Source organism: Grimontia sedimenti (genome assembly GCF_011045095.1).
Lineage (GTDB): Bacteria > Pseudomonadota > Gammaproteobacteria > Enterobacterales > Vibrionaceae > Enterovibrio > Enterovibrio sedimenti.
This window is the reverse complement of sequence record NZ_JAALDL010000016.1, coordinates 57,672-115,173: the sequence shown is the minus strand read 5'-3', so window position 1 is coordinate 115,173 and position 57,502 is coordinate 57,672. Positions and strand designations below refer to the sequence as shown.

At 49.6% G+C, this 57,502-nt stretch carries 50 protein-coding genes and 2 pseudogenes (1 of these 52 running past the window's edge); 31 read left to right on the top strand and 21 right to left on the bottom strand.

Annotation, left to right across the window (positions count from 1 at the left end; genetic code table 11):
- Positions 1-110 precede the first annotated feature (110 nt).
- Positions 111-1,439 (bottom strand): exodeoxyribonuclease VII large subunit, encoded by a 1,329-nt coding sequence (gene xseA, locus G5S52_RS18910; RefSeq protein ID WP_165017376.1) that lies wholly within the window; start codon positions 1,437-1,439, stop codon positions 111-113.
- A 165-nt stretch (positions 1,440-1,604) separates the two neighbouring features.
- On the opposite strand from xseA, the gene guaB reads away from it, so the two are divergent.
- The 4 genes and pseudogenes from guaB to G5S52_RS18890 all read left to right on the top strand — a co-directional run bounded on the left by guaB (position 1,605) and on the right by G5S52_RS18890 (position 8,599).
- Positions 1,605-3,071: an IMP dehydrogenase gene (gene guaB / locus G5S52_RS18905; RefSeq protein ID WP_165017373.1), complete on the top strand. Its 1,467-nt coding sequence runs from the start codon at positions 1,605-1,607 to the stop codon at positions 3,069-3,071.
- An 82-nt stretch (positions 3,072-3,153) separates the two neighbouring features.
- Positions 3,154-4,731, top strand: a complete 1,578-nt coding sequence (gene guaA, locus G5S52_RS18900; RefSeq protein ID WP_165017370.1) for a glutamine-hydrolyzing GMP synthase — start codon at positions 3,154-3,156, stop codon at positions 4,729-4,731.
- A 355-nt stretch (positions 4,732-5,086) separates the two neighbouring features.
- Positions 5,087-6,645 (top strand): annotated as a pseudogene (locus G5S52_RS18895) (AbgT family transporter).
- Between the two features lie 397 nt (positions 6,646-7,042).
- Complete coding sequence (locus G5S52_RS18890) at positions 7,043-8,599, top strand: AbgT family transporter (protein WP_165017367.1); 1,557 nt, start codon at positions 7,043-7,045, stop codon at positions 8,597-8,599.
- A gap of 59 nt (positions 8,600-8,658) precedes the next feature.
- Here the strand turns inward: G5S52_RS18890 and fghA are convergent, their stop codons facing one another.
- Both fghA and G5S52_RS18880 read right to left on the bottom strand, forming a co-directional pair.
- The gene (gene fghA / locus G5S52_RS18885) at positions 8,659-9,501 is read right to left on the bottom strand and encodes an S-formylglutathione hydrolase (protein WP_165017364.1); all 843 of its coding nucleotides are present in this window, start codon (positions 9,499-9,501) and stop codon (positions 8,659-8,661) included.
- Between the two features lie 59 nt (positions 9,502-9,560).
- The gene (locus G5S52_RS18880; protein WP_165017361.1) at positions 9,561-10,691 is read right to left on the bottom strand and encodes an S-(hydroxymethyl)glutathione dehydrogenase/class III alcohol dehydrogenase; all 1,131 of its coding nucleotides are present in this window, start codon (positions 10,689-10,691) and stop codon (positions 9,561-9,563) included.
- Positions 10,692-10,862: 171 nt separating this feature from the next.
- On the opposite strand from G5S52_RS18880, the gene G5S52_RS18875 reads away from it, so the two are divergent.
- Positions 10,863-11,747 (top strand): LysR family transcriptional regulator, encoded by an 885-nt coding sequence (locus tag G5S52_RS18875; RefSeq protein WP_165017358.1) that lies wholly within the window; start codon positions 10,863-10,865, stop codon positions 11,745-11,747.
- Positions 11,748-11,801: 54 nt separating this feature from the next.
- The gene (gene tadA, locus G5S52_RS18870) at positions 11,802-12,320 is read left to right on the top strand and encodes a tRNA adenosine(34) deaminase TadA (protein ID WP_165017355.1); all 519 of its coding nucleotides are present in this window, start codon (positions 11,802-11,804) and stop codon (positions 12,318-12,320) included.
- Here the strand turns inward: tadA and G5S52_RS18865 are convergent.
- Both G5S52_RS18865 and mltF read right to left on the bottom strand, forming a co-directional pair.
- Positions 12,317-12,478, bottom strand: coding sequence for a hypothetical protein (locus G5S52_RS18865; RefSeq protein ID WP_002536980.1), 162 nt, complete (start codon positions 12,476-12,478; stop codon positions 12,317-12,319). The two genes, tadA and G5S52_RS18865, sit on opposite strands and share 4 nt — an antisense overlap.
- A gap of 102 nt (positions 12,479-12,580) precedes the next feature.
- A complete protein-coding gene (mltF, locus tag G5S52_RS18860; protein WP_165017382.1) occupies positions 12,581-14,086 on the bottom strand; it encodes a membrane-bound lytic murein transglycosylase MltF in 1,506 nt (501 codons plus the stop codon).
- Between the two features lie 353 nt (positions 14,087-14,439).
- On the opposite strand from mltF, the pseudogene purL reads away from it, so the two are divergent.
- The 3 genes and pseudogenes from purL (at position 14,440) to glnB (ending at position 19,344) form a co-directional block, all read left to right on the top strand.
- Positions 14,440-18,347, top strand: a pseudogene (gene purL, locus G5S52_RS18855) (phosphoribosylformylglycinamidine synthase).
- A 128-nt stretch (positions 18,348-18,475) separates the two neighbouring features.
- The gene (locus G5S52_RS18850) at positions 18,476-18,913 is read left to right on the top strand and encodes a GNAT family N-acetyltransferase (protein ID WP_002536985.1); all 438 of its coding nucleotides are present in this window, start codon (positions 18,476-18,478) and stop codon (positions 18,911-18,913) included.
- 92 nt (positions 18,914-19,005) lie between these two features.
- Positions 19,006-19,344: a nitrogen regulatory protein P-II gene (gene glnB / locus G5S52_RS18845; RefSeq protein ID WP_002536987.1), complete on the top strand. Its 339-nt coding sequence runs from the start codon at positions 19,006-19,008 to the stop codon at positions 19,342-19,344.
- Between the two features lie 71 nt (positions 19,345-19,415).
- Here the strand turns inward: glnB and G5S52_RS18840 are convergent, their stop codons facing one another.
- Positions 19,416-19,985 (bottom strand): DUF6198 family protein, encoded by a 570-nt coding sequence (locus tag G5S52_RS18840; RefSeq protein WP_438590729.1) that lies wholly within the window; start codon positions 19,983-19,985, stop codon positions 19,416-19,418.
- 555 nt (positions 19,986-20,540) lie between these two features.
- Here G5S52_RS18840 and glyA point away from each other — a divergent pair.
- The 9 genes from glyA to pgpA all read left to right on the top strand — a co-directional run bounded on the left by glyA (position 20,541) and on the right by pgpA (position 27,943).
- A complete protein-coding gene (gene glyA, locus G5S52_RS18835; RefSeq protein WP_002536991.1) occupies positions 20,541-21,791 on the top strand; it encodes a serine hydroxymethyltransferase in 1,251 nt (416 codons plus the stop codon).
- Positions 21,792-21,912: 121 nt separating this feature from the next.
- Complete coding sequence (nrdR, locus tag G5S52_RS18830; protein ID WP_002536993.1) at positions 21,913-22,362, top strand: transcriptional regulator NrdR; 450 nt, start codon at positions 21,913-21,915, stop codon at positions 22,360-22,362.
- 8 nt (positions 22,363-22,370) lie between these two features.
- Positions 22,371-23,489, top strand: a complete 1,119-nt coding sequence (gene ribD / locus G5S52_RS18825) for a bifunctional diaminohydroxyphosphoribosylaminopyrimidine deaminase/5-amino-6-(5-phosphoribosylamino)uracil reductase RibD (protein WP_165017349.1) — start codon at positions 22,371-22,373, stop codon at positions 23,487-23,489.
- 18 nt (positions 23,490-23,507) lie between these two features.
- Positions 23,508-24,170, top strand: coding sequence for a riboflavin synthase (locus G5S52_RS18820; protein WP_165017346.1), 663 nt, complete (start codon positions 23,508-23,510; stop codon positions 24,168-24,170).
- Positions 24,171-24,206: 36 nt separating this feature from the next.
- A complete protein-coding gene (gene ribBA / locus G5S52_RS18815; protein ID WP_165017343.1) occupies positions 24,207-25,316 on the top strand; it encodes a bifunctional 3,4-dihydroxy-2-butanone-4-phosphate synthase/GTP cyclohydrolase II in 1,110 nt (369 codons plus the stop codon).
- Between the two features lie 170 nt (positions 25,317-25,486).
- Complete coding sequence (gene ribH, locus G5S52_RS18810) at positions 25,487-25,957, top strand: 6,7-dimethyl-8-ribityllumazine synthase (RefSeq protein WP_002536998.1); 471 nt, start codon at positions 25,487-25,489, stop codon at positions 25,955-25,957.
- Positions 25,958-25,969: 12 nt separating this feature from the next.
- Positions 25,970-26,425: a transcription antitermination factor NusB gene (gene nusB, locus G5S52_RS18805; protein WP_002537000.1), complete on the top strand. Its 456-nt coding sequence runs from the start codon at positions 25,970-25,972 to the stop codon at positions 26,423-26,425.
- 57 nt (positions 26,426-26,482) lie between these two features.
- On the top strand, positions 26,483-27,454 hold the full coding sequence (thiL, locus tag G5S52_RS18800; RefSeq protein WP_165017339.1) for a thiamine-phosphate kinase: 972 nt from the start codon (positions 26,483-26,485) through the stop codon (positions 27,452-27,454).
- Between the two features lie 3 nt (positions 27,455-27,457).
- A complete protein-coding gene (pgpA, locus tag G5S52_RS18795; RefSeq protein ID WP_165017336.1) occupies positions 27,458-27,943 on the top strand; it encodes a phosphatidylglycerophosphatase A in 486 nt (161 codons plus the stop codon).
- Here pgpA and G5S52_RS18790 read toward each other — a convergent pair.
- From G5S52_RS18790 to xseB, 5 genes are all read right to left on the bottom strand, one after another.
- On the bottom strand, positions 27,940-30,864 hold the full coding sequence (locus tag G5S52_RS18790; RefSeq protein WP_165017333.1) for a bifunctional diguanylate cyclase/phosphodiesterase: 2,925 nt from the start codon (positions 30,862-30,864) through the stop codon (positions 27,940-27,942). The two genes, pgpA and G5S52_RS18790, sit on opposite strands and share 4 nt — an antisense overlap.
- A complete protein-coding gene (locus G5S52_RS18785; RefSeq protein ID WP_165017330.1) occupies positions 30,861-31,829 on the bottom strand; it encodes a substrate-binding domain-containing protein in 969 nt (322 codons plus the stop codon). The genes G5S52_RS18790 and G5S52_RS18785 overlap by 4 nt, the downstream gene beginning before the upstream one ends.
- 178 nt (positions 31,830-32,007) lie before the next feature.
- Positions 32,008-33,873 (bottom strand): 1-deoxy-D-xylulose-5-phosphate synthase, encoded by a 1,866-nt coding sequence (gene dxs / locus G5S52_RS18780; protein WP_165017327.1) that lies wholly within the window; start codon positions 33,871-33,873, stop codon positions 32,008-32,010.
- Between the two features lie 26 nt (positions 33,874-33,899).
- A complete protein-coding gene (gene ispA, locus G5S52_RS18775; protein ID WP_165017324.1) occupies positions 33,900-34,799 on the bottom strand; it encodes a (2E,6E)-farnesyl diphosphate synthase in 900 nt (299 codons plus the stop codon).
- Positions 34,792-35,037 (bottom strand): exodeoxyribonuclease VII small subunit, encoded by a 246-nt coding sequence (gene xseB / locus G5S52_RS18770; RefSeq protein WP_002537010.1) that lies wholly within the window; start codon positions 35,035-35,037, stop codon positions 34,792-34,794. The genes ispA and xseB overlap by 8 nt, the downstream gene beginning before the upstream one ends.
- A 413-nt stretch (positions 35,038-35,450) precedes the next feature.
- Between xseB and pomA the strand changes: the two genes are divergently transcribed.
- The 3 genes from pomA (at position 35,451) to thiI (ending at position 38,738) form a co-directional block, all read left to right on the top strand.
- Entirely contained in the window at positions 35,451-36,212 is a 762-nt protein-coding gene (gene pomA / locus G5S52_RS18765; RefSeq protein ID WP_165017321.1) for a flagellar motor protein PomA, read from the top strand.
- Between the two features lie 10 nt (positions 36,213-36,222).
- The gene (locus tag G5S52_RS18760) at positions 36,223-37,152 is read left to right on the top strand and encodes a flagellar motor protein MotB (RefSeq protein ID WP_062660612.1); all 930 of its coding nucleotides are present in this window, start codon (positions 36,223-36,225) and stop codon (positions 37,150-37,152) included.
- A 137-nt stretch (positions 37,153-37,289) separates the two neighbouring features.
- Positions 37,290-38,738, top strand: coding sequence for a tRNA uracil 4-sulfurtransferase ThiI (thiI, locus tag G5S52_RS18755; RefSeq protein ID WP_165017318.1), 1,449 nt, complete (start codon positions 37,290-37,292; stop codon positions 38,736-38,738).
- A gap of 100 nt (positions 38,739-38,838) precedes the next feature.
- Here the strand turns inward: thiI and G5S52_RS18750 are convergent, their stop codons facing one another.
- From G5S52_RS18750 to G5S52_RS18715, 8 genes are all read right to left on the bottom strand, one after another.
- The gene (locus G5S52_RS18750; RefSeq protein WP_165017315.1) at positions 38,839-39,438 is read right to left on the bottom strand and encodes a DJ-1 family glyoxalase III; all 600 of its coding nucleotides are present in this window, start codon (positions 39,436-39,438) and stop codon (positions 38,839-38,841) included.
- The gene (locus tag G5S52_RS18745; RefSeq protein ID WP_165017312.1) at positions 39,425-40,315 is read right to left on the bottom strand and encodes a 2-dehydropantoate 2-reductase; all 891 of its coding nucleotides are present in this window, start codon (positions 40,313-40,315) and stop codon (positions 39,425-39,427) included. The genes G5S52_RS18750 and G5S52_RS18745 overlap by 14 nt, the downstream gene beginning before the upstream one ends.
- A 119-nt stretch (positions 40,316-40,434) precedes the next feature.
- Positions 40,435-41,184 carry an outer membrane protein OmpK gene (locus G5S52_RS18740; RefSeq protein ID WP_165017309.1) on the bottom strand — a complete coding sequence of 250 codons (750 nt, stop codon included), beginning with the start codon at positions 41,182-41,184 and terminating at the stop codon, positions 40,435-40,437.
- Positions 41,185-41,440: 256 nt separating this feature from the next.
- Complete coding sequence (locus G5S52_RS18735; protein ID WP_165017307.1) at positions 41,441-42,835, bottom strand: AmpG family muropeptide MFS transporter; 1,395 nt, start codon at positions 42,833-42,835, stop codon at positions 41,441-41,443.
- Between the two features lie 48 nt (positions 42,836-42,883).
- The gene (locus G5S52_RS18730; RefSeq protein WP_002537029.1) at positions 42,884-43,249 is read right to left on the bottom strand and encodes a hypothetical protein; all 366 of its coding nucleotides are present in this window, start codon (positions 43,247-43,249) and stop codon (positions 42,884-42,886) included.
- An 18-nt stretch (positions 43,250-43,267) separates the two neighbouring features.
- Positions 43,268-43,834, bottom strand: a complete 567-nt coding sequence (locus tag G5S52_RS18725) for a peptidylprolyl isomerase (RefSeq protein WP_165017304.1) — start codon at positions 43,832-43,834, stop codon at positions 43,268-43,270.
- On the bottom strand, positions 43,834-44,406 hold the full coding sequence (locus tag G5S52_RS18720; RefSeq protein ID WP_002537032.1) for a YajG family lipoprotein: 573 nt from the start codon (positions 44,404-44,406) through the stop codon (positions 43,834-43,836). Before G5S52_RS18720 ends, G5S52_RS18725 begins: the two co-directional genes overlap by 1 nt.
- Before the next feature lie 3 nt (positions 44,407-44,409).
- The gene (locus G5S52_RS18715; protein ID WP_165017301.1) at positions 44,410-45,561 is read right to left on the bottom strand and encodes a methyltransferase; all 1,152 of its coding nucleotides are present in this window, start codon (positions 45,559-45,561) and stop codon (positions 44,410-44,412) included.
- Between the two features lie 192 nt (positions 45,562-45,753).
- Between G5S52_RS18715 and bolA the strand changes: the two genes are divergently transcribed.
- From bolA to dinB, 10 genes are all read left to right on the top strand, one after another.
- Positions 45,754-46,077, top strand: a complete 324-nt coding sequence (gene bolA / locus G5S52_RS18710; protein WP_062660625.1) for a transcriptional regulator BolA — start codon at positions 45,754-45,756, stop codon at positions 46,075-46,077.
- 489 nt (positions 46,078-46,566) lie between these two features.
- The gene (locus G5S52_RS18705; protein WP_165017298.1) at positions 46,567-47,907 is read left to right on the top strand and encodes a Na(+)-translocating NADH-quinone reductase subunit A; all 1,341 of its coding nucleotides are present in this window, start codon (positions 46,567-46,569) and stop codon (positions 47,905-47,907) included.
- 3 nt (positions 47,908-47,910) lie between these two features.
- Positions 47,911-49,155, top strand: coding sequence for an NADH:ubiquinone reductase (Na(+)-transporting) subunit B (locus G5S52_RS18700; RefSeq protein ID WP_002537040.1), 1,245 nt, complete (start codon positions 47,911-47,913; stop codon positions 49,153-49,155).
- The gene (locus tag G5S52_RS18695) at positions 49,142-49,924 is read left to right on the top strand and encodes a Na(+)-translocating NADH-quinone reductase subunit C (RefSeq protein ID WP_002537041.1); all 783 of its coding nucleotides are present in this window, start codon (positions 49,142-49,144) and stop codon (positions 49,922-49,924) included. Before G5S52_RS18700 ends, G5S52_RS18695 begins: the two co-directional genes overlap by 14 nt.
- The gene (locus G5S52_RS18690; RefSeq protein WP_002537043.1) at positions 49,917-50,549 is read left to right on the top strand and encodes an NADH:ubiquinone reductase (Na(+)-transporting) subunit D; all 633 of its coding nucleotides are present in this window, start codon (positions 49,917-49,919) and stop codon (positions 50,547-50,549) included. The genes G5S52_RS18695 and G5S52_RS18690 overlap by 8 nt, the downstream gene beginning before the upstream one ends.
- A 7-nt stretch (positions 50,550-50,556) precedes the next feature.
- Positions 50,557-51,153, top strand: coding sequence for an NADH:ubiquinone reductase (Na(+)-transporting) subunit E (gene nqrE / locus G5S52_RS18685; protein ID WP_002537045.1), 597 nt, complete (start codon positions 50,557-50,559; stop codon positions 51,151-51,153).
- Positions 51,154-51,184: 31 nt separating this feature from the next.
- On the top strand, positions 51,185-52,408 hold the full coding sequence (gene nqrF / locus G5S52_RS18680; protein ID WP_165017295.1) for an NADH:ubiquinone reductase (Na(+)-transporting) subunit F: 1,224 nt from the start codon (positions 51,185-51,187) through the stop codon (positions 52,406-52,408).
- Positions 52,409-52,562: 154 nt separating this feature from the next.
- On the top strand, positions 52,563-53,579 hold the full coding sequence (locus G5S52_RS18675) for an FAD:protein FMN transferase (protein ID WP_165017292.1): 1,017 nt from the start codon (positions 52,563-52,565) through the stop codon (positions 53,577-53,579).
- A gap of 10 nt (positions 53,580-53,589) precedes the next feature.
- Complete coding sequence (gene nqrM / locus G5S52_RS18670; protein ID WP_002537052.1) at positions 53,590-53,811, top strand: (Na+)-NQR maturation NqrM; 222 nt, start codon at positions 53,590-53,592, stop codon at positions 53,809-53,811.
- Positions 53,812-53,957: 146 nt separating this feature from the next.
- Positions 53,958-55,016 carry a DNA polymerase IV gene (gene dinB, locus G5S52_RS18665; RefSeq protein ID WP_165017289.1) on the top strand — a complete coding sequence of 353 codons (1,059 nt, stop codon included), beginning with the start codon at positions 53,958-53,960 and terminating at the stop codon, positions 55,014-55,016.
- Positions 55,017-55,067: 51 nt separating this feature from the next.
- Here the strand turns inward: dinB and G5S52_RS18660 are convergent, their stop codons facing one another.
- Together G5S52_RS18660 and G5S52_RS18655 are read right to left on the bottom strand one after the other, a co-directional pair.
- The gene (locus G5S52_RS18660; RefSeq protein ID WP_165017286.1) at positions 55,068-56,528 is read right to left on the bottom strand and encodes an aminoacyl-histidine dipeptidase; all 1,461 of its coding nucleotides are present in this window, start codon (positions 56,526-56,528) and stop codon (positions 55,068-55,070) included.
- 187 nt (positions 56,529-56,715) lie between these two features.
- On the bottom strand, positions 56,716-57,502 hold the final stretch of the coding sequence (locus G5S52_RS18655) for a methyl-accepting chemotaxis protein (RefSeq protein WP_002542333.1). Its footprint extends 854 nt past the window's final position; 787 of the gene's 1,641 nt are visible here — the last part of the coding sequence; its start codon lies off the right edge, out of view — the gene reads right to left on this strand; it ends in the stop codon at positions 56,716-56,718.

Sequence of the window (57,502 nt, the reverse complement as noted above, 5' to 3'; positions counted from 1 at the left end):
TTATGCTTTGTTGAGGTGTATTTGCTTAGAATGACTAGGCGGCACACACCTCGCCGCGCCTAAAACGCTTATAGCTAGAACAAAATTTAACCACCAAAGATCAACAGCCCCTAGATCACCGTAGATTGGATCTCACCATCTCCAAACGTTGACCTGATCTGATCGCCAGACTTAAGCGACGATGCTGAACGAATGACTTCGCCTTTATCGTTCCGGGTGATTGAATAACCGCGTGCGAGTGTTGCCAGCGGGCTTACTGCATCCAGTGTTTCCATCTGCAGTGCCAGTGCATGCTGTTGTTGTCGGAGTTGACGGCGCATGGCCTCAATAAGACGCTGCTCCACATAGTCTAGTTGCGCTTTCTGGCCTGGAATTTGGTTCGCGGGTGAGTAGCGCTCAAGTTTTTGCGCTGCTCTATCCAGGCGCTGTGCTTCCGTTTGAAGTGTATAGCGCATGGATTGGTGAAGACGCCTTTCAAGCTCATCAAACTGCTGAGACTGTTGCTGAAGCTGCGCTTTGGGGTGCTGCATCGCCAATCGGTGTTGCAAGCGAGTTAGCCATTCCTGAGAGCGGCTTAAATGACGGCTGAAAGCGTGTGCGAGGCGATCAGTACGCTGCAAGAGTTGTTGCTCACGTACGGAGGTATCACGGCTGACAAGCTCTGCTGCAGCTGACGGGGTAGGGGCGCGGACATCAGCGACGAAATCGGCAATGGTGACATCAACTTCATGGCCTACCGCACTGACGATCGGGATGGTGCTGGCAGCAATGGTACGGGCAACAATTTCTTCGTTGAAGCACCATAGGTCTTCCAGCGAACCACCGCCACGACCGACGATCAGGACATCACATTCATTACGGCTGTTGGCACGCCCAATAGCCTGCGCGATTTGAATCGCAGCATCTTTGCCCTGCACTTGGGTGGGATAAATCACCACGGGTAAGCCAGGGTCACGGCGTTTCAATACATGCAAAATATCATGCAGCGCCGCGCCGGTACTGGAAGTGATCACACCAACCCGCTTGGGTTGTTCTGGAAGTGGTTTTTTCAGGCTGGCTGCAAACAGACCTTCTGCAGAAAGCTGCATTTTCAATTTTTCAAATTGCTGTTGAAGCAGGCCGTCACCTTCAGGCTGCATGCTTTCGACAATGATTTGGTAGTCACCACGGGGCTCATACAAAGAGAGCCTTGCACGCACCAACACCTGATTTCCGTTGGCAGGTTTAAAAGTTACCCGTCGGTTATTGCCTTTGAACATGGCGCATTTTACCTGAGCTTGACGATCTTTCAGGGTGAAATACCAGTGACCAGATGTTGCCATGGTGAGGTTTGAAATCTCGCCAACCAGCCAAACAATGCCCATTTCGTTTTCGAGCAACAAACGTACTTCAGCGTTTAATCTGGAGACGGTATAGATATTGTTGTTGGTGAGATTCATAGCGGAATGCGTCTTTGTTTTCAGCAAGATGAAGCCATGTTAAAGAGGCGAAATCTGAAAGCCAAACGTTTTCGTAAAAATCTGTAGCCAAACGTTTGCGCCGTCAGTATAATGCGGCGGCAATATTTTGAACTCCCTCATATTATTTTGGCGTGAGATATTGCAATGTTACGAATAGCTAAAGAAGCCCTTACTTTTGACGATGTACTGCTGGTTCCAGCACACTCCACAGTTCTTCCGAACACTGCCGACTTGCGCACTCAACTGACGAAAAAAATCTCTCTGAACATCCCACTGATCTCAGCGGCGATGGACACAGTGACCGAAGCGCGCCTCGCAATTGCGCTTGCTCAGGAAGGTGGCATCGGTTTTATCCACAAAAACATGTCTATTGAGCAACAAGCGGAACAAGTTCGCTTGGTGAAGATCTTTGAAGCCGGTGTGGTTTCAAACCCTGTCACTGTGACGCCTGATCAAACCATTGCTGATGTAAAAGCACTGACCGACACTCATGGCTTTGCCGGTTTCCCTGTAGTAACTGAAGCCAATGAGCTGGTGGGTATCATCACTGGCCGCGACGTTCGTTTCGTGACTGACCTGAGCCTGAAAGTGTCAGAAGTCATGACACCGAAAGAACGTCTGGCAACTGTGAAAGAGGGTGCAAGCCCTGAAGAAGTTCAAAAGCTGATGCAAAAGCACCGCGTAGAAAAAATTCTGGTAGTGAATGACGACCACCATATCGCGGGCATGATCACTGCAAAAGATTTCCAAAAAGCTGAGCGCAAACCAAATGCATGTAAAGACGAGCAAGGTCGTCTGCGTGTTGGTGCTGCGGTTGGCGCAGGTGCAGGTAACGAAGAACGTGTTGCTGCACTGGTTGAAGCAGGGGTTGACGTACTGCTTATCGACTCTTCTCACGGTCACTCTGAAGGCGTGCTTCAACGCATTCGTGAAACCCGTGAAAAATTCCCTGAATTGCAAATCATTGGCGGTAACGTCGCAACTGGCGCAGGTGCAAAAGCCCTGATTGAAGCGGGTGTAGATGCAGTGAAAGTGGGTATCGGCCCAGGCTCAATCTGTACAACCCGTATTGTTACCGGTGTGGGTGTTCCGCAAATCACTGCGATTTCAGATGCAGTAGAAGTGGCAGAGCAATACGGCGTGCCATGTATCGCTGATGGTGGTATCCGCTTCTCTGGTGATCTTTGTAAAGCACTGGTTGCAGGCGCATCTTGTGTCATGGTGGGCTCCATGCTGGCAGGTACGGAAGAATCTCCAGGTGAAGTTGAACTGTACCAAGGCCGCGCTTACAAATCTTACCGTGGTATGGGCTCACTGGGTGCGATGTCTAAAGGTTCTTCTGACCGTTACTTCCAGAGCGATAACGCAGCGGACAAGTTGGTACCTGAAGGTATTGAAGGTCGCGTGGCATACAAAGGTCGCCTGAAAGAAATCATTCACCAGCAAATGGGTGGCCTGCGCTCGTGCATGGGCCTGACCGGTTCCGCGACGGTTGAAGCTCTGCGTACAAAAGCAGAATTCGTTCGCATCACTGGCGCTGGTATGACGGAATCGCACGCACACGATGTGACCATCACTAAAGAAGCACCAAACTACCGTACTGGCCAGTAATTCACGCCCGTAAGTTAAAGCTGAAATTTATAGCATGGGGGCGAAAGTCCCCTGTATCGATGACTTTTTGAGACAAGCTGAAATGACCCAAAATATTCATGACCAACGTATTCTGATCCTCGACTTTGGTTCTCAGTACACCCAGTTGATCGCGCGTCGTATCCGTGAAATCGGTGTTTACTGCGAGCTGTGGGGCTGGGATGTTGAAGAGCAGGATATCCGTGACTTCAACCCGAACGGCATCATTCTTTCCGGTGGCCCGGAGAGCGTGACCGAAGACGGTTCACCACGTGCGCCTGAATATGTGTTTAACGCGGGTGTACCAGTACTGGGCGTTTGCTATGGCATGCAAACCATGTCTGAGCAGCTTGGCGGTAAAGTTGCTGGCTCAAACGAGCGTGAATTTGGCTACGCGAAAGTGACGCTGGATAACCCAGGTAGCCTGTTTGAAGGTATCGAAGACGCCATCAACGAAGCGGGCAAAGGCGTTCTGGATGTATGGATGAGCCACGGCGACAAAGTAGTAGAAATTCCATCTGACTTTGTGAAAGTTGCATCGACTGACACTTGTCCGTTTGCTGCAATGGCCAACGAAGAGAAGCGTTTCTACGGCGTTCAGTTCCACCCTGAAGTGACGCACACCCGTCAGGGTCACCGCATGCTTGAGCGCTTCGTGATGGATATCTGTGGCTGTGAGAAGCTATGGACGCCAGCATCTATCATCGAAGATGCGATTGCACGCATCAAAGAACAAGTGGGTGATGAGGAAGTGATCCTTGGCCTGTCAGGCGGCGTGGACTCTTCTGTTGTTGCTATGCTTATCCACCGCGCGATCGGTGACAAGCTGACCTGTGTATTCGTAGACAACGGTCTGCTGCGCTTGAACGAAGCTGAGCAGGTTATGGAAATGTTCGGTGATCACTTCGGCTTGAACATTGTTCATGTTGATGCGGAAAACCGCTTCCTGTCTGCGCTGGAAGGCATTGCTGATCCAGAAGCAAAACGTAAGAAGATTGGTCACGTGTTCGTAGACGTATTCGATGAAGAATCGAAGAAACTGAAGAATGCGAAATGGCTGGCGCAAGGCACTATCTACCCAGATGTGATCGAGTCTGCTGCTTCTAAGACCGGTAAAGCGCACGTTATCAAATCTCACCACAACGTAGGTGGTCTGCCGGATGACATGGAAATGGGTCTGGTTGAGCCGCTGAAAGAGCTGTTCAAAGACGAAGTGCGTAAGATTGGTCTCGAGCTGGGTCTGCCGTATAACATGCTTTACCGCCACCCGTTCCCAGGTCCAGGTCTGGGTGTACGTGTACTTGGCGAAGTGAAAAAAGAGTACTGTGATTTACTACGCCGTGCGGATGCTATCTTCATCGAAGAGCTGCACAAAGCAGACCTTTACAACAAGGTTTCTCAGGCATTTACCGTGTTCCTGCCAGTGCGCTCTGTCGGCGTAATGGGTGACGGCCGTAAATACGATTGGGTTGTTTCTCTGCGTGCAGTAGAAACCATCGACTTCATGACCGCACACTGGGCACACCTGCCATATGACTTCCTGGGTCGCGTTTCAAACCGTATCATTAACGAAGTAGATGGTATCAGCCGCGTGGTTTACGACGTATCTGGTAAGCCACCTGCAACCATTGAGTGGGAATAATCTTCCTTCAAATCCAGTCATTCAAAAGGCACGCATTGCGTGCCTTTTTCTTTCTCTCTCACCAGCGATACGTCATTCATCTTCTGGGTGGCTGATACTCACCATTTCACGCCAAACGTAGCCATTTTATTGTGGTTGTTGTTCATTTGGATTGTCTTTGTTTGCTTTGTGTTTACCACTTGTGTGTGAATTGAATTTATGTGCTTAAACCGTAATTTTAATTGAGATTAGTCACTACCAATTTGGTTTGTTACGTGTATTTTGTGCTGTTGAATAATTATGACGTCGTTGCGAATTCATCAAAGAATCCGCTCCTTACGATGCAAACACACACTGCAAAAACTCGGAGCTTTAAATGAGTAATCATGCCATGAGCAATACTCCAGACGCGCCAAGCGGCGGTATGGAAAAGTTCCTGAACTGGATTGAAAGGGCAGGTAACAAAATTCCTGATCCTGCGCTTCTGTTCTTTTATGGACTTTTGATTGTATGGGGTCTGTCCGCCGTTCTTTCTCAGGTTGATTTCGGCCTGATCCACCCTGTTACCGGCCAGGCTGTAGAAATTAATAACCTTCTGACTGGCGAAGCGCTTGCAAGCTTCCTGGCGAACATGGTGACGACTTTCACCAGCTTTGCACCAATGGGTATTGTGCTTGTAGCCATGCTGGGTGTGGGCGTCGCGGATGCATCTGGCTTTATCACCACTGGCCTGAAAAAATGCTGAACGTGACACCTAAGAAGCTGCTGACGCCAGCACTGATTCTGGTGGCGATTGTATCGCACACGGCCGCAGATGCGGGTTACGTTCTGGTTATTCCTTTGGGCGGCATCATCTTCCACGCTGCGGGTCGTCACCCGCTGGTGGGTATTGCTGCGGCGTTTGCCGGTGTGTCGGGCGGTTTCTCAGCTAACTTCATTCCAGCGGGTATTGACCCTCTGTTGGCGGGCTTTACCCAATCTGCAGCGCAGGTTCTGGATAAAGACTACGTGGTGAACCCACTGGCGAACCTGTATTTCACTGGCCTTTCTTCATTCCTGATTGTGGCTATCGGCTGGTATGTGACTGAGAAAATCATCGAGCCACGCCTGAACAAATTGCCAATTGATGAAGATGCTGAAAAAGCACCGGATCTGGGCAGTTTCTCTGCTATTGAGAGCAAAGCGTTCAACCGTGCAGGTTTTGCAATGCTGGCGGGTATCGTTCTTCTGGTGGTTGCTCTTATCCCTGAAACGTCAGCACTGCGTTCACCTGAAGGCGAACTGACTGCGTTCTCTGCGCCGCTGATGAAATCTATCGTACCGCTGATCTTTATCCTGTTTGTGATTCCAGGTGTGGTTTATGGTCGCGTTGCAGGTACCTTCAAAACGCAAGGTGATATCATTAAAGCAATGAGCGATACCATGGCGACCATGGGCGCATATTTGGTGATGTCATTCTTCTGTGCGCAGTTCCTGGCAGCATTCAGCCAGTCGAACATCGGTACCTTGCTGGCATTGGAAGGCGCGGCCTTCTTGAAAGCGCTGAACATGCCGGGTCAGCTGACCATCATCGGTATGATTCTGCTGACCGCGTGTGTGAACCTGCTGATCGGTTCTGCATCAGCAAAATGGGCGCTGATTGGTCCAATCCTTGTACCAATGCTGATGGCGCTGGGTATTTCTCCTGAGCTGTCTCAGGCGGCTTACCGCGTAGGTGACTCGGTATCTAACATCATTTCTCCACTGATGGTGTTCTTCCCACTGGTGGTGGTTTACTGCCAACGTTATGTGAAGAGCACAGGTATCGGCACGTTGGCTTCAATGATGATGCCTTACTCCATTGCGATGCTGATCGGTTGGTCTATCTTCCTTCTGGCTTACTGGGCTCTGGGCATTCCACTGGGTATCCAAGCGCCTTACACCTACCAGATGTAACAGCAATCTGTTTTATCCAAGCCCTGCCATCGTGCAGGGCTTTTTCTTGTGTTTGAATTCTTCTCCAATAATACGTGCTACATCAATGCAACATTATCAAAACATGCATCTATACATTAATGGATTTTTGAGATTTTGTATAAAAGATGTATCTTCTGAGATGTTTGCGTTATCTCACACTATTATCTGCAGTGCTGTCTTCAATCTGTCATAAGTCCTGACTCTTAATGTTGATTTGGCATTATCCCCTTTTTAATCTCATTTATTGGAGTTTTACTCCAAAAGTGGCATCTGCTAAGTTCTTGCGGCAAAAGTAACGGATATACCTGATTTCATCGCATGCTCGTTTCGGCGAATGGTCAATCAAGGTTAGAACTCATCGAAAAGGTGGTATGACATGAGTCAAGCTTCACAAGGAGCGCCGCAACAGAACGGCGCGATTGCGTTTATTGAACGCGTAGGTAAAAAAATCCCCGATCCTGTGATCATTTTTATGTTCCTTTTTGTGGCTGCATTAGCCATTACAGGTTTGATCGGCGGAATGGAATTCCAAACCACAGGGGCAGATGGTAATCCTATCAGTCACACTGTGAAGAGCATGCTGGCAACAGAAAACGTTCGCTGGATGTTTGACAATGCGATCCTTGAAAACTGGCTGTCGTTCGGCCATGGCGTACTCGGTGTCATCCTTGTGGTGATGCTGGGTGTCGGTATTGCTGAGAACTCTGGCCTTCTGGGTGCAGTGATTAAGCGTGTTGGCCTTCGCCTGAATGAGAAGTGGCTGCCGATGCTGCTGGTATTCCTGGGTATCATGAGCTCCATCGCGACGGATGCGGGTTACCTGGTGCTTATCCCATTGGCAGGTATGTTGTACGCAGGTGTGGGTAAAAATCCATTGATCGGTATGGCAGCTGCGTTCGCTGGTGTCTCGGCGGGCTTCAGTGCAAACCTGATTCCTGCAACCCCGGTTGATGTTATTATTGGTCTGAATGCACGTGTGTTTGCAGAATCTCAAGGCGTGCCTTTTGAGACCGCAGCAGGTGAAGTGCTAAACCCTGCGACCATGCACTATTTCTTCATCTTTGTTTCCACCTTCATGCTGGCGATTCTGGGTGCTTGGGTCACCAAACGCTTTGTCGCACCTCGTCTGGAAAAGATGGAGTACACGCTACCGGAAGACTTGGATCAGAGCGATTTCTCTGTCAGCGAAAGCGAGCAAAAGGGTCTGCGCGCTGCAGGTCTCGGTCTGATTGCTTCTCTGGCTGCGATTGTCGCGCTGGCAATGGGTCCACTCGCGCCATACACCAATGAGGCTGGCCGCACAGTCACCCCTTACATGAACAACGTGATCCTGCTGATTGCGATGGTGTTTGCGGTAACGGGTATCTGTTTTGGCTACAGCACGGGTAAGTTCAAGTCCCTACAAGACGTAGTGAATGCCATGGTGAAGCAGATGAACACCTTTGGTTATGTTCTGGTTCTGACTTTCTTCAGCCATAACTTCCTGGCGGTACTGAGCTACTCAGGCCTGGGTGTTTACATCACTTACCTTGGCGCGACGACCTTGTCTTCACTGGGTCTGGAAAACTTCCCAATCCTGCTCATCATCGGCTTCATTCTTACGACTGCACTGATCAACCTGTTCGTCGGTGGTTTGACATCGAAGTGGATGCTGCTGGGACCTATTTTCGTTCCTATGCTGTATCAGGTTAACCCGAATATGACACCTGATCTGGTGGCGGCCGCATACCGTGTAGCAGATTCGTCGACTAACATCATCACGCCAATGATGACCTATGCAGGTGTGATTCTGGCCTTCATGCGTAAGTACAAATCTGATCTGACGTTTGGCGACGTGATTGCGATGATGGTGCCATACTCAGCAGCGTTCCTGACCGTATGGACAACCTTGCTGATTGTATTCTTCAGCTTCAACATTCCTCTGGGCTTCTAATTAGCCGCAGCAAGAATAGAAAAACCCGGCTTCGGCCGGGTTTTCTGTTGTTTGAAGCGTTATTTCAAATGCTCTCCATGGAAGCGGAGGTGATCTTCAATAAAGCTCGAAATGAAGTAGTAGCTGTGGTCATAGCCTTCCTGCATACGAAGCTCCAGCGGATAGCCAGCTTCTTCTGCTGCTTGAAGCAGGTTACCGGGTTTCAGTTGCTCATGCAGGAACTGGTCACCATCACCTTGATCAATCAGCATTGGCAAGTGCTTATCTGCTTTTTTGATTAACGCGCAGCTGTCGTATTCCAGCCAAATTTGGCGATCTTCACCTAAATAATTGGTAAAAGCCTTTTCGCCCCAAGGCACAGCAGCGGGATTCACAATGGGACTGAAAGCAGAAACAGAACGGTAATCATCACTGTTTTTCAACGCAATGGTCAGTGCACCGTGGCCACCCATGCTATGGCCGGAAATGGCCTTCACATCGCTGACTGGAAAGTGTGCTTCAATAACGGCAGGGAGCTCTTTCACCACGTAATCGTACATATGGTAGAAACGGTTCCATGGTGCTTCGGTCGCATTCAGGTAAAAGCCTGCACCGATACCAAAATCGTAGGCACCTTCCGGGTCGTCAGGAATGTTGTCGCCACGTGGGCTAGTATCGGGCGCAACGATAGCAATACCTAGTTCAGCCGCTACGCGGTGTGCGCCCGCTTTCTGCATAAAGTTTTCATCACTGCAGGTCAATCCTGACAACCAGTAGAGCACCGGCACTCGATTGGATTCTGATGCTTGTGGAGGCAGGAAAATGGCGAAACGCATGTTGCAGTGAACAGTACGTGAGGTGTGAGTGTACTGTTTATGCCAACCGCCAAAACTGCGGTTACTGCTGATGTTTTCAAGACTCATGTTGGACTCCAAAGCAGGCGGTTTTGTCACCGCCTGCGTGGGGTTTGTTATTCTGTCGTTTACTTGTCGTAATGGATAACAGAGCGGATGCTCTTGCCTTCGTGCATCAGGTCAAATGCTTCATTGATACCATCAAGACCCATGGTGTGGGTGATGAAGTCATCCAATGCAAATTCACCCGCCATGTAACGCTCGACGATTTCAGGCAGTTCTGAACGGCCTTTTACACCACCGAATGCTGAACCACGCCATACACGACCGGTGACCAGCTGGAATGGACGGGTAGAGATTTCCTGCCCGGCACCGGCAACACCGATGATGACAGACTCGCCCCAGCCTTTATGGCAACACTCAAGTGCTGAACGCATCACATTGACGTTACCGATACACTCGAACGAATAATCAACACCACCGTCAGTCAATTCAACGATGACGTCCTGAATCGGTTTGTCGTACTTGCTTGGGTTGATACAGTCAGTCGCACCCAGCTTTTGAGCCAGTTCGAACTTGCTCTCATTGATGTCGATACCAATGATGCGGCTTGCACCTGCCATTGCAGCGCCGATGATGGCAGAAAGACCAATGCCACCTAGACCGAAGATCGCAACGGTATCTCCTTTTTGAACTTTGGCCGTGTTTAGCACTGCGCCCATACCGGTCGTTACACCACAGCCAAGAAGGCAGACTTCTTCGAGAGGTGCGTCTTTGTTGACTTTCGCCAGCGAGATTTCAGGTAAAACTGTGTACTCAGAAAAAGTCGAAGTCCCCATGTAGTGGTAGATCGGTTGACCATCTTTAAAGAAGCGGGTGGTGCCGTCTGGCATCAGGCCTTTACCTTGAGTCTCACGGATTTTCTGACACAGGTTGGTTTTACCTGACTTACAGAACTTACACTCACCACATTCTGGTGTGTATAAAGGAATAACATGGTCACCCACCTGAACGCTGGTGACACCTTCACCCACTTGCTCAACAATGCCACCACCTTCGTGGCCTAGGATTGCAGGGAAGATACCTTCTGGGTCATCACCTGACAGGGTAAATGCATCGGTGTGGCAAACACCGGTTGCAATAATGCGCACCAGTACTTCGCCCGCTTTTGGCAGCATGACATCCACTTCTTCAATGCTCAGCGGTTTGCCTGCTTCCCACGCGATTGCTGCGCGCGATTTAATAAATTGCTCTGCCATTGACAGCATCCTCCGTTTATTGGGTTAGTCCCTTATCGTCTAACCCTAGGTGATTTATGTTGGAGTAGCGAGTTCACTTTTGTGACACGCTGAATTTGAGTAATAGTCTATTTGTTTCTAAACGTGTGATAATCCACTTGGATTGCAATTAACTTTTACTGGTGAGAAATAATGTCGGACTGGCAAGGAGTTTCAGAGTTTCTGGCAGTGGTTGAAACAGCCAGCTTTACCAAAGCATCAAAGCGGTTGGGGGCATCAACGGCGCATGTGAGCCGTCAGGTGGCATTGCTTGAGGAGAGGCTCAATACCCGCCTTCTATTTCGAACCACGCGAAAGGTTTCCACGACAGAAGAGGGTGATATTTACTATCAGCATTGTCGACTGCTGGCTGATGGCCTGAAAGAGGCAGAGAGTGCAGTGACGCAGTTGCACGAGACGCCGAATGGACACATTAAGCTGACAGCGCCAGTGACCTATGGGGAAAAAGTGGTGATGCCGCTGATCCTCGATTTCATGCAAGCCTACCCCGAAATTCAAATAGAGGTAGACCTGACCAATGCGACGCTAGACCTTGTCGACTCATCTTGTGATGTGGCGTTAAGGTTAGGGCGCTTGGTGGACTCATCCATGGTGTGTAAGCGCTTGGCTACACGTCGTCTTATTGTTTGTGGTTCGCCGGATTATCTTTCCAAATTTGGCACGCCCCATACGCTTTCTGAATTGGCACAACACAATTGCCTTCGTGGTCAACATGACTACTGGCGTTTCCGTGAGGAAGGCAAAGAGCGCTCTGTCCGTGTTCGTGGCAACCTTCGCTGCAACAGTGGTATTGCCTTGCTGGATGCCGCAATCCGTGGCAATGGGTTAATTCAGCTTCCGGATTATTACTTGCAGAAGGCGTTGGAAAGCGGTGAGGTCGTCAAGGTGCTGAATGCTTACGAGGATTTGGAAGAGGGAATTTGGGCACTTTTCCCGCACCGCAGACTGCAGCCTCTTCGCGTTAAACTGCTGGTGGATTTTCTGGCGGCTAAACTGGTGAATCAGGCTAAGGATTGAGGTGCATGGAGTGATATACTCCGCCGCATAGCAAGATTGAAGTAAAGGCACACAGTGACAGAGAGTGAATTAGATCAGCAGTTTATGCGCCGGGCGATAGAGCTCGCGGGCAAAGCAGAATCCGAAGGTGAAGTTCCCGTCGGTGCTGTTGTCGTGCATGATGGTGTGGTCATTGGAGAAGGCTGGAACCGCTTGATTGGCCAGCATGATGCCACCGCTCATGCGGAGATGATGGCACTGCGCCAGGCAGGTAAAGTGCTACAAAATTATCGTCTGTTGGAAGCGGTACTTTATGTCACCTTGGAGCCTTGCCCAATGTGTGCGTCCGCCATGGTGCATAGCAGGATTGGCAAAGTGGTGTTTGGCGCGCCCGATTATAAGACGGGAGCCGCAGGGAGTGTCATGAATTTGCTGAGCTACGAAGGCGTTAACCATCATGTTCAGTATCAGGGAGGTGTGTTGGAAGAGGAGTGTCGCGAGCAATTGCAGGCATTTTTCCGCCGTCGTCGCTCAGAAAAGAAAGCGGAAAAAGAAGCGCGTAAAGCTGCGCAAAGCCCTTCTGACGAAAATTAAAAACTCTCGTCCATCATGGCGAATTCGCGTATCGCGAACGTGCGTTGGCGCCATAGCACCTTCTTCAGTGCCACATTGCGTTGGCGTTTACGACGGTTCGACGCCGCGCTGGAATTACGGGAAAAGTTAGCTTGTGCCTTTCTTTTCTTAGCAAACATCGTACGTTCCTTTTGAAAAAATAAGCGCAGCCCCGCTGCGCTTATTGATATTTATAGTCGTCCTTTATTAAAGCACGATGACAGCATGATTCTCTGATAAACCTAGTTCTTAGTGTCGGCTTTTTCCTGAGTTTCCGGTGTTTTTCCCGCACTCTCTGCTTCATCTGCCACGGGTGTCGATTCAAGCGTATCAATCATTTCACTGACACCTTCGCCAGGTACGTCTTCCACTTTGATGGTTTGCAAGCCTTCCAGATCGTCGGCTGCATCACTAGTGATGGCTTCTGCTTTATCTTGCTCATAGCCAACCATACTCTGGTAGTAACGACGAATATTTTCCACATAGCTTAGCGCCTCATAACCACGCGCAAAGCCATAGCGGGTTTGTTTGTAATACTGGCGCTTCGCCAACAGAGGTAGACGTTGTTTAACATCGGCCCACGAATCTGGGTTCCCACCTTGCGCCTTGGTCAGGCGTCGCGCGTCCATCATGTGGCCGAAACCAATATTGTAAGAAGCGAGCGCAAACCAAATTTTTTCGTGCTCGTTAACGCTGTCAGGTACGCGATGTAGCATTTTGCGCAGGTACTCGGCACCACCGCGAATGCTTTGTTCTGGGTCGAGTCTGTTCTTCACGCCCACTGATTTTGCTGTCGGCAGCGTCAACATCATCATGCCACGCACGCCTGTTGGTGATACGGCGCGGGGATTCCAGTGGGATTCCTGATAGGAAAGTGCAGCCAGCAGACGCCAGTCAAACTCATCAGCGTACTTCTTAAACAGCGGCTCCCATTCAGGCAGTTTGGAGTCAATGGCTCGCAAGAAGGCGCGGGTATCGACAAAGTCAAAGCTGTCGACGTGGCCGAAGTACTTTTCTTCGAGTGCCGCCAATTCACCGCTTTGGGTCTTCTTACCGAAAAACTCAATCATCAAAGCGTAAACACTGTCATCCTGAGACTTCTTCATAAACCAGGCGACAGGTTCATCTTCTGTCAGGCTCAAGGCGATAGTGATGGAAGGGTGGGTACGTTGCACAAGCGCAATGTCCACGGAATCGGCAATGGTGAAATCCAGCTTACCGTCAGCGACTTGTTTGAGCAGCTCATCGTCGTCAGTGTCTTTAACGCTTTCCCAAATAAGTTCTGGGTATTCACGCTGAATAGCTTGAAGAGTGAGAGCATGGCTCGAACCTTCCACCACAGCAACGCGCGCGCCGTCTTTGTTGAGTTCGGTCAGATTGCGCGGACGCCAGTGACCGTTTTTGTAGACCAGTTGCTGGCTGACGTAATAGTAAGCCGGTCCTGGACGGAAATGTTCCAGACGGTCTTTGGTGATGGTTAAGCCAGCCGCGATGATATCAACGTCACCACGCTCTACGGCAGGGAACAGACCTGACAGCGTATAAGCGGGTTGCATTTCTAGCTTCACGCCCAGGCTTTGGGCGAATTGGGAGGCCAGCTCATAGTCGAGGCCGGTTGGGCCATCGGGACCAATGTAGTAAGAAAGCTGGTTATTTAGCGTACCCACGCGCAATACGCCGCGGTCGCGGATTTTTTCCAGCGCGGTTCTGTCATCATACTTCCACTCACAGCCCGCGAGAAAAAGCATCAGGAAAAAGCCGGTAAGTAGTTGATAGGTTCGTTTTACTGCGTTCGAGTTCAAAAAGTTATGCCTACCTCTAAAGTTTGAAGACTGTTATATCAAAGCTCGCCGTATGCGGAAAGTTAAGCTGCAACCGTTACTTGGGGAATCCTCAGAATAGTGACAATAAACGCCAGTCAAAAAAAGTTACGCAAACGGTTGCGTCAAGTGTTACGTCGCTCACTTTTTTCCCCTATAATACCGCCCCGAAGCCTTTAGAAGTGGTATCGACATGGCTTTCCCATCTCATTTGCGCAATGTAAATCATGGGGTTAGGTCAATATTACTTTAATTCACCGCTAACCGAGAGACGTACGCACATGGAAATTTTGCGTGGTTCCCCCGCTCTGTCCGAATTTCGAGTCCAAAAACTGCTGGAAAGCTGCAAAGCAAACGACTTGCCTGTGACCAGCCTCTATGCTGAGTATATTCACTTTGCTGATCTCAGCGCGCCTTTAAGCGAGGACGAGAAGCAAAAACTGGATCGCCTGCTCACTTATGGTCCAACGATCGCAGAGCATGCACCTACTGGAACCCTCTTCCTTGTTACACCGCGCCCCGGCACCATTTCCCCTTGGTCTTCTAAAGCTACCGACATCGCCCGCAACTGTGGCTTGGCCCAAATTAAACGCCTTGAGCGCGGCACTGCTTACTATGTTGAGCTGTCCGGCGAGCTATCTGAAGCACAGCAAAAAGTACTGGCAGGTCTGCTTCACGATCGCATGATGGAAGTGGTATTTGACCAGTTCGATGAAGCCTCAGCATTGTTCCAAGCGGCAACGCCTGCACCAATGACGGCAATTGATGTCTTGGGTGGCGGACGCGAAGCACTGGAAAAAGCCAACGTCGAGTTGGGTCTGGCACTAGCGGAAGACGAAATTGATTACTTGGTGGAAAGCTTCATCAAGCTGGGTCGTAATCCGAACGACATCGAACTCATGATGTTTGCACAGGCAAACTCTGAGCATTGTCGTCACAAGATTTTCAATGCGGACTGGACTATCGATGGTGTTGAACAGCCAAAGAGCCTGTTCAAGATGATCAAAAACACCTTTGAACATAACAGTGAATACGTGTTGTCAGCGTACAAAGACAACGCAGCTGTGATGACAGGCTCTAATGTGGGTCGATTCTTCCCGAACCCTGAGTCGCGCCAATATGACTACCATCAGGAAGAAGCGCACATCCTGATGAAAGTGGAAACCCATAACCACCCAACGGCGATTTCTCCATGGCCTGGCGCTTCAACTGGCTCTGGCGGCGAAATCCGTGATGAAGGCGCAACCGGTATCGGTGGTAAGCCAAAAGCGGGTTTGGTTGGTTTTACAGTATCTAACCTTCGTATCCCTGGTTTTGAACAACCTTGGGAAACCGACTTCGGTAAGCCAAACCGCATTGTTAACGCGCTGGATATCATGCTGGAAGGCCCCCTGGGTGGCGCCGCATTTAACAACGAATTTGGTCGTCCGAACCTGCTGGGTTACTTCCGTACTTACGAGGAAAAGGTGACCTCGCACAACGGTGAAGAAGTACGTGGTTACCACAAGCCGATCATGATTGCGGGCGGCATGGGCAACATCCGTGACCAGCACGTACAGAAAAAAGAAATCCCCGTTGGCGCGAAGCTGATTGTTCTTGGCGGCCCTGCGATGAATATCGGTTTGGGCGGTGGTGCCGCGTCTTCAATGGCGTCTGGTCAGTCGACCGAAGATCTGGATTTCGCTTCTGTTCAGCGTGAAAACCCTGAGATGGAACGCCGCTGTCAGGAAGTGATTGACCGCTGTTGGCAGCTTGGCGAGCAAAACCCAATTGCGTTTATTCACGACGTGGGCGCGGGTGGTATTTCGAATGCCTTGCCTGAGCTGGTGGATGACGGTGAGCGTGGCGGTAAATTCCAGCTGCGTGACGTACCGAATGACGAGCCGGGTATGAGCCCACTGGCAATTTGGTGTAACGAATCTCAAGAACGCTATGTTATGGCGGTTGCGCCAGAAAACATGGACGTGTTCGATGCTATCTGTAAGCGCGAACGTGCACCTTACGCGGTGGTAGGTGAAGCGACTGAAGAACGTCATCTGACACTGGAAGACAGCCACTTCGACAACACACCAATCGACATGCCAATGGATATTCTGCTTGGCAAGCCGCCGAAAATGCACCGTGATGTGACCTCTCTGAAAGTGGAAGGTCAGACAATTGCCCGCGACGGCATCAACATTGAAGAAGCCACCCAGCGTGTGCTGCGTCTGCCTTCGGTCGCTGAGAAAACCTTCCTTATCACCATTGGTGACCGCACAGTAACCGGCTTGGTTGCACGTGACCAAATGGTTGGCCCTTGGCAGGTGCCGGTTGCGAACTGTGCAGTGACTGCAGCAAGCTATGACACTTACCATGGCGAAGCCATGTCCATGGGTGAGCGCACACCAGTTGCACTGCTGGACTTTGCTGCGTCTGCGCGTCTGGCTGTCGCAGAATCCCTGACTAACATTGCTTGTTCTGACATCGGCGATCTCAAGCGTATCAAGCTGTCTGCAAACTGGATGGCAGCAGCAGGCCACCCAGGTGAAGATGCTGGCCTTTATGAAGCAGTGAAAGCGGTGGGTGAAGAGTTGTGTCCAGCGCTGGATCTGACCATTCCTGTGGGTAAAGACTCAATGTCGATGAAGACCCGCTGGGACGAAAACGGTGAGCAAAAAGAAAACACCTCGCCACTGTCTTTGATCATTACCGCATTCGGTCGTGTCGAAGACGTACGCAAGACAGTCACGCCTCAACTTCGCACAGACAAAGGCGATAGTGCACTGGTGCTGGTCGACCTTGGCCAAGGCCAAAACCGTATGGGTGCAACTGCACTGGCGCAGGTTTACAAGCAGCTGGGTGACAAACCTGCTGATGTTGACAGCCCAGAGCTGCTGAAAGGTTTCTTCAACGCGATGCAAACGCTGGTTCGCGACGAAAAACTGCTGGCTTACCATGACCGTGGTGATGGTGGTCTTTACGTGACATTGGCGGAAATGGCGTTTGCGGGTCATGTGGGTGTTGAAGTTGATATCAACACTCTATCTGCTGAAGGTGAGTGCAGCGACGAGCTGGCAGCGCTGTTCAACGAAGAGTTGGGTGCTGTGGTTCAGGTTCGCACTGAAGATTTGGATTCTGTGCTGTCGACGCTTTCTGCACATGGTCTGGAAACCTGTAGCCATGTGATTGGTACCCTGACAGAAGACGACGTCGTTCGTATCTGGAATGGTGATGCACTGGTGCTGGATCAGAACCGCACTGAGCTTCGTACCATTGGGCGGAAACCACTTATCAAATGCAGGCAATGCGTGATAATCCACGCGGTGCTCAGCAAGAGTTTGATGCGAAGAAAGACGTAACTGACCCGGGCTTGTCAGCCAACCTGACCTTCGATGTTCAGGAAGATGTGGCGGCACCGTTTATCGCAACGGGTGCACGTCCTCAAATGGCAATTTTGCGTGAACAGGGCGTAAACTCTCACGTTGAAATGGCAGCGGCGTTTGACCGCGCAGGCTTTGATGCCAAAGACGTTCACATGAGTGACGTGTTGGCAGGCAATATCTCGCTGGAAGAGTTCAACGGTTTAGTAGCTTGTGGCGGCTTCTCATACGGTGACGTATTGGGCGCAGGTGAAGGTTGGGCGAAGTCTATCCTGTTCAACGAGCAGGCACGCGACCAATTCGAGCGTTTCTTCCACCGTGGTGATTCGTTCGCTCTGGGTGTGTGTAACGGCTGTCAGATGCTATCTAACCTTCACGATTTGATCCCAGGTGCAGACTTGTGGCCGCGTTTCGTTCGCAACGAATCTGAGCGTTTTGAAGCACGTTTCAGCCAGGTACAGGTTCAGGAAAACCCATCGCTGTTCCTTAGCGGTATGGCGGGCTCTCACATGCCTATCGCGGTTTCTCATGGCGAAGGCCGTGTGGAAGTGCGTGATGCAGAGCATCTCGCTGCAATTGAGCAATCAGGCACGGTTGCACTGCGTTATCTGGATAACTTCGGCAAGGTGACGCAGGATTACCCTGCTAACCCGAACGGTTCTCCAAACGGTATCACGGGCCTCACCACCCGTGATGGTCGTGTGACTATCATGATGCCGCACCCAGAGCGTGTATTCCGCACTGTGGCTAACTCATGGCACCCAGATAACTGGGGTGAAGATAGTCCTTGGATGCGTATGTTCCGTAACGCGCGCGTCAAGCTGGGTTAACTCAGGACGTTTTAAACGCCAAACTTGTGACACAAGCCGCTACCTTCTGGTGGCGGTTTTTTTATCCGATTGCATCCGGTATCGGCGAAAGGGTAAAGTGTTCCGGCAATTTTATGGAGAGAAATGCAATGGACAGTGCAATCAGCTTTACGCTTATTCCATCCGGACAGGTACCGGAATCCCTGCAGTGCCGTTTTCCCTCGTTGGCAAAACTGAACGATCCTGAATCGACGAAAGAGCTCCCTATGTTGGTTGCCGAAAAAGAGGGTGAACCTGTTGCTGTGGCTGTGCTTCAACATGAAAAGCGCCATAACGGCATCATGGTGGAAGATGCGACCTTAACCCTGCTTGAAGTCGATCAGGCGAGCCGCCTTCAAGGCATTGGTAAAAACTTGCTTAATGCATTGGAAGCTTACGCAGCAACGGTAGCATGTGAGTTAAAAGTGGACTGCGGTGCGGTGATCGGACGTAAACCTATGCAGGCGCTGTTGACCAACTCCGGCTATGAGCCACCCTTTGCGTGTGGCGAGACCAAAACCACGACATGGAAGAAGTCTCTGGTTTAATGCAGGAAATTGTTAAGGAAAACCGCGCCAACGGAACAGTGTAGGGTTACAATTAGTGATGTTGCGCAATGCAGAATTTAAGGGAATGAGACATGAAAAAAATTGAAGCGATTATCAAGCCGTTCAAGCTTGACGACGTGCGCGAAGCACTGGCGGAAGTCGGTATTACGGGTATGACAGTTTCGGAAGTTAAAGGTTTCGGCCGCCAAAAAGGCCATACCGAGTTGTACCGTGGTGCGGAGTACATGGTGGACTTCCTGCCAAAAGTAAAATTGGAAATCGTCGTGGCTGCTGATGCTGCAGACCAGTGTGTTGAGACCATTGTGCAAACAGCACAAACCGGCAAGATCGGTGATGGTAAGATTTTCGTCACTGACGTAGAGCGCGTCGTGCGTATTCGTACTGGTGAAGAAGACGAAGAAGCGATTTAATCGTCTAATACGAGTTTAAAAGCCTCCCAATCGGGAGGCTTTTTCGTTTTCATTACGCGGCTGGCGGTAACTTAATAGCAAACCACGTAACGGTCGGGTCTGTGGTTCATGGTTAGCACCAGGTTCAGAACAAAAGCGCCGACGACAGAACACGCTAGCAGCCATGGCGAAACGAAGAAAAATGAAGCCAGCAGGATGGCAATATCAATTGCCATCTGTACATTGCCCGCACGAACGCCGAACTTGTCCTGACAGTATAGTGCCAGCACATTGAAGCCTCCGAGACTTGCGTTATGGCGGAAGATCATCAACATGCCCACACCCATTAGCAACCCGCCAATCAAACCGCAATACAGGGGTTGTAGCCAGCCAATAGTAAATACATGTGAAATGTGGTCGACGATTAACGACACCATGCCACCTGCAAAGACACTACGAAGGGCAAACTGGGTACCAAAACGCTGCCATCCCATAAAGTAGAAAGGCACGTTCATCAGAAAGTAAATGGTACCGAATGAGAGGTCGGTAAACTGGGTGATCAAAAGTGCCAGACCTGTCGTACCGCCAGTAAGCAAACCTGCCTGCTGCAGGAAATAAACACCCTGCGCCACAATGAACGCACCGGACAGGACCGCAATCATGTCTTCAAACTGTGAATGTTTGGGCTGATAACTCAACGCAATAACTCCTAAAAATGTGTCGTTTTTAAAGGGATTCACGACGCAAGAATGTACTCACAAAAATCCGGGATGTTTGATTCTCTCTGGAATCATTCCGCGGTGTCGCTTTCACAGTAAATAGATGAAAAGCAGGGCATCTTAATGAGATTGCATAAGGGAGGAAAGAGTCGGGGTAAACTCGCGTAAGCGCTTGTGTCAGCAGCAGCTTACGAGGTGTAAAGATTTGTGGTTTACAGTCTGTGACATTGGTCAATGTGAATTCAATTCATGATTGGAATGAGAAAAGACCATGTTCAGTCAGGCAAAAAAAATGTGATTCCTACTACCTGTTGCGCAACAAATTTTGTAGAATCGCAGCCAATAGGAATGCAATGACGAAAACGTTTGCGTCCGCGTGGATACTGACGTTTTTAATTTGGTGTAAATCAACCCAAACCAGGTTGACCCGATGATTTGCCCAAGCGAGTTATCGGGTCAACTTGGTACCCAGGGAACTATCTGAGTCAGGAGATACAGATGCTAAAGCGTGACATGAACATCGCTGATTACGATGCGGAGCTGTTTGCCGCGATCCAGGAAGAAACTGCACGTCAGGAAGAGCACATCGAGCTCATCGCGTCAGAGAACTACACCAGCCCTCGCGTTATGGAAGCGCAAGGTTCCCAACTGACTAACAAATATGCGGAAGGCTACCCAGGCAAGCGCTACTACGGCGGTTGTGAGTACGTAGACAAAGCTGAAGCGCTGGCAATCGACCGCGCATGTGAACTGTTCGGTGCAGAGTATGCGAACGTTCAGCCACACTCAGGTTCTCAGGCAAACAGCGCTGTTTACATGGCGCTGCTGAACCCAGGCGATACCGTTCTGGGCATGAGTCTGGCTCATGGTGGTCACCTGACTCACGGTTCACCAGTTAACTTCTCTGGTAAGCACTACAACGTGATCCCTTACGGCATCGACGAAGCTGGTCAAATCAACTACGACGAAATGGAAGCGCTGGCGCTTGAGCACAAGCCTAAGATGATCATCGGTGGTTTCTCTGCGTATTCACAAATCGTTGACTGGGCGCGCATGCGCGAAATCGCTGACAAAGCAGGCGCTTACCTGTTCGTTGATATGGCACACGTCGCGGGTCTGATTGCAGCGGGTGTATACCCAACGCCAATCCCACACGCACACATAGTGACCACAACTACGCACAAAACGCTAGCGGGTCCTCGTGGCGGTCTGATCCTGTCTAACGCAGGCGAAGACATGTACAAGAAGCTGAACTCAGCGGTATTCCCTGGCGGTCAGGGTGGTCCTCTGATGCACGTTATCGCTGCAAAAGCGGTTGCGTTCAAAGAAGCGATGGAACCAGAGTTCAAAGCGTACCAGCAGCGCGTAGTAGACAACGCTAAAGCGATGGTTGCACAGTTCCAAGAGCGTGGCTACAAAGTGGTATCTAACGGTACTGAAAACCACCTGTTCCTGGTTGACTTGATCGACAAGAACATCACGGGTAAAGAAGCGGACGCAGCACTGGGTGCAGCGAACATCACTGTGAACAAGAACAGCGTTCCTAACGACCCACGTAGCCCATTCGTGACTTCTGGTATCCGCGTTGGTTCTCCAGCGATCACCCGTCGTGGTTTCACGCAAGATGACGCGAAAGAATTGGCTAACTGGATGTGTGATGTTCTGGACAACATCGAAAGCCAAGAAGTGATTGAAGCGACGAAAGCGAAAGTACTGGAAATCTGTAAACGTCTGCCAGTTTACGCATAAGCCGTTATCTGATTGAAAAAAGCACCTTCGGGTGCTTTTTTTGTGCCTGTTTTCACCACTTTCGCGCTTTCTCAGGTCTGCAAATCGGTTACACTGTTCACCAATTGTTTAAGGAGGCGAGATGCACTGTCCATTTTGTGGTGCGAATGACACCAAGGTCATTGATTCACGACTGGTCGCAGACGGCCATCAGGTGCGTCGTCGTCGCCAGTGTTTGGCGTGTAACGAACGTTATACTACGTTTGAAACTGCAGAGCTGGTGATGCCGCGTATCATCAAAACCAATGGCAACCGAGAGCCATTTAACGAAGATAAATTGCGTGGCGGTATTCAGCGAGCTCTTGAAAAGCGCCCGGTGAGCACGGACGATATCGAAAAGTCTATTAACACCATCAAATCAACGATTCGCGCAACGGGCGAACGTGAAGTGTCTTCGACGCTGGTAGGCAATTTGGTGATGGATGCGCTGAAAGAGCTCGATAAAGTCGCTTACATTCGCTTTGCGTCTGTGTACCACAGCTTTGAAGATATCCGAGACTTCGGTGAAGAAATCGCCCGCCTGGAAAAATAAGCGGATACATGTTTTCAATTTTTGATTCTCAAATGATGCTGCGAGCCATCGAGCTGGCAAAACGCGGCATCTATACCACCGCGCCTAACCCTAGCGTTGGTTGTGTCATCACTCAGGGTGATGACATTGTCGGCGAAGGTTTTCACTTCCGTGCCGGTGAGCCGCATGCGGAAGTTCATGCCCTTCGTGCTGCCGATGAAAACGCCAAAGGCGCCACAGCCTATGTCACCCTTGAGCCATGCTCCCATTACGGGCGCACTCCTCCTTGTGCTGATGCATTGATTGCTGCGGGTGTCAGCCGTGTCGTTTGTGCCATGGTAGACCCAAATCCGAAAGTCGCAGGCCGTGGTATCCAACGTATACGTGATGCGGGCATTCAGGTGGATGTTGGCTTAATGCAAGCCCAGGCTGAAGCGTTGAATCCTGGCTTCATAAAAGTGATGAAAACCGGATTGCCATTTGTGCAGTTAAAGCTAGCTTCCAGTCTTGATGGCCGCACAGCATTGGCAAATGGTCAGAGCAAATGGATCACCGGGGATGAAGCCCGCGCCGATGTGCAGGTGTTTCGTGCTCAAGCGGGTGCCATTCTCTCAACCAGCCAGACCGTGCTGGACGACAACCCGTCTCTTAACGTGCGTTGGGAACAGCTGCCTGATGCCGTTAAAGCGGAGTATGCCCAGGACGACTTGCGTCAACCGGTACGCGTGATATTGGATACTCAAAGGAAGGTGAGTGATAACGCCCATCTTTTCTCGTTGGAAGGTGACGTTATTATTGTGACTGCATCTCAAGCAGATTCAGGTAATGACACGGTAAAACTGCTTACCGTCGCCAAAGAAGCGGGACAGCTTGATCTTAATAGCGCTCTGCGTGCCTTGGCATCTCATGGCATCAATCATATCTGGGTGGAAGCGGGCGCCACTTTGGCGGGTAGCCTTCTGAAGGCTTGCTTGGTGGATGAGCTGATTATCTATCAGGCTCCTAAACTGATGGGAAGCGACAGTCGTGCCTTGGTGAACTTGCAGGGCATGACCTGTATGAGTCAGGTGCCAGCCTTCGAACTGACAGACGTGACCCGTATCGGCAACGATGTGCGTCTTCGCATGCAAAAACAACAGCCAGAGTAACAATCAAAGCGAATCTATATGTTTACAGGAATTATCGAAGCGGTTGGTCATATCCAGAAAATCACCCCTAAAGGCGGTGACATTTCGCTGACCGTGGAAAGTGGCAAGCTGGATCTGGCTGACGTGAAGCTTGGCGATAGTATCGCCACCAATGGTGTGTGTCTGACCGTGGTCGAGTTGACCGCAAAGGGTTATGTGGCGGACCTATCGGGTGAGACACTTCAGCGTACCGCGTTTGCAACATACAAAGCTGGCCAGAAAGTGAACCTGGAAAAAGCCATGCTGCCCACAACGCGATTTGGTGGCCACATGGTTTCCGGTCATGTCGACAGTGTGGCGACAGTGGTTTCACGCACCCAAACGGGGCGTGCGATCGAGTTTTGGCTCGAGGCACCTGCAGAGCTCGCCAAATACCTTGCCGAGAAAGGCTCGGTGACGATTGATGGCATCAGCCTGACGATCAATGCAGTGGATGGCAATCGATTCAAACTGACCATTGTTCCGCATACTGCTCTTGAAACGACAATCGAAGATTTCACTGTCGGATACCAAGTCAACATCGAAGTGGACGTGATTGCCCGCTACCTTGAACGATTAATGATGGGCGACCGTGCTGCGCAGCAAAGTGGTGCAGGCGGTTTGACCATGGCAAAGCTCGCTGAGTCGGGCTTTTTGAGATAACAGAACCGGATTGCCGGTAAGAACAGGGACAGAACCATGCCAATCAGCAGCGCAGCAGAGATTATTGAAGACATCCGTCAGGGCAGAATGGTTATCCTGATGGACGATGAAGATCGCGAAAACGAAGGCGACCTCATCATTGCAGCAGAGAAAATTACGCCGGAAGCCATCAATTTTATGGCGATGTATGGCCGTGGCCTGATTTGTCTTACCATGACTAAAGAACGGTGCCAACGCCTTGGTTTACCCTTGATGGTCAGCGACAACAACGCGCAGTTCTCTACGGCCTTTACTGTTTCTATTGAAGCGGCTGAAGGGGTGACAACGGGTATTTCTGCCGCTGATCGTGCACGTACGGTAGAAGCGGCGGTTGCACCGAATGCAGTTGCTGCAGATTTGGTTCAGCCGGGACATATCTTCCCGTTGATGGCTCAGGATGGTGGTGTACTGACCCGAGCGGGTCACACTGAAGCGGGGTGTGATTTGGCGCGTCTTGCTGGTTTTTCTCCTGCAGGTGTTATCGTTGAAATACTCAATGAAGACGGCACCATGGCGCGTCGTCCGGATCTGGAAAAATTCGGTGAGAAGCATGGTATCAAACTGGGTACCATCGCTGATCTGATTGAATACCGTAACAACAACGAAACCACCATAGAGCGAGTGGCAGAGTGTAAGCTGCCAACGGAATATGGTGAGTTTGACCTGATCACTTATCGCGACACCATCGACAGCCAAGTGCATTATGCCCTGCGTAAAGGGGAAGTGAGTAACCAGCCAACGCTGGTGCGTGTGCACCTCCAAGATACCTTTACTGACTTGCTGCACTCTGATCGTTCTGCAGAGCGTAGCTGGTCACTCAGCGATGCGATGAAACGTATCAATGCTGATGGTGGTGTGCTGGTCATTCTGGGTAAAGAAGAGTCTTCTTCCTCCATTATCAACAAAGTACGTACTTTTGAAGCTCAGGACAAAGGCGAGAAGCCAGCTGCCGCTAAATGGCAGGGTACGAGTCGCCGTGTTGGTGTAGGCTCGCAAATTCTGGCGGACTTGGGGGTGACAGACATGCGTTTGTTGTCTTCAACCAATAAACGCTACCATGCACTTTCAGGCTTTGGTCTGAAAGTGGTCGAGTATGTCGTCGACTAAACTCAAACGACGCTGACAAAGAAAACGCAGCTTAAGCTGCGTTTTTTTATTCCGAAACAGGCTCGATTCGACGCAAATTCCCAAGCGGCATAAGCGCTGGCGGCTTTGCAGAAAAGTGTGATAGAATCCCGCGGTTTCTCAATCCGGATAAATAAGTCATAGGAAGGCCCATGAAGGTAATCGAAGGTGCATTCGCAGCACCAAATGCTCAAGTTGCTATCGTTATCTCCCGTTTCAACAGCTTTATTAACGAAAGCCTGCTGGATGGTGCTATTGATGCGCTGAAGCGTCAGGGCCAAGTAAGTGAAGACAATATTACTGTAGTACGTTGCCCAGGCGCTTATGAGTTGCCGTTGGTGGCGCAACGTGTTGCAAAAAGCGGCCGTTACGACGCTATTATCGCGCTGGGATCAGTGATCCGAGGCGGTACGCCACACTTTGACTATGTGGCCGGAGAATGTAACAAAGGTCTGGCACAAGTTGCACTGGAGTTTGATACTCCTGTTGCATTCGGCGTGTTGACCGTAGACACCATTGAACAAGCCATCGAACGCGCGGGTACCAAGGCTGGTAATAAAGGGGCAGAGGCTGCACTAAGCGCGCTTGAAATGGTAAACGTACTGTCCCAAATCGAATCCTAATCGGGGGTTACTGTGAAACCAGCCGCACGGCGCAACGCGCGCCATTTTGCACTACAAGCAATCTACTCATGGCAACTGACGCAAGGCAACGTAGCTGATATCGAAGCTCAATTCCTTGCGGCAGACAACTATGAAGAAGAAGAGCATCAAGCAGAAGAACCACGTCTGCGCCAACCTGAAACTGACGTAGATTACTTCCGTGATCTACTGGCAGGTGTTGTTCTGAATTACCAGGAAATGGACAGCAAAATGCGTCCTTACCTGTCTCGTCCAATTCAGGATCTGGACGAAATGGAACACGCACTTCTTCGTCTGGCTATGTATGAACTGTGCAAACGCGAAGACGTTCCTTACAAAGTAGTTATTAACGAAGCGATTGAGCTGGCGAAGCGTTTTGGCGCGGAAGACAGCCACAAATTCGTGAACGGTGTGCTGGATAAAGCGGTACCGACGCTGCGTAAAAAGTAATATCGAGTTAAGACTTCAAAGGCCAGCCACGCTGGCCTTTTTCTTAGGAAAGGACTGATGGCCGGTAACGAATTCGACCTGATAAACCGTTACTTTAAATCGCAGCCTGTCACGCGCCGCGATGTGGACTTAGGCATAGGGGATGATGCAGCTATCATCACGGTGCCAGAAAACTGCCAACTGGTCGTGACGACCGATACACTGGTGGCAGGAACCCATTTTCTTCCTGATGCTGATCCCGTAAAAGTCGCGCACAAAGCGTTGGCTTCCAACTTAAGCGATCTTGCTGCCATGGGTGCTATGCCAGCATGGTGTTCTCTTGCTTTAACACTCCCTGAGCCGAATGAAACTTGGCTTGCAGCCTTCTGTGACGGTTTTTACAAGCTTGCTGAGTATTATCAAGTCCAATTGGTGGGTGGTGACACGACCAAAGGCCCCCTGAGTATTACCATTACGCTTCAAGGCTTTGTTCCTGCGGGTAAAGCCATTCGTCGTGATAGTGCGAAAGCCGGGGACTGGTTGTATGTAACGGGGAACCTTGGCGACAGTGCTGCAGGTTTGGACGTTATCTTGAAGGGTAATGACCCTAAGAATGAGACAGAAAATACACTGTTGAATCGTCACTATTATTCTGAGCCAAGAGTACTGGCTGGACAGGCTCTTCGTGAAATCGCCTCTTCCGCGCTGGACATCTCTGATGGTCTGGTTGCCGACCTTAAACATATCTTAAAAGCGAGCAATGTCTCCGCTGTTATCAATGCGGACACCTTGCCAGTATCTGATGAGTTGATGGCGTTTGCCGGTGGCGAAGAAGCAGCAGCGAAAATCGCGCTAACCAGTGGCGAAGAGTACGAGCTTTGTTTTACTGTACCTGAGAGTCACCGTGGCGCGGTGGATGCGGCTTTTGCGCATACCAACACTGCCGTGACCTGTATTGGCCAAATTCGCCATGGTGAGGGCGTGACAGTGCAATGGCAGGGCAAGCCTGTCGATTGGTCCCTGAGTGGTTGGGATCATTTCTCCGAGTGATGTATGGATAATCCAATTAGTAAAATTCGTCTTTCCAATCCTGTTCATTTGCTGGCGACAGGTTTTGGCTCCGGTCTTTCACCCATTGTGCCCGGCACTATGGGAACGCTGGCAGCGGTACCTTTTTATTATCTATTAGTCAGCTTTTCTCCGATCGTGCTGGCTGTCGCCATTGTGTTGGGTTCATTCATCGGTGTTTACCTTTGTGGCCGAACGTCAGGTGACATGGGCGTGCATGATCATGGCAGCATTGTCTGGGACGAATTTGTCGGTTTTTGGATCACTATGTTCCTCGTCCCCGTGACCGACTGGCAGGTTGTTTTGGCCGGATTTATCATTTTCCGGTTTTTTGACATGGTCAAACCTTGGCCTATCAGTTGGCTGGATAAACAGGTCCATGGCGGCTTTGGCATTATGCTTGATGATATTGTGGCGGGCTTGATGTCGATGGTGACACTTTGGGCTGGTTACACTTACCTGTTAAGTTAGCTATCACTATGATTTAAATAGCCACGAAGCCGCTCTATCCGAGAGCGGTTTTGGGCCACAGATTCCATGAGGGGCCTGAGCTTATCATCCAGCTTAGGTGCTTCACTCCAGCTTGGGTCAGGTTGCCATGATGCTGACCATTCCACTACTTCCTCTCCCATCAGTGGTTTCGATATGCCGAACCCCTGGCCAAGCTCACAGCCGAGCCAGATAAGCATCTGGGCCTGCTCCTTGGTTTCCACACCCTCTGCAAGCACTTCACGATTGAAGGTATTTGCCAAAGATATGACCCCTTCTAAAATGGCCAGATCATCAGGGTCGACCAACATGTCGCGAATAAAGCTTCGGTCTATCTTTAGTGTCTGTGCGGGCAGTTGTTTGAGGTAGGTGAGTGACGCATAACCGGTTCCAAAGTCATCAATCGCAAATGCCACACCAAGTGCTCGGCATTGGCAAATAACCTCTGAAACGGCGTCAAAATCTTCGAATGCACTGGTTTCCAATATCTCCAATTCCAGCTGTTCAGCATTGATTTGAGGGTACCTGGCAAGTTGTATGCGAAGCTTGTGGATGAAGTCCGGCTGCAACAGATGATGTGGAGCGAGGTTAACACTAACGGTCGTATTTAATCCCTGCTCTTGCCAGCGCACAAGCTCCGAAAGTGCTTTATCAATCACCCAATTTCCTACATCGATAATCAGCGAGTGGTTTTCAATGAGGGGAATAAACTCTGCTGGGCTAAGCTCGCCTTTTTGCGGGTGTTGCCAGCGTATCAGTGCTTCTAAACCAATAATGTCACCTTCACGCAAGTTCACCTTGGGCTGGTAGCGTAAAAAGAGCTGGTTGTTTTCGAGGGCTTTACCAAGCTCACTCAGCTTCTCATGCTGAGTCTTCAAGCTACGCTCCAGTTCAGCATCAAAGAAGTGGTAACGCCGCTTACCTTTGAGCTTAGCTTGGTACATGGCGTAATCAGCTTGTCTCAACAATTTGTCAGAGTTTACCTCTTCAGATTGGGGGTAGGTGGTGATACCAAAACTTGCGGAAACCTGAACCAGATGACCGTTCACATCGATAGGCTCTGATGTGGCGGCCAGCAGACGTGGGAGAAGTGGCTGACAAGATTCAGGTGAATGTAGATCGGTTAATACAGCGACAAACTCATCACCGCCTATTCTGGCGATAGTATCGCTGTCCCTGAGTGCATTTTTCATACGAAGGGCTAGCTGTTGCAAGAGCACATCACCTACTTCGTGGCCATAGGTATCGTTAACCGGCTTGAAACCATCAAGATCGAGGAAAATAACCGCAATAAATTGTCTGTGGCGCTTTGCTTGCTTCATTGCATGTTTCAGGCGATCACCGAGAAGTAGTCGATTTGGCAGTTCGGTTAATTGGTCAAAATGGGCAATCTTCTCCAGCTTGTGTTCATGCTCTTTGTAAGCGGTAATGTCAGAAAAGACGGCGACATAGTTAGCCGGGTTTCCTTGTTCATCGGTCACCGCACTGATGGTGAGAAGTTCCGGGTACATTTCGCCATCTTTTCGTCGGTTCCAAATTTCCCCGCTCCAGTGGCCTTTTTTCTCCAGAGAATGCCACATGTTTTTGTAGAACTTCTCGTCCTGCCGACCTGATTGCAACACACTTGGGTTTTTGCCCTTTACTTCATCCAACGTATAACCAGTGATGCGGCAGAAAGCCTGATTGACCTCGATAATCCGGGTCTGGCTGTCAGCAATGATGATGCCTTCCCTTGCGTGAGTGAATACTTTCGCTGCTAACTGAAGGTTTTCTTCTGCTTTTTTGTGCGCCGTAATATCTTGATGTGTGCCTAAAACTTTAAGTGGTCGCCCTTGTTCATCCCATTCCACAATCTTTCCGCGAGCAAGCACGTTAATCCATTGCCCTGACCAGTGTCTGAGGCGAATTTCGCAGTCGTAATAGTCGGCTTCTCTGGCAAAGAGTTTGGCGAGTTGTCGTTCTGAAAGCGGCTTATCTTCCGGATGGATAAAATGCTTCCAGTCCTGATTCGGTGGGCCATTCAAAGCGTCCAGATCCCAGCCAAGAATATCGGCCCATGCGCCGTTGTAGGTGATAAAGCCACTAACCACATCCCATTCCCAGGTACCGGTTCGGGTGCCTTCAATGACGTTTTGAAGCCTGGAATGTTCCATGCTCAGGGAGTCGTGTGAATGTCGGATTAAAGCAATCATGTTGTTCATGGTTGCGCTTAACGACGACAGCTCTTTGTTAGTGAAATCAGGGATATGAGAGACAGGAATACCGCTCATGTCGCGGGTGCTGATTGCTTCAGAGATGTCTTCCAAGGGCTTTACAAAAAAACGGTTCGTAAAGTAAAGCAGTAGACTGATGAGAACCGTAGCAGCAACGATAGATGAGGCAACAGTTTGCCGCAGTTGTAGTGTTAGATTCTTTCTTAACTGCTCATCTGACATATGAATGACGATGTTGCCGAGCACTTCTCCCTCTTCGGAGAGAACCGGAGAAGTCCGGGAAAACATCGTGCTCTGCAATTGTTGAGAGTGAAAAGGAGCACTGTCGTTGTACGTTACTAGATCGCCTTGCTCATTGCGTATAAACCCAGATACATACTCGGATTGACCCGTGATATTTGCCATAGAGCGGTCGTAAACTAAAACGGCAAAGAGGTCGTGGAGTCGGGCTTCAGCATGAACCAGGTTACTGTATTCATTTGGGGCGTAAGACTCCATATATGGAGCAATGGTCTCTGTGAGGCGTTCGGTGCTTTCGAGCACCTTTTCCTCCATATAAGAGACAGTCTCCCGCCGTTGGTCGAGGTATACCAGTACTGAGGATAGAGAAAAAACGGCAATAACGGCGACGCAGATAGCAATCGCCAGATGGGTGAACAGTGAACCTTTACGCGAAGGTTTGTCCATCATCGCCCGTCATCCATCCCCAGTACATTTCGCCTTATTTGAGGCATAAGCGCATCAACATTGCTCTCAGAAACTGCCAGCACGGGAAGAGAAATGGTTTTCTTGACCGCTTTCCCCTGAAGGTGTTTATGCATCGTTGAAATGGCCATTTCACCCATCAGAAAAGGCTGTTGCATACCTGCACCTACCAGCGTTCCACTTTCCAACAGAGCGGGAAACTCAGGCTCAGCGTCAAAGCAGAGCAGCAGAATATCTCCTTTCTTACCCGTGTCTTTGATGGCATCCAGTGCTGCCTGGTAGCGGTCAGAACCTTGTAGCCAAAGCCCTTGTAGATCTGGGTTTGCGTTGATGAGTGCGGTGGCATGATCATAGGTTTCCTGATAGGAAAAATCGACTTGCTGCTTCAACCCTGCCGATTGGTAACCTTTTTCCTCTATTGCCCTTAAAAAGCCTTGGGTTCGCGCCCGGCCATTTTCACGCTTTTGGGGTATCGAAATAATACCGACAGTGGCGTCATTCCAACCCCGTGAGGAAAAAGCTTCAGAGATAATGAGCCCCAGATCGTAAGCGCCAGTGAAATTATCTGACGCGATGTAGCTGATGTAATCACCTTCATCTGTCCCGATATCTGCAATAACAACAGGTACGTTAGCTTTTTTAGCAAGCTTTAGGATAGTGACTGCACTGGATGAGTTAGTGGGAGAAATGATCAATCCACTGATGCCTGAGTTCAGAGCGGCGATGGTATTTTTCAGCTCTTTCTGTTTGCTGTTTTCTGCCGAGTAAACATCGACTTCAAACCCAAGCTCTTGTCCGCGATGTTCAATGCCGCGTTTGAGGATGTCCCAGAATGGAATGCGGGCATCAGATACAAGGTAAGCGATACGCGGTGTGTTTTCGCTCGCTGAGCTGTGAAAGGTAAAAAGGGTCAGGCACAGGCCTAGAAAGAGCAAAGCGCTTCTTTTCATTCTGCTACCGCCTCGACAGTTGTCAGACACTAACCAATTGATATAAAAGTTTTAAGTAACCCAATAAGGGTAGTCTTAAATATGAGATGCTGCGTGTTTTTGTTGCTGATTATGAGCGTAGGAAAACGGGAAAAGAAAACGGCGCTACAAGCGCCGTTTTTGGTGAGATGATTAGAGATTATTCGCCGAGATAGCGGCGGATTTGGGCTTCAATGCCTTTACCGTCGATCTCGAGCTCCTCATGAAGCTCTTGTTGGGTGCCTTGGTGGATGAATTTATCCGGTAGGCCGATTTGCAGTACTGGCTTGATTTGGCGGGACTTCATCAAGTATTCAATCACACCAGAACCGGCACCGCCGGAAATCGCATTCTCTTCGACCGTGACCAGCACCTCATGAGATGCGACCAGTTCGTCGATAAGGGCTTCATCCAATGGCTTCACGAAACGCATATCTGCAACGGTAGCATTCAGGTTTTCTGCCGCTTGCAGGACGTAAGGCATCATGGTGCCAAAGTTCAGAATGGCAATTTTCTCGCCCTGACGGCGAACTACACCTTTACCGATCGGCAATGCGGTCATGGTTTTTTCAACGGTCGCGCCGCAACCTGTACCACGAGGATAACGAACAGCACTTGGGCCCTGATGAAGATGACCGGTGTACAGCATTTGGCGACACTCGTTTTCGTCACTCGGCGCCATGATCACCATGTTCGGGATACAGCGCATGAAGCTGAGATCAAATGCCCCTTGGTGAGTCTGACCGTCTGCACCAACCAATCCACCACGGTCAATCGCGAACATCACAGGCAAGTCCATAATCGCGACATCGTGGATCAGTTGGTCATAACCGCGTTGCAAGAAGGTGGAGTAAATCGCAACCACTGGGTTGTAGCCACCAATCGCCATGCCAGTGCCAAGGGTAACCGCATGCTGCTCAGCAATCGCTACGTCGAAGTAGCGGTCTGGGAATTCTTTGGAGAATCGCACCATGCCTGAGCCTTCGCGCATGGCAGGGGTGATCGCCAGAAGCTTTTCGTCCTCTGCCGCCATGTCACACAACCACTCACCAAAGATTTTGGAGAAAGTTGGGCCGGATGATTTGGCTTTCGGCAGAGTATTTTCCGCAGGATTGAACTTAGGCACGGCGTGATAGCCAATCGGATCTTTCTCCGCAGGCTCGTAACCTTTGCCTTTTTTAGTCATCACATGCAGGAACTGCGGTCCTTTGAGGTTTCGCATGTTCTTGATGGTTTTGACCAGCTCTTCCACATCGTGACCGTCAACTGGGCCTATGTAGTTGAAACCCAGCTCTTCAAACAGGGTGCCTGGCACAACCATGCCTTTCAGATGCTCTTCCGCGCGGCGAACCAGTTCTTTAATCGGTGGTGCACCGGACAGCACTTTCTTTCCACCTTCACGGATAGAAGTGTAGAAATTACCCGAAAGTAGCTGAGCCAGATGGTTATTGAGCGCACCAACGTTTTCTGAAATCGACATTTCGTTGTCATTCAGAATCACCAGCATATCGGCATGAACATCACCTGCATGGTTCATGGCTTCAAAAGCCATGCCTGCGGTGATTGCGCCATCTCCAATCACGCTGACGACTTTGCGGTCGCGGCCTTCTTTGGCAGCGGCAATCGCAAGCCCTAACGCTGCACTGATTGACGTGGAGCTGTGGCCGACAGAAAGTACGTCATATTCGCTTTCTTCACGCCAGGGGAAAGGGTGAAGCCCGTCTTTTTGGCGGATAGTCGTCAGACGCTCACGGCGACCGGTCAGGATCTTGTGAGGGTATGCCTGATGGCCAACATCCCAGATCAGATGATCGAATGGGGTGTTGTAAACATAGTGAAGCGCCACGGTCAGCTCAATGGCACCAAGGCCAGATGCAAAGTGGCCGCTTGAATGGCTCACGGAGTTGAGCAGATATGTTCTTAGCTCGTCGCACAGTTTCGGCAGAACGTCGCGTGGCAGCGTTCTGAGTTCGTCAGGCGTGTCTGCCAGTGCGAGCGTTGGGTATTTAGAAATATCGAGAGTCATATATTCGTTTTATGGCGCTATTTGTTTTAATTCTTGCGCTCGATGATATACCGGGCGAACAGTTCCAATTGCTCTGTATTGTAGGGGATCGCTTGCAGGGCTTGTAGTGCTTCTTGGTAAAGAAGCTCAGCTTTCTGCTGTGCGCCCTCCAATCCCAGCAAAGCCGGGTAGGTGCTTTTTTCCGCTTCGAGATCGGAACCTTGTGGTTTTCCAAGGGTTTCGGTGTCGCTGATGATGTCTAGAATGTCATCCTGCACCTGAAACGCAAGGCCGATAGCGTTGGAAAATGTATCCAGTTGTGAAAGATATGTTACGCCTTTCTCGCCGGCAGCCAAAGCGCCCAAGCGAACCGCACAGCGGATTAGAGCACCGGTCTTGTTACTGTGGATGGTTTCCAGCACAGAGAGGTCCACTTTTTTCCCTTCCGCCGCCAGATCCAGTGCTTGTCCCAGGCACATGCCTGCGGCACCGGATGCCGTTGCTAATTCTTTGACCATCTGAATTCGGTACGCGTCACCTTCCTTGGAGAGATCACCTTCTGCCAGAATAGTAAACGCCAGCGTCTGCAAGGCATCGCCAGCCAGTATCGCGCTGGCTTCATCGAAGGCAACATGACAGGTCGGTTTACCGCGGCGCAGTGCGTCATCATCCATGGCAGGCAAATCGTCATGAATGAGGGAATATGCGTGAATACATTCAACGGCAGCGGCAGGGGTGTCCAATGCTTCCTCAGGCGCACCGAATAGCATACCAGTGACATAAGTCAGGTAAGGACGAACGCGTTTACCACCCAGCAAAGCGCCATGCTTCATTGCTTGAATCAGAGGCTGGTCGTCATTCCCCAAACTGTCGAGCCAGTGGGAGAGCTGCGCATTACTGCGGTTTTGGTAATGAATGAGGGTGGACGTTAAAGCGGTATCACTCATCGCGCGTGTCTTCAAAATTTTCCAAAGGGGCGTTGTCATCTTGCGCGAGCAGGATCTCGACGCGTTGCTCGGCATCAGAGAGCGTTTTTTGTCCCTGACGAGCCAGAGAGATCCCGCGTTCAAATTGTTTTAGCGCCGCATCCAGCGGCAAGTCACCACTTTCAAGGCCATTAACAATCGTGTCTAACTCTTTGAGGGTTTCTTCAAAGGTCATGTTCTCAGGTTTCTTAGCAGCCATGATAAATCCAGAACTATCAGAATGGCGGAGAAGTTAACCCAGTGCCTGTTGGGGGTCAAACGCTTGAGTGAAAATCTGCGCTGCTGCGGAGATTTTCTGGTGTTTGCGACGATTTAGGCCTGATTTTTGCCTATCTATTGGGCGGCGGCAATATTCTGTCAGCCAATAGTGGGTCCAATTCTGATTCACGAAATCGGACACTGAGCTTAATCTTGAGATGAAAATCTGCATCTTGAGATGAGAAGGGTATAAAATTTAAAGTACGCGCTAAATCTATCGCTTCTTCTGCCGTTAACGGAAAGGCAGATAGCGAATTCAGTCATACTCAAGCGGTTTAATAACCTGCTGATTCAGGTTGCTTGGGAAAACGTCACCACTCTTTCTGGCTAGTAAAAAATTAAGGGGATCGTTCCGTGGATCTGGCGACACTTATAGGTATTTTGGGCGCCTTTGCCTTCATCGTCATGGCGATGTTGCTGGGTGGCACCATCAGTATGTTCGTAGACGTTCCTTCAACGTTAATCGTATTCGGTGGCAGTCTGTTTGTTGTATTGATGAACTACACCATGGGTCAGTTCTTCGGTGCATTCAAGATCGCGGGTAAGGCTTTCATGTTTAAAGCCGATGACCCGGAAGACCTCATTGCCAAAATTGTAGAGATGGCAGACGCAGCACGTAAAGGTGGCTTCCTGGCACTTGAAGAAATGGAAGTGACGAACTCCTTCATGAAGAAAGGCGTCGACATGCTGGTGGATGGTCACGATGCTGAAGTCGTGAAAATGACGCTTCAAAAAGACATTGTCATGACCGACGAACGCCATGACAGTGGTGCGCAGTTTTACAGCGCACTTGCAGACGTTGCCCCGGCAATGGGGATGATCGGTACGCTGATCGGTCTGGTAGCCATGCTTTCAAACATGGATGACCCAAAGGCGATCGGTCCTGCGATGGCGGTAGCACTTTTAACAACACTCTACGGCGCTATGCTCGCCAACATGATAGCGATTCCTATTGCTGCAAAGCTTCGCCTGCGTAAAGACCAGGAGAAAATGAACCGTCGTCTTATCATGGACGGTTTGTTGGCAATACAGGATGGTCAGAACCCGCGTGTTATTGACGGCTACCTGAAAAACTACCTCAACGAGAAGAAACGTACTGTTGACGTAGACGGATAAGGAGTCGGGTATGGATGATGAATGCAAATGTCCCCCCCCCGGGCTACCCGCTTGGATGGGGACCTTCGCTGACTTGATGTCGCTGCTGATGTGTTTCTTCGTACTTCTGCTTTCGTTCTCGGAAATGGATGTGTTGAAGTTCAAGCAGATCGCAGGCTCTATGAAATTCGCTTTTGGTGTACAGAACCTTCTGGAAGTGAAAGACATTCCGAAAGGTACCAGTGTGATTGCGCAGGAGTTCCGTCCGGGTCGTCCTGAGCCAACGCCGATTGAAGTCATCATGCAGCAGACTATCGATATGACGCAGCGTACCCTCGATTTCCAGGATGGAGAATCCGATCGTGCCGGTGGCTCCCAGCGAGATTCTGCAAAACTGGATGGGGGCTCGACGGCAAGTGAAGCTTCGATGCAAGAGCAGGAACAAGACACCGAACAGATGTCGAGTACTGCCCAAATGGTGGTTCAGGCCCTTGAGCGCGAAGTGGAGGAAGGTGCGGTTGAAGTGGAAAACCTTGGCCAGCAACTGATTATCCGCATTCGTGAAAACGGTGCGTTCCCGGCGGGTTCAGCTTTCCTGCAGCCGAAATTTCGTCCTTTGGTTCGCCAGATAGCCGATTTGGTGAAAGACGTCCCTGGTGTGATTCGTGTTTCCGGCCATACTGACAATTCGCCTCTGGACTCTGAGCTTTACCGTTCTAACTGGGATTTGTCTGCACAGCGTGCGGTATCAGTTGCGCAGGAAATGGAAAAAGTCGATGGTTTCGACCCAATGAGAATGCGGGTTGAAGGTTTGGCTGGTTCTTCACCGCGTGTGCCAAACGATACGCCAGAAGGGCGTGCTCAAAACCGCCGTGTTGAAATTGCCATCATGCAAGGTAAACCGCGTGAATCGGACGAGCTGTCGACCAGCGCACCGGTGGAGCCTATTCAGGAAAACTGATATTTTGAAGCCCTTACAGAAGGCAGCGCATTGACGCTGCCTTTTTTGTTTTTGTACTCACTTCAGTGTGGTTATTTCGAATACGTTATGCTTGAGGTATAATCCGCGCCTTTGTTAAAGCCGTAGCGAAACCTGTTATGAAATTTATCGTAAAAATTCACCCTGAGGTGATGGTCAAAAGTGAATCTGTACGGAAACGCTTCACGAAAATTCTGGAAACTAACATCCGAAATATTCTTAAGCGAAAGTCAGACGCTATGTCGGTATTCAACCGTCGCGACCATATCGAGGTTTCGCTAAAAAACGATGCTGAACGTGATATTGCGCTGAGTGTGTTGACCAACACGCCAGGTATTCACCATGTGCTGGAAGTTGAGCAAAGGCCGTTTACTGATCTGCACAACATCTATGAAATCGTATCGGCAACGGTGGCACATCAGTTGGAAGGCAAGTCTTTCTGTGTTCGTGCTAAGCGTCGTGGCAATCATGACTTCACGTCTATCGACGTAGAGCGCTACGTGGGTGGTGGTTTGAACCAAGATGTTGAATCAGCCCGTGTTCAGTTGAAAAAGCCTGACATGGTTGTACACCTGGAAGTAGACAAAGAAAACGTCAATGTGGTTCGTGAGCGCTTTAAAGGACAGGGCGGCTTCCCACTGGGTACACAGGAAGATGTGTTGAGCCTGATATCTGGCGGTTTCGACTCCGGTGTTTCCAGCTATCTGCACATCAAGCGTGGTAGCAAAGTACATTATTGTTTCTTCAATCTTGGCGGCGCAGCACACGAGATTGGCGTTCAACAAACCGCCCACTACTTGTGGGAGAAGTTTGGTTCTTCTGCCAAAGTGAAGTTCATTTCCATTGATTTTGAACCTGTCGTCGCAGAGATCCTTGAGAAAGTTGATGACGGCCAAATGGGTGTCGTGCTTAAGCGCATGTTTGTGCGAGCGGCTTCCATGGTAGCGGAAAAGTTTGGCATCCAGGCATTGGTGACCGGTGAAGCTTTAGGGCAGGTATCGAGCCAGACGCTGACCAACTTGCGTATGATCGACAATGTGTCAGACACTCTGATCCTGCGTCCTTTGATCAACTGGGACAAAGAAGACATCATCAATCTGGCTCGTGACATTGGTACTGAAGATTTCGCCAAGACCATGCCGGAATACTGTGGTGTGATTTCACGTAAGCCAACCATCAAGGCTGAGAAAGCGAAGTTGGAAGCGGAAGAAGCGAACTTTGATTTCAGCATTCTGGATAAAGTGGTTTACGACGCCCGAATCATGGATATCCGTGATATCGGCAAGCAGAGTAAAGAAAAAGCACCAGACGTTGAACTGGTGGACGAAATTGCTAACGGCGCCGTGGTGCTGGATATCCGTAGCCCTGAAGAAGAAGACGAAAAACCATTGGAAATTGATGGTGCGGAAGTGGTTCACATTCCGTTCTTCAAACTGGCGACCAAGTTCGGCGATCTGGATCAGAGCAAAACTTATCTGCTCTACTGTGATCGTGGCGTGATGAGCAGGCTGCAGGCCCTCTACCTGCAAGAAAATGGCTATGCGAACGTGAAGGTATACCGTCCGTAAGGCTGATCCGAGAAAGTGCAGCGACAAGACTTAGAAACAAAAACCGACCTTTCGAGGTCGGTTTTTTTGTGGTTTATCCAAACAACCTGAAGGTGCAGTATTACGCGAACTTCTTTTCGTAATGGAGGTTGGGAATAATCACCATTGGCTCTACGACCTCGCGGGCTTTGTCTTTGCCTGCCAGCAAGTAGACAATCTCAACAGCGAATTCGAGAGCCGTGCCTGGTCCTTGACTGGTGATAAGCTTGTGGTCGTGGTCGGTAAACACACGTCGACTGTTTTGCTTATCAGCTGGAATGTGGTCAATAAATGCAGGGTGACAGGTTTTGTAGGCGTCTGGGAAGAGTTGATTCTTTTCAATCACCAGTGCGGGAGCCGCGCAGATTGCCGCCACCCATTTCTGATCGCACTGCTGCTGTTTAATTATTTCAACAACCAGTGCGCTTTCTCCCAGTGCTTTTGCGCCATCGACGCCACCAGGCACAACAATACAGTCAAATTCTTCATCGGCGACTTTGACCAAGGGAACATCTGCAGTCAACTTAACGCCGCGAGAGCACGTCAGGGTCAACTCGCCGTTTTCTGCGGCACTCGCTGTTGTCACTTTAAATCCAGCTCGTACCATGACATCAATAACAGTCACAGCTTCCATTTCTTCTATGCCTTGGGCAAGGCACACCAATACGCTAGGCGTGGTCATAGGATCGCTCCAAATTCTTGATGGCTTGATACAGCGCCCGGTTTTCCGGTACCGCTATATCGTGTGATTCTGCTCGGCTGATCAGGTAGCCGGTGATAAAGTCTATTTCCGAGTGACGTTTGAAGTGCACGTCCCGGTTCATCGAAGAGTGGTTTTCTGCGGTGGCTTTCGCGACCTGTAATGCGTGTTGTAAGACGTCATCCGATGCGACGTTTAATCCTTCGGCTTGCATGACCAAAGCGATCTCTTCACTTAATGTGTTTAGCTGCTCTCGCAAGCTATCAGAAAGCAACTCGCCATTCTGACACTGACGCAGTGCAGTCATAGGATTGATCATACAATTGACGGCCAGTTTCCGCCAAAGCGCTGTCTGTATATCTTTTTCCCATTGGGCGCTGGGTAGAGCATGGCTGAAAACGTCAGCAAGAAAGTCGCACTGTTTTCCACTGATATTCGCGCCACCTAGGCGTGTTTCTCCAAGGCCAGTATGCCGTAATACCGATGGAGAGAGCTTTAAAGCGCCATGGGAGGTCGTGGCAAGTACGAGAGGGTTTGTGTCCAGTGCTTGAAGAACAGCATCAGCCGTACCCATGCCGTTGTGCATCAATACTACCGGGGTATCTGGATGGAGATAAGGCTGTATAAGGTGGATGGCATCCAGCACCTGGAAGGCTTTGACGCAAACCAGAACACAGTCGCTTTCTTCAATTCGATCGGACTTGTTGCAGGGAAAAATCAGTGGGCTCTGATGTTCGAATCCCAGTGTTATGTCAGACTCTTCTTTGCGGGTGACAAAATGAACCTGATGCCCAGCTTCAAGTAGTTTTAAACCCCATAACGCACCGACCGCACCGGCACCGACAAGCGTAAAACGCATGCTTCATCCTTCTTTATTGATCGATTGAAGCATACCATTGTTGTGACAGGAGCCGAATGCTGAAAAGCAAAAAGGCAGCCAAACATAGCTGCCTTTTGAATCCGTCTAACTTCTCTAAATTAGAAGTTGTACTGTACGCGGTAGATCATCAGATCTTGGTAATCTTCACGTGCCAGTTTGTTCACTGTGTAACGGTACAGAACACCCGTTGACCAGTTTTGAGTGATGTTCCACATCGCGTTTACAGAACCGTTAAGACCCCAGTCGTCACCTTGAACTGCCGCATATGCGTCTTGACGGCCAAACTCATATTCACCCCAGGTAGAGAAAGTGAAGTTTTGGCTACCGATGTTAGTGTTGTAGAAACCAACCCAACCAGCCATACCACCGTTGGCACCGCTGATGCCATTAGTGTTGATTTCGTGCACACCGATGAATGGAGTAAATGCCCAGCCATCGCCTTTCAGGCCAGTGTAGCCCAGACCGATAACACGGTTTTGCTCGTGGAAGCCTGCATCTGAATCAGTGTTGTACACCTGTGCATAAAGGCTTACACCTGAGTCGGTCAGGTTGTAGTGAATAGTACCTTTAGTCGATGCGCCACGGTCACCAGTACCACGATCAACACCTTCGTAGTCGTAGAAACCGTAGATTTGACCCCAAGTAAAACCTGCACCGCCTTCGATACCGATTACTGCTTGGTTGCGATCAGAAATGTCACCGCCGAAGTTATCGTCATCGTTACCAAAACCTTGGTTCCAAACTTGGTAGTCTGCGTACATGCCACCAAAGCCGTACAGGTATTCCGCTTGAGCTGGAACAGCCGCAGCTGCTGCCAGAACGCTAAGTGCTACTACTGATTTACGCATCTTTTGTTCTCTTTACATCGTCAGAAAAGAAGTGGCAAAGACACCTATTGGTTGGACCTCCGCCGTAACGAGCGCCATTCTATGGGAAAGTTCAAAAAAGAAAATGCAATGAAATCGCAATCGTTTGCTAAATGTGATTTAGATCGCGTTGAAATGGATTGCATTCGAGATAAGTGTTTCAAAAGATGATCTGCAGAGCGGTTTAAACAGGATTGGTGAGTGTAATCCGCGACCATTGTCGCGGATTAAACACAGATTAAGCGGTTTTCTGCATGTCTTGCAGCTTTTTAAAGTGCTTTCTGAGCCCTACTATCATTGCAAGGCTTGGAATGACCATGATAGTGGTGAGGACGAAGAAGAAGGACCAAGGATCAAGCCAGGTGATGTTGTGAATCCATTCAAACTGCTCAATCCAGTCGACCAATGAGCCACTGAAGGACGAGAGGGTTGTCCTCCCCAGATTACCCAGAGACGCCAGCAAAGCGTATTGGGTTGCGGAGAACGCCCTGCCCGTAAGGAAAGTCAGGAAGGATACAAAAGCAATGGTTGCAAATGCACTGGTGAAGTTATCCACGATAATGGTTGCCAGGAACAGGTTTTCATTCGGTCCAACGTGCGCCATCAGCGCAAACATCAGGTTACTGGCAGCCATGGCAATACCACCAATCAGAAGCCCTTTAACGACGCCGAAGCGGACGTTAATCGCGCTGCCAATCAAGGTGAAGATGACAGTTGCGCCCCATCCAATAAGTTTGGAGTAATGGCCAATCTGTTCATTGCTAAAGCCAATTTCTTTGTAAAAAACGATCGACATACGACCCAAGAAGGCCTCACCGATCTTAAACAGGAACACAAAGAGAAGAAGAGTAAGCGCGACTTTCACACCATTGCGTCGGAAGAACTCAGCGAAAGGCTCAACAATGGTAACGGAGAACCACACCAGAACGCTGTTTTCGCCCTGATTTAAACGCTTGGCGTAACGGGACTCAGCTTCTGCCTGGAGTTCGTCGCGTTTTGAATCTGGCTCACCAACAAACAGGGTGAATAGGATAAGTAGTCCGATAAAACCTGCCATGCCGTAGTAAACGCCATTCCAGCCTATCGAGTCGGCATTGATAAAAGCGAAATACCCGGGAAGGCTGTAACCTGTCCACCAACCAATCACCGCCATGGCGGCAGCCTGCGGCATTTTGGATTTTTCCTGCTCGCCAAAACTGTCGATACGGAAAGCATCCACGGCAATGTCTTGGGTGGCAGAAGCCAGTGCTATGGTGAAAGCCAGAACCGAAGTCAGCCAAAGATTGAATGAAGGATCGGTATTGGCAATGAAAAGGGTACACACCAGCATGATCACCTGCATCAGGAAAATCCAGCTGCGGCGTTGCCCTAATGTTCGGTGAAGCACGGGAAGTTTCACGCGGTCGATGAGTGGTGCCCACATCCAGTTAATCGCGTAAACCGCAAAAATAGAACCGAATAAGCCGATCGCCGTTCTGGTTAAGCCTGCATCCTTGAGCCAGCCAGACATATTTGAACCGATCAAAAGCCATGGAAAGCCACTTGCGCAGCCCAACATGAAAACCCAAAGGAGCCTGCGGTCAAGATAGCTGTTTAGCGTTTCCCGCCAGGTAGGGTGAGAAGAAGGGGACATGAATGTACGTCCTTGTTATGTGCATAGGTAACCCCATGCTACCGTGCTTCAAGGACGAATGCCACGCGCAAAACGTGGCAATTTTCCCTTATTGATCAGATAACAAGCGCATTCTTTGAGACGTTGGTTCACAAATCTGTTACCGCGTAATTCATCTTCGCGGCGCGATTCGATCATGTACAACAGATACCAATAGACGGATTCGTAATCATCTTCCGGAGAGCCTCCAGAAATAGAGAGTTGCCACCATTCAAGAAACTGGTTTCGGCAGGAAAGTTTGAGATCTTCATAGGAAGCTTGCTGCAAGACATAGCGAATGACGTCTGCAGCAAAAGCCGGTGCATGTTGTCGAACATGTTCACCGGCGAGCTCATCATTGTTTTGTTCGGGATTGTCTGCAACGAGTTTTAGCATTCCCTCTCAACCTGCTACTTAATTGGTAATGAGAATCTTCTCGATAAGTATAGGTTGCTGGGGAACATCGCGCATACGAGTTTCAGGGATTGTGACGGTTTTAACCTTTGCCATTTTCTCAACGGTATTAAAACCCTCGATGACTTTGCCAAACACGGTGTAACCATAGTTGTAGCTGTTGCCATCTAAGTTACTGTTGTTTTGCAGGTTAATGTAGAACTGTCGAGTGGCAGAATCTGGCGCCTGACGCCTTGCCATAGCGATGGTGCCACGTTCGTTACCCAATCCATTTTTGGACTCGTTAACCACTTCGCCATAGGTGCTTGGACGAGGCTGGAATTTGGCGTCGTAGCCACCGCCTTGTGCGACAAACCCAGGAATCACTCGGTGGAATTGGGTGCCCACATAGCTACCGTCTTCCACATATTTGAGGAAGTTTTCAACGCTTTTCGGTGCTTTTTCTGGGTAAAGCTCGAGTTTGAAGTTACCCACGCTAGTTTCAACGTTGACAATAGGGTTCGCTGCCATCGCGTTGGCTGCAAATAGTGTGGCAGCGACTAATGCTGTTTTAAAAACGGTTTTCATTAGAAGTTCTCATTCATGAAGGTCATCAGCTGTTGGTCGCGAGCAATGTCTTGCAGTACAGCTTCGAGCAGGCTATTCAAAGCCATTTCCATGTCTTCAACAGACGCACTGGTGGAACCTTCAGTGGTTGATTTGCCGGTGTAACGCTTAACGAACTTGTTCTGACCATTATCTGCAACCAATTGGATTTGAACATTGGTGTTCATGGTGTGTGAGAACACGCTGTGCTCCACTTTCACCAGTGCGTCCAGCAGATCCATGCGCAGTTTACCTTTGCTGTCGGCAACCACTTTGTAGCCTTGAGAATTCAGTTGACGGATCAGGGCATCTTCCAGTACCACGCGAACGTTTGAAGTTGCCTGGATTGGCTGCACATTTTTACGGCCATTGTCTACCACTGCCACAAACTGAGCAGTGCGCAGATCTCGGCTTTCAACGGTAACAGGTTTACTTTGCGCAACGGGTACCGAAGAAATAGAAGGTTGTGGGGCAATCGTCATCTGAGGTTCGCGGGGTGACGAACAAGCACTCAGGCCCAATACCAGTCCGGAAACAAGCAGAAGTTTTTTCATGAGTTAACGCATCCCTTTAGAGTCTGGCTGTTTATATGCTTCGACAATAACAAACTTACGATTAGAAGCAATGACTTGTGCATTGCCAAAAAGACGTTTCAATTTAGTATGATAGCCGAGGTGACGGTTACCAATCACTACAATGCGTCCCTTGGGTTCAAGAACCCGTCTGGCGTCACAAAACATTTGCCACGCTATGTGGTCTGTCACTGTGTTGAGTTGATGGAATGGAGGGTTACACAGCACTAGGTCAGCGCTGTTTGGTTCGAAACCTTCCAGACAGTTGTTCACTCTGCAATTTATGCGTTCTGGTTTAATACCATGACTGAGCAAGTTTGCAGATGCTGACGCCACTGCCATGTGACTTTCGTCCACAGCTGTGATGATTGCCTGTGGATTGCGGCGGGCAGCTTCCACAGAAAGTACCCCGTTTCCACAACCCAGATCGATGATGTGCTTAATCCCTTGGTCTTCAGGAATATGTTCAAGCATGAGGTAAGCGGCGATATCCAAACTTTCCGACGAAAACACGTTGGCATGGTTTTGCAGTGTCATTTTGTAATCGGCAACGTCAAAAGAAGTCGTTTCAACCGGGGCTGATTCAAGCTGCTTTTCTTTCTGACAGAAAATCAATCGCGCTTTTTTCTTAGCGAGCGAGGTATGGGTAGCACCAAGGTGTTTTTCAAACAGCTTAAGTGTTGATGTATGGATGTCTTTGGCTTTTGCACCCGCTAATACTTGAACATTCATCCGCGCAGAATGTGAAATCTGCTGGAGTTGCCACACCAGAAAACGGGTATATTTTGGCAGCTTCATCACGATGATATCGGCATCGACCGGCAGGGGCTTTAAAGATGAAAGTATATCGACGCCTTCAAGGTTATTATCTTTGAGGTTCTGCTCGGTGCCTAACTGGGCTAAATGGGAGTCGCTCACCATGGTGACACGATATCCTTTCTGAATTGCCCAGCAGCTCAATGCCCCAAAACCATCATTGAAAATCAAGATGTGTGCGTTGTCTGGTAACACACTGTTCTCAAGTTCCTCGATCAGGTATTCATCTGCTGCATCCCATGCCTGCAGGGTTTCGTTCTTCTGAATAGGATAGCGGTGGAGTGCAAACGTTTGTCCAGCAATGTCTAACGTGGTTTTCATGGCGTGTATCAGCTAGAGATAATCGAGTATATTGTCGCAGATAATATAACGAAACGGCTTGGGATGGAGAGAGAATTAGGTATATGCCCAAGTGATTTTGGGTATACATACCCGTCAATTTTTAACTTTTGAAGACAAAAAGTTCGTAGACACGATCTATTTTAAAATTTGCGTCTAAAGTCAGAGGGAAGAATGAAAGTTCAGCAAAAAATTGAGCATAAGCTCAACACCGCATTTTCACCGGTGCATTTGGATGTAAAAAACGAAAGTTACATGCATAACGTCCCTGAAGGCTCAGAAAGTCACTTTAAAGTGACTGTGGTCAGTGAACAGTTTGAAGGGCAACGTCTTATCGCTAGGCACCGTGCGGTAAATCAGACCCTAAGTGAAGAATTGCAAAATGATATCCATGCACTTGCAATTCATACTTATACTGAAGAAGAGTGGCGCGAATTAAATGGTCAAGCACCCGTCTCCCCGCCATGTCACGGTGGTTCGGTTTTAGATGCCGAATAGACCAATAAGTAAGGGCTGTTTCAAACAGCCCTTTTAGCGCAGAAAGGAAAATCGCTTCTGGATATCAGATGCTAAGCAACAGGACATTGGCTGTCCCAAAGTATGAGCAAATGTTAAATAAATTGGGTGTATCTAGCTGTACAAGATAACAACAGGTCCAAGTGTCAGATGTTGATTTTGTAACAATTAATCCACATCACATTTGCACCCTAAACTGTGCACCGCCTCATACTTATCGCTTACAATTGAGCATAGTTTGCTCAGTTGCTGAAAATTCAGGGTGTATCACGGTGATTGCCGTGGAATCGCGACTTTGGTTAATGATAGAATCCACCGCTTGAAAACTGACCCCATGCCTTGAATTGTTGCGGGTTGGTGATGAGGAAGTTGCGAAGGTGAGTGAATGAGTCGCTCAGCTAGACAGTGGAAAGTCGTGTATTAAACTGCGCAATAACAGAATTTTTTCCCGTTAATGTAGTGCAAGTGCGTATGATTACAATAAAAAAGGGTCTGGACATCCCAATTGCCGGGACTCCAGCTCAGGTGATAAATGATGGCCCTGCCATCAAAAAAGTCGCCTTGCTTGGCGAAGAGTACGTTGGCATGCGTCCAACGATGCATGTTCGTGTTGGGGATGTAGTGAAAAAAGGTCAGGTTCTTTTTGAAGACAAGAAGAACCAAGGCGTTAAATTTACTGCTCCTGCAGCGGGTACTGTGGTTGAAGTTAACCGCGGTGCAAAACGTGTTCTTCAGTCTGTTGTCATCGAAGTAGAAGGCAACGAGCAAGTCACTTTCAACAAATACGAAGCCTCCGATATCGCGGGCCTGGATCGTCAAGTGGTTGTAGACCAACTTGTTGAGTCAGGTGTGTGGACGGCGCTCCGTACCCGCCCATTCAGCAAAACACCAGCGGTTGACGCAAGTCCTGCAGCTGTTTTTGTTACAGCGATGGACTCAAACCCTCTGGCTGCAAACCCAGAGCTGATCATTAATGAACAGCAAGAAGCGTTTGTAGCAGGTCTGGACGTGCTTTCACGCCTGACCGACGGTAAGGTGTTTGTGTGTAAAGGCGAATCCAGCCTGCCGCGTAGCAACCAAGCCAATGTGGAAGAGCAAGTGTTTAATGGTCCTCACCCAGCAGGTCTGGTTGGTACCCACATTCACTTCTTGCGTCCTGTTGGTATGGACGTGCAGGTTTGGCACCTGAACTATCAAGACGTTATCGCTTTCGGTAAGCTTTTCCTAACGGGTGAAGTTTATACAGATCGCGTCGTTTCTCTGGCAGGTCCGGTTGTTAACAACCCTCGTCTCATCCGCACGCAAATCGGTGCTTCTATTTCAGACATCACTGACAATGAGTTGATGCCTGGTGAAATCCGTCTCATTTCTGGCTCCGTACTAAGTGGTACGAACGCTGGTGGTGTTCACGGTTACCTCGGTCGCTATCACCTTCAGGTGAGCGCGCTTCGTGAAGGTCGTGAAAAAGAACTGTTTGGCTGGATTACTCCAGGTAAGAACAAGTTCTCCGTTACCCGCGCATATTTAAGCCAGTTCTTTAAAGGCCAGCTGTTCAACATGACCACTACCACAAACGGTAGTGAGCGCTCTATGGTGCCAATCGGTAACTACGAGCGTGTGATGCCTCTGGACATCGAGCCGACTCTGCTGCTGCGTGATATCTGTGCAGGTGACCTGGACAGCATGTCTCAGCTGGGCGCACTGGAACTGGATCCTGAAGATCTTGCTCTGTGTACTTTTGTTTGCCCTGGCAAGTACGATTTTGGCCCTATGCTCCGCGAGTGCCTGGATCAAATTGAGAAGGAAGGGTAAGCGATGAGCCTGAAGAATTTTCTTGAAGATATCGAGCATCACTTCGAGCCGGGTGGTAAACACGAGAAGTGGTTTGCGCTGTACGAAGCAGTAGCGACTGTTCTTTACACCCCAGGCCTAGTGACCAAACGCGGTGCGCACGTACGTGACAGCATCGACTTGAAGCGCATCATGATCATGGTGTGGCTGGCTGTGTTCCCTGCCATGTTCTTTGGCATGTACAACGCTGGTAACCAAGCCATTATGGCACTGAACTCTATGTACGGTGCAGAACAACTGGCAGCAGTTGTTGGCGGTAACTGGCACTACTGGCTGACAGAAATGTTGGGCGGTACGCTGACACCAGATGCTGGCTGGGGCAGTAAAATGGTACTGGGTGCCACTTACTTCCTGCCTATCTACGCAACGGTATTTATCGTGGGCGGCTTCTGGGAAGTCCTGTTTTGTATGGTGCGCAAGCACGAAGTCAACGAAGGGTTCTTCGTTACTTCTATCCTGTTTGCATTGATTGTTCCGCCAACACTTCCTCTGTGGCAAGCAGCTCTGGGTATTACCTTTGGTGTTGTTGTAGCAAAAGAAATTTTCGGTGGTACCGGTCGTAACTTCCTGAACCCTGCGCTGGCTGGCCGTGCGTTCCTGTTCTTTGCATACCCTGCACAGATTTCAGGTGACCTGGTTTGGACTGCTGCTGATGGTTACTCAGGTGCGACAGCTCTGAGCCAATGGGCTCAAGGTGGTCAAGGCGCGCTGGTTAACAACATCACAGGCCAAGCAACCTCTTGGATGGATGCATTCATTGGTAACATCCCAGGCTCAATCGGTGAAGTGTCAACGCTGGCAATCTTCATTGGTGGTGCAATGATCGTTGCGATGCGAATCGCATCTTGGCGCATCATTCTGGGTACTATGATTGGTCTTGTAGCTACAGCGACCCTGTTCAACATCATCGGCTCTGACACCAACCCAATGTTCAGCATGCCATGGCATTGGCACCTGGTTCTGGGTGGTTTCGCGTTCGGTATGATGTTCATGGCAACTGACCCAGTTTCCGCGTCGTTTACCAACAAAGCAAAATGGTGGTACGGCATCCTGATCGGTGCGATGGCAGTGATGATTCGTGTGGTTAACCCAGCGTACCCAGAGGGTATGATGCTGGCTATCCTGTTCGCGAACCTGTTTGCGCCGCTGTTCGACAACCTGGTAATCCAGGGCAACATCAAACGGAGACTGGCTCGTGTCAAGCAATAACGATAGCATTAAAAAAACGCTGACCGTAGTTATCGCGCTGAGCCTCGTGTGTTCAGTCGTGGTATCGTTCGCGGCCGTTTCTCTGCGTCCTCTGCAAGAGAAAAATGCCGTGCTGGACGTACAGCGCAACATCCTTTCTGTTGCTGGTATCGATGCGAACGGCAACATCACTGGAACCTTCGACAAGTTCATCGAACCACGTCTGGTTGACCTGAAAACAGGTGACCTCGTAGGTACTGTTGAAGAAGCGAAGGCTTTTGACCAACGCATTGCAGCGTCTGACCCATCTCAGTCAGTAAAACTGACTGCAGACAAAGATATCGCCAAGATTGGCCGCCTGTCTGACATCGCTAAGGTTTACTTGGTGAAAGACGACGCGGGTCAAACTGAGCGTCTGATCCTGCCAGTACATGGCAGTGGTCTGTGGGGCATGATGTATGCTTTCGTTGCACTGGACACAGACGGCAAGACCGTTTCTGACATCGCTTACTACCAGCACGGTGAAACTCCGGGTCTGGGTGGCGAAGTTGAAAACCCTCGCTGGCGTGCACAGTTCGAAGGCAAACTGCTGTTTGATGACAAAGGCATGCCTGCGCTGAAAGTTGTTAAAGGCGGTGCTCAACCTGGAGATGTTTACGGTGTAGACGGTCTGTCAGGTGCGACTCTGACTTCAAACGGTGTACAGCACACCTTTGACTTCTGGTTTGGTGACAACGGCTTTGGCCCATTCCTGAAGAAAGTTCAACAGGGAGAGCTGATCAATGGCTGATTCTAAAGAACTGAAAAAGAATCTTTGGTCTCCAGTACTGGATAACAACCCAATTGCCCTTCAGGTACTGGGTGTTTGTTCTGCACTGGCAGTAACCACCAAGCTGGAAACAGCGTTCGTAATGACCCTTGCGGTAGTTTTCGTAACGGCATTCTCGAACCTGTTCGTATCGCTTATTCGTAACCACATTCCAAACTCTGTGCGTATCATCGTTCAGATGGCGATCATTGCATCGCTGGTCATCGTGGTAGACCAGATCCTTAAAGCTTACGTTTACGACATCTCTAAGCAGCTGTCGGTATTCGTTGGCCTGATCATCACCAACTGTATCGTTATGGGTCGTGCAGAAGCGTACGCGATGAAGTCGCCACCGCTGCCATCATTCATCGACGGTATCGGTAACGGTCTGGGTTATGGTTTCGTACTGATTTCTGTTGGCTTCTTCCGCGAACTGCTGGGCTCAGGCAAGCTGTTCGGCGTGTCAATTCTGCCTCTGACTTCAGAAGGTGGTTGGTACCAGCCAAACGGTCTGATGCTTCTGGCCCCATCAGCGTTCTTCCTGATCGGCTTCCTGATCTGGGTTGTGCGTTACTTCAAACCTGAACAAGTAGAAGCGAAGGAGTAAGGACGTAATGGAACATTACATTAGTCTGCTGGTTCGTTCGATTTTCATCGAAAACCTAGCACTGTCTTTCTTCCTGGGTATGTGTACTTTCCTGGCGGTGTCCAAGAAAGTAAAAACCTCTTTCGGTCTAGGTGTTGCGGTAATCGTAGTACTGTCTGTGGCCGTTCCGGTTAACAACCTGATTTACAACCTGGTACTGAAAAACGGTGCGATTGTTGAAGGAGTGGATCTTAGCTTCCTGAACTTCATCACTTTCATCGGCGTTATCGCGGCACTGGTACAGATCCTGGAAATGGTTCTGGACCGCTTCTTCCCGCCGCTATACAACGCACTGGGTATCTTCCTGCCGCTGATCACAGTGAACTGTGCAATCTTCGGTGGTGTATCTTTCATGGTTCAACGTGACTACAACTTCATGGAGTCTGTGGTTTACGGTTTCGGCTCTGGTGTGGGCTGGATGCTGGCGATTGTTGCGCTGGCAGGTATCCGTGAAAAGATGAAGTACTCTGACGTACCACCTGCACTTCGTGGTCTGGGTATTACCTTCATCACTGTAGGTCTGATGGCGTTAGGCTTTATGTCTTTCTCCGGTGTTCAACTGTAAGTCGGGTAAACCGCGAATTAAGGAATAGTCAATGGACATTATTCTTGGTGTAGTGATGTTTACTCTAATAGTACTGGCGCTGGTACTGGTGATTTTGTTCGCCAAGTCCAAGCTGGTACCATCAGGTGACATCACGATCGCTGTAAACGGCGATCCAAGCCTTGCAATCACCACGCAACCAGGCGGTAAGCTTCTGAGCGCGCTGGCGGGTGCAGGTGTATTCGTATCTTCAGCTTGTGGTGGTGGTGGCTCATGTGGCCAGTGCCGCGTGAAAGTGAAATCGGGTGGTGGTGATATTCTGCCAACTGAACTTGATCACATCAGCAAGGGTGAAGCACGTGAAGGTGAGCGTCTGGCCTGTCAGGTTGCAATGAAAACTGACATGGACATCGAGCTCCCTGAAGAAATCTTCGGCGTGAAGAAGTGGGAATGTACTGTTATCTCTAATGATAACAAAGCAACCTTCATCAAAGAGCTGAAGCTACAAATTCCAGACGGCGAGTCAGTACCGTTCCGTGCGGGTGGTTACATCCAAATCGAAGCGCCTGCTCACCACGTTAAGTACGCAGATTACGATATTCCTGAAGAGTATCGTGAAGACTGGGAGAAGTTTAACCTGTTCCGTTACGAGTCCAAGGTTAACGAAGAGACCATTCGTGCGTACTCAATGGCGAACTACCCAGAAGAGTTTGGCATCATCATGCTGAACGTGCGTATTGCGACGCCACCACCTAACAACCCAGACGTACCACCAGGCATCATGTCTTCGTACATCTGGTCACTGAAGGAAGGTGATACGTGTACGATCTCTGGTCCGTTTGGTGAGTTCTTCGCGAAAGACACTGATGCAGAAATGGTATTTGTGGGCGGTGGTGCAGGTATGGCACCAATGCGTTCACACATCTTCGACCAGCTGAAGCGTCTGAAGTCTAGCCGTAAGATGTCTTTTTGGTACGGTGCGCGTTCTAAACGTGAAATGTTCTATGTAGAAGATTTCGATGGATTGGCAGCAGAAAACGAAAACTTCGTTTGGCACTGTGCTCTGTCTGATCCTATGCCAGAAGATAACTGGGATGGCTACACTGGCTTCATCCACAACGTGCTGTTCGAGAACTATCTCAAAGATCACGAAGCGCCAGAAGATTGTGAGTACTACATGTGTGGTCCTCCAATGATGAACGCCGCTGTGATCGGCATGCTGAAAGACCTGGGTGTTGAAGACGAGAACATCCTACTGGATGACTTTGGTGGCTAATCGCCCCGCTGTCTGAAGGAGACAATGGCTGGCCTTAGGGTCAGCCATTTTGCATCTAATCAGACAGAATCATTGTTTTCTGAATGGCTTTTCTAGCTCACCAAAGTCGAAAGTGATTCTTTCTGATACCTTTTCTAATCAACTGGATGATGTAATGAAAAAATTCCTGTTGTCTGCCGGTCTAATGATTAGCGCACTGCTGGTTTTGACTGGATGCGAACAAGCGCCGCAGCAAACACACCTGACAGGTTCCACCATGGGAACCTATTACTCGGTGAAATATGTTTCTAATATGGAGCTTCCTGCTTCCAGTGATATTCAGGCTGAAATTGATACGCGTCTGGAGTTGGTCAACGATCAGATGTCTACGTACCGCAAGGATTCTGAACTGAGTCTGTTTAACCAGCAAAAAGGCAGTGAGCCATTTACTGTGTCGAAAGACACGGCAAAAGTGGTCGCAGAAGCGATTCGTCTGAACACCTTGTCTGATGGGGCTCTGGATGTGACAGTCGGCCCATTGGTTAACCTTTGGGGTTTTGGTCCTGAAGGACGTCCCGACCGCGTTCCAACTGACGAGCAAATTGCAGAACGCCGTGCAATGACAGGGATTGAGTTCTTGTCTGTAGAGGGTAACAACCTGGTCAAAACCAACCCAGGCCTATACGTCGATTTGTCATCGATTGCTAAAGGCTTTGGTGTTGATGTAGTCGCAAACTATCTGGCGTCACTGGGCATCGACAATTACTTGGTTGAGATAGGTGGAGAGCTTCAACTAAAAGGTAAAAATGCAGAAGGGCAGTCATGGCGTATTGCCATCGAAAAGCCTACATCAGAGCAGCAAACCGTACAGGAAATCATTGCACCGGGCGACATGGCTATTGCCACATCGGGCGACTACCGCAACTATTTTGAAGAAAATGGTGTTCGTTACTCGCACACTATCAACCCGGCAACGGCCAAGCCAATCAACCACCGTCTGGTGTCGGTAACCGTGCTTGATAAGTCTTGTATGACAGCGGATGGCCTATCTACGGCCTTTATGGTGATGGGCCCAGATGCGGCGCTTGCATTGGCAAACCAGGAAAATATTCCTGCATTTTTCATCGTAAAGACGGATAATGGATTTAACGAAGTCGCATCGGATGCGTTCAAACCATATCTAACACGTTAAAGGTAATAAGATGTCTGTGTATCTAATAACCTTCGCGGTATTCATTCTGGTTATTACTGGTATGTCTATTGGCTTCATTATTCAGCGCAAAACGATCAGCGGAAGCTGTGGTGGTTTGGGCGCAGTGGGTATCGAGAAAGAATGCGATTGCCCTGAACCATGTGATGCGCGCAAGAAGCGTGAAGCTCGGGCAGCGAAGACTGAAGAGTGGAAAAAGAACCAAATCATCTAAATTAAAAAAACCGCCGAGAGGCGGTTTTTTTATGACTTCTGAAAACTAAGGCTTCTCTTTTCTTGCTAGGTATTGTGAATTGTTAGATTGACAGAATAGCCAATTGCTGTGTATATAAACAGTGTTTGGTTTGGGCGAATGAGTTTATGAGAAAGATAATCCACGTCGACATGGATTGTTTTTACGCAGCAGTGGAAATGCGTGATAACCCCGCGCTGCGCGATATACCGCTTGCTATTGGTGGCTCTGAAAAGCGCCGCGGAGTGATATCGACTTGTAACTATATCGCCCGGAAGTTTGGCGTTCGCTCTGCGATGGCAACAGGTCATGCCTTGAAGTTGTGCCCAAACCTGACGGTAATTCGTGGTGACATGAATAAATACAAAAGTGTTTCCCGCCAAATTCGCGCTATCTTCGAACGCTACACCGACAAAATAGAACCCCTCTCACTAGATGAAGCCTACCTGGATGTCAGTGAATGCTCACTTTTCCGTGGCTCCGCGACTATGATTGCTGATGATATCCGCCGTGCAATCCGCGAGGAGCTTGGCTTGACTGCCTCTGCAGGGATAGCGCCTGTGAAATTTGTTGCCAAGGTGGCGTCCGATCTTAACAAGCCTGACGGAATGTATGTCGTGACACCCGATGAAGTAGATGTTTTTGTTAAGTCTCTGGCGCTTGAGAAAATTCCGGGGGTTGGCAAAGTCACGCTGGCGAAGCTTCACGAGATGGGTTTGTATAAAGGCGAAGACGTTCAACAGTTTGATAAGAATGCTTTGCTTAAGCGTTTTGGTAAGTTCGGACTATCTCTCTGGAAGCGTTGTCATGGCATTGATGAACGAAGTGTTGAGACCGAGCGAGTTAGAAAGTCTGTTGGCGTTGAGCGTACCTTGCCTCAGGATATTCTGACTGAAGAAGAGTGTCTGGACGTCATGGCTTCTCTTTTCGAAGAGATGGAAACCCGACTTAAACGCATCTCGCCCAATATGGAAATTGTCCGACAGGGCATCAAGCTCAAGTTCTCTGACTTTCAACAGACTACTGTAGAACATCGGCAGTGGCGTTATGACAATGCGATGTTTCCTGAGTTGCTGCGCGAGGCGTTGTCGCGACAGCAGGGAAGGGGCGTTCGACTAATTGGCCTGTCCGTGGGGTTGAAGTCAGAAGAGAAAAATCAGCCTTCCCAACTCAGCTTTGAGTGGTAATGGTAGGGAAAAATAGCAAAAGAGCGCCAATTGGCGCTCTTTCTCTTTGGGTTATGCTTTTTCGGGAATGGCCTTTAGCATTGCCAGCATTTGCTCCCAGAAAAGCCCCACGGTAGCAATTTCCACTTTTTCATCCGGTGAATGAGGGAACTTGATAGTTGGGCCGAAGGAGATCATATCCATGTTTGGATATGGTTCCTTGAATAAACCACATTCAAGACCAGCGTGAATCACCATGATGTCAGGAGCACGACCATAGATGTCTTCATAGGTTTTTCTGAAAACATGCATGATTTCTGATTCTGGGTCTGGCTTCCAACCTGGGTACGCGCCAGAGAAGGTCACTTTGGCTCCCGCGAGTTCACCGGTGGATTTCAACATGCTTTCTACATAGCTGCGGCCACTGTCTGCCAGTGAGCGGATCAGGCAAAGTAGGGTCATCTTGTCGTCTTCAGTCGTAATCACGCCAAGGTTAAGCGAGGTTTCAACCACACCGGGAATGTCGTCGCTCATGCGAATTACACCGTTTGGACAGGCATTGATGGTGGCGATAATGCGGCTTTGTACTGAAGGCTTCAGGGCTTGCTCGGAGAGCTCGGCATCCAGAACCGATAGTGCGATGGAGGTTTCAATAGCTCCCAATTCTTCTTTCAGAATAGATTCAAAATGACTGAACAAATTTGTCAGCTTTTCTTCGTTGGCGGCTGGGACAGCAACATCTGCAAAAGCTTCGCGTGGGATGGCATTGCGAAGTGTACCGCCGCGGACTGAAAGCAGGCGTAGACCTAATTCGTTCGCGTGACCTGCGAGAAAGCGGCCCAACAGCTTGTTGGCATTTGCACGGCCGGTGTGAATATCAACACCTGAGTGACCACCTTTTAGGCCTTTAATCTGAAGCGTTTTACCGACGTAGCCGCCGCCCAGGGTTTCGCGCTCCAAAGAGAATGCTATGGAGGCATCCACGCCACCTGCACAACCCATGTAGATTTCGCCTTCTTGCTCGGAGTCGGTATTCAGTAGGATCTCACCGTCCAACCAACCTGCCTTCAGACCAAACGCGCCAGTCATGCCCGCTTCTTCATCAATGGTCAGCAGAACTTCCAGTGGGCCATGTTCAATGTCTTTAGACGCAAGGACGGCAAGACATGTCGCCATACCCATACCGTTGTCTGCACCCAGAGTGGTGCCATCGGCGGTAACCCACTCACCGTCAATGTAAGGACGGATAGGATCCGTCGTGAAATCATGGTCCGTGTTTTCGTTTTTCTGCGGCACCATATCGATATGTGCTTGCAGCACCACACCTTTGCGGTTTTCCATACCCGCCGTGGCTGGCTTTCTGATGATCACGTTGCCGATGTCATCACGGGTAACAGAAAGGCCTTCACTGGTCGCCCAGTCAACAATGTACTGTGCCAGTTGCTCTTCATGCTTGGATGGGTGAGGGATAGAACAGATCTTATCGAAAAACTGCCACACAGGTTGTGGCGATAGTTGGCTGATTTCTGACACAGGCTTTCTCCAGAAAACTCGAAATAAAAAGGCGCTTCACAAAGCCAAGATGGCTTCAGTACCCAAATAACATACCATTTCCATATGCAAAAACGGCATGCCACTGGGGCATGCCGTCAAATTAACAGAATTTGTAACGTAAAAGTATGCTTTGTTAAAAGCATATCTCTGAATGGCGAGTGAACGCTTACATCTTGAACTGACCGATGGCACTTTTCAGCTGAACGCCGACAGCTGACAGAGCAAGACTCTGTTCGGTCAGGTCACGACTTTGTTCAACGGTTTCCCGTCCTTTGCTTACGAGGTTGTGTAAATTAACGTTGATCTCCTCTGTAGCAGCAGCTGTTTGGCTACATGCAGAAGCTATCGACTGTGTTACCCCTGTTATGTCCCCAACTTTAGTGTCTATCGCAGTTAATGCATGCAAGGTTAACTGGTTATGCTCGGTCGTGGCTTCTGACAGCGTCTGCGTTTTACCTAATTCTGTATTGAGCGAAGATGCTCGGGATTGGAGTGACGTAATGATGGTTTCAATTTCATCTGTGCTTTGTTGGGTACGGATAGCCAGCGTGCGGACTTCATCAGCCACGACTGCAAAACCCCGTCCCTGATCGCCAGCGCGTGCAGCTTCAATAGCCGCATTCAGAGCGAGTAGATTGGTTTGTTCAGCGATGGCACGAATCACGTCTAATACCTGTCCGACATTTTTGGAATCATCGGCCAGCATATTTGCTTCGTTGGCAGCACTTTGGAGGCTATCAACCATTCCCTGCATCTGATGATGCATATTGTTCACAACCTTCTGGCCTTGTTGACATTCTTCCGCGGCCAGTTGGGCTTCCTCCGCTGCATGTGAAGCAGAGGATGCAATCTCTTGATTGCTGGCAAGCAGCTCATTAACAGCCGCCGAAATGCTGTCGATTTCTGCACTTTGCTGATTTGCCAATCTTTCAGAGTTCTCCGAAAGGCGCGCC

Bases quoted from the DNA above. Each gene is read 5' to 3' on its own strand.
- xseA (WP_165017376.1), bottom strand. From the start codon at position 1,439: ATGAATCTCACCAACAACAATATCTATACCGTCTCCAGATTAAACGCT.
- guaB (WP_165017373.1), top strand. From the start codon at position 1,605: ATGTTACGAATAGCTAAAGAAGCCCTTACTTTTGACGATGTACTGCTG.
- guaA (WP_165017370.1), top strand. From the start codon at position 3,154: ATGACCCAAAATATTCATGACCAACGTATTCTGATCCTCGACTTTGGT.
- G5S52_RS18890 (WP_165017367.1), top strand. From the start codon at position 7,043: ATGAGTCAAGCTTCACAAGGAGCGCCGCAACAGAACGGCGCGATTGCG.
- fghA (WP_165017364.1), bottom strand. From the start codon at position 9,501: ATGAGTCTTGAAAACATCAGCAGTAACCGCAGTTTTGGCGGTTGGCAT.
- G5S52_RS18880 (WP_165017361.1), bottom strand. From the start codon at position 10,691: ATGGCAGAGCAATTTATTAAATCGCGCGCAGCAATCGCGTGGGAAGCA.
- G5S52_RS18875 (WP_165017358.1), top strand. From the start codon at position 10,863: ATGTCGGACTGGCAAGGAGTTTCAGAGTTTCTGGCAGTGGTTGAAACA.
- G5S52_RS18865 (WP_002536980.1), bottom strand. From the start codon at position 12,478: ATGTTTGCTAAGAAAAGAAAGGCACAAGCTAACTTTTCCCGTAATTCC.
- mltF (WP_165017382.1), bottom strand. From the start codon at position 14,086: ATGCTTTTTCTCGCGGGCTGTGAGTGGAAGTATGATGACAGAACCGCG.
- G5S52_RS18850 (WP_002536985.1), top strand. From the start codon at position 18,476: ATGGACAGTGCAATCAGCTTTACGCTTATTCCATCCGGACAGGTACCG.
- glnB (WP_002536987.1), top strand. From the start codon at position 19,006: ATGAAAAAAATTGAAGCGATTATCAAGCCGTTCAAGCTTGACGACGTG.
- G5S52_RS18840 (WP_438590729.1), bottom strand. From the start codon at position 19,985: ATGATTGCGGTCCTGTCCGGTGCGTTCATTGTGGCGCAGGGTGTTTAT.
- glyA (WP_002536991.1), top strand. From the start codon at position 20,541: ATGCTAAAGCGTGACATGAACATCGCTGATTACGATGCGGAGCTGTTT.
- nrdR (WP_002536993.1), top strand. From the start codon at position 21,913: ATGCACTGTCCATTTTGTGGTGCGAATGACACCAAGGTCATTGATTCA.
- ribD (WP_165017349.1), top strand. From the start codon at position 22,371: ATGTTTTCAATTTTTGATTCTCAAATGATGCTGCGAGCCATCGAGCTG.
- G5S52_RS18820 (WP_165017346.1), top strand. From the start codon at position 23,508: ATGTTTACAGGAATTATCGAAGCGGTTGGTCATATCCAGAAAATCACC.
- ribBA (WP_165017343.1), top strand. From the start codon at position 24,207: ATGCCAATCAGCAGCGCAGCAGAGATTATTGAAGACATCCGTCAGGGC.
- ribH (WP_002536998.1), top strand. From the start codon at position 25,487: ATGAAGGTAATCGAAGGTGCATTCGCAGCACCAAATGCTCAAGTTGCT.
- thiL (WP_165017339.1), top strand. From the start codon at position 26,483: ATGGCCGGTAACGAATTCGACCTGATAAACCGTTACTTTAAATCGCAG.
- pgpA (WP_165017336.1), top strand. From the start codon at position 27,458: ATGGATAATCCAATTAGTAAAATTCGTCTTTCCAATCCTGTTCATTTG.
- G5S52_RS18790 (WP_165017333.1), bottom strand. From the start codon at position 30,864: ATGATGGACAAACCTTCGCGTAAAGGTTCACTGTTCACCCATCTGGCG.
- G5S52_RS18785 (WP_165017330.1), bottom strand. From the start codon at position 31,829: ATGAAAAGAAGCGCTTTGCTCTTTCTAGGCCTGTGCCTGACCCTTTTT.
- dxs (WP_165017327.1), bottom strand. From the start codon at position 33,873: ATGACTCTCGATATTTCTAAATACCCAACGCTCGCACTGGCAGACACG.
- ispA (WP_165017324.1), bottom strand. From the start codon at position 34,799: ATGAGTGATACCGCTTTAACGTCCACCCTCATTCATTACCAAAACCGC.
- xseB (WP_002537010.1), bottom strand. From the start codon at position 35,037: ATGGCTGCTAAGAAACCTGAGAACATGACCTTTGAAGAAACCCTCAAA.
- G5S52_RS18760 (WP_062660612.1), top strand. From the start codon at position 36,223: ATGGATGATGAATGCAAATGTCCCCCCCCCGGGCTACCCGCTTGGATG.
- thiI (WP_165017318.1), top strand. From the start codon at position 37,290: ATGAAATTTATCGTAAAAATTCACCCTGAGGTGATGGTCAAAAGTGAA.
- G5S52_RS18750 (WP_165017315.1), bottom strand. From the start codon at position 39,438: ATGACCACGCCTAGCGTATTGGTGTGCCTTGCCCAAGGCATAGAAGAA.
- G5S52_RS18745 (WP_165017312.1), bottom strand. From the start codon at position 40,315: ATGCGTTTTACGCTTGTCGGTGCCGGTGCGGTCGGTGCGTTATGGGGT.
- G5S52_RS18740 (WP_165017309.1), bottom strand. From the start codon at position 41,184: ATGCGTAAATCAGTAGTAGCACTTAGCGTTCTGGCAGCAGCTGCGGCT.
- G5S52_RS18735 (WP_165017307.1), bottom strand. From the start codon at position 42,835: ATGTCCCCTTCTTCTCACCCTACCTGGCGGGAAACGCTAAACAGCTAT.
- G5S52_RS18730 (WP_002537029.1), bottom strand. From the start codon at position 43,249: ATGCTAAAACTCGTTGCAGACAATCCCGAACAAAACAATGATGAGCTC.
- G5S52_RS18725 (WP_165017304.1), bottom strand. From the start codon at position 43,834: ATGAAAACCGTTTTTAAAACAGCATTAGTCGCTGCCACACTATTTGCA.
- G5S52_RS18720 (WP_002537032.1), bottom strand. From the start codon at position 44,406: ATGAAAAAACTTCTGCTTGTTTCCGGACTGGTATTGGGCCTGAGTGCT.
- G5S52_RS18715 (WP_165017301.1), bottom strand. From the start codon at position 45,561: ATGAAAACCACGTTAGACATTGCTGGACAAACGTTTGCACTCCACCGC.
- bolA (WP_062660625.1), top strand. From the start codon at position 45,754: ATGAAAGTTCAGCAAAAAATTGAGCATAAGCTCAACACCGCATTTTCA.
- G5S52_RS18705 (WP_165017298.1), top strand. From the start codon at position 46,567: ATGATTACAATAAAAAAGGGTCTGGACATCCCAATTGCCGGGACTCCA.
- G5S52_RS18700 (WP_002537040.1), top strand. From the start codon at position 47,911: ATGAGCCTGAAGAATTTTCTTGAAGATATCGAGCATCACTTCGAGCCG.
- G5S52_RS18690 (WP_002537043.1), top strand. From the start codon at position 49,917: ATGGCTGATTCTAAAGAACTGAAAAAGAATCTTTGGTCTCCAGTACTG.
- nqrE (WP_002537045.1), top strand. From the start codon at position 50,557: ATGGAACATTACATTAGTCTGCTGGTTCGTTCGATTTTCATCGAAAAC.
- nqrF (WP_165017295.1), top strand. From the start codon at position 51,185: ATGGACATTATTCTTGGTGTAGTGATGTTTACTCTAATAGTACTGGCG.
- G5S52_RS18675 (WP_165017292.1), top strand. From the start codon at position 52,563: ATGAAAAAATTCCTGTTGTCTGCCGGTCTAATGATTAGCGCACTGCTG.
- nqrM (WP_002537052.1), top strand. From the start codon at position 53,590: ATGTCTGTGTATCTAATAACCTTCGCGGTATTCATTCTGGTTATTACT.
- dinB (WP_165017289.1), top strand. From the start codon at position 53,958: ATGAGAAAGATAATCCACGTCGACATGGATTGTTTTTACGCAGCAGTG.